The sequence below is a fragment of the Mycobacterium syngnathidarum genome, from assembly GCF_001942625.1.
GTDB classification, from domain to species: Bacteria; Actinomycetota; Actinomycetes; order Mycobacteriales; family Mycobacteriaceae; genus Mycobacterium; species Mycobacterium syngnathidarum.
In genome coordinates this window covers 1-45,520 of sequence record NZ_MLCL01000071.1, presented here as the reverse complement: position 1 = coordinate 45,520, position 45,520 = coordinate 1, and the positions used below count along the sequence as shown (strand labels likewise).

47 protein-coding genes are annotated in these 45,520 nt (G+C 66.9%); 34 read left to right on the top strand and 13 right to left on the bottom strand.

Annotation, left to right across the window (positions count from 1 at the left end; all coding sequences use genetic code 11):
- Window positions 1–123: 123 nt before the first annotated feature.
- Entirely contained in the window at window positions 124–1,080 is a 957-nt protein-coding gene (locus BKG60_RS18635; RefSeq protein WP_070187893.1) for a serine hydrolase, read from the bottom strand.
- Between the two features lie 323 nt (window positions 1,081–1,403).
- On the opposite strand from BKG60_RS18635, the gene rplS reads away from it, so the two are divergent.
- From rplS to BKG60_RS18610, 5 genes are all read left to right on the top strand, one after another.
- Window positions 1,404–1,745 (top strand): 50S ribosomal protein L19, encoded by a 342-nt coding sequence (rplS, locus tag BKG60_RS18630; protein ID WP_019347348.1) that lies wholly within the window; start codon window positions 1,404–1,406, stop codon window positions 1,743–1,745.
- A 67-nt stretch (window positions 1,746–1,812) separates the two neighbouring features.
- Window positions 1,813–2,673, top strand: coding sequence for a signal peptidase I (gene lepB / locus BKG60_RS18625; RefSeq protein WP_070187894.1), 861 nt, complete (start codon window positions 1,813–1,815; stop codon window positions 2,671–2,673).
- 19 nt (window positions 2,674–2,692) lie between these two features.
- A complete protein-coding gene (locus tag BKG60_RS18620; protein WP_075909823.1) occupies window positions 2,693–3,481 on the top strand; it encodes a ribonuclease HII in 789 nt (262 codons plus the stop codon).
- Window positions 3,478–3,783, top strand: coding sequence for a DUF2469 domain-containing protein (locus BKG60_RS18615; protein ID WP_003881082.1), 306 nt, complete (start codon window positions 3,478–3,480; stop codon window positions 3,781–3,783). The genes BKG60_RS18620 and BKG60_RS18615 overlap by 4 nt, the downstream gene beginning before the upstream one ends.
- Window positions 3,784–3,854: 71 nt before the next feature.
- On the top strand, window positions 3,855–5,057 hold the full coding sequence (locus BKG60_RS18610; protein WP_070944182.1) for an amidohydrolase: 1,203 nt from the start codon (window positions 3,855–3,857) through the stop codon (window positions 5,055–5,057).
- On the opposite strand, the gene BKG60_RS18605 is transcribed toward BKG60_RS18610, so the two are convergent.
- From BKG60_RS18605 to BKG60_RS18590, 4 genes are read right to left on the bottom strand one after another with little or no spacing between them, the layout of a single operon-like run.
- Complete coding sequence (locus BKG60_RS18605) at window positions 5,044–5,748, bottom strand: dienelactone hydrolase family protein (RefSeq protein WP_070944155.1); 705 nt, start codon at window positions 5,746–5,748, stop codon at window positions 5,044–5,046. The two genes, BKG60_RS18610 and BKG60_RS18605, sit on opposite strands and share 14 nt — an antisense overlap.
- A gap of 24 nt (window positions 5,749–5,772) precedes the next feature.
- Complete coding sequence (locus BKG60_RS18600) at window positions 5,773–7,227, bottom strand: protein adenylyltransferase SelO (protein ID WP_070944154.1); 1,455 nt, start codon at window positions 7,225–7,227, stop codon at window positions 5,773–5,775.
- A gap of 19 nt (window positions 7,228–7,246) precedes the next feature.
- Window positions 7,247–7,633, bottom strand: coding sequence for a DUF2237 family protein (locus tag BKG60_RS18595; RefSeq protein WP_070944153.1), 387 nt, complete (start codon window positions 7,631–7,633; stop codon window positions 7,247–7,249).
- 27 nt (window positions 7,634–7,660) lie between these two features.
- The gene (locus BKG60_RS18590) at window positions 7,661–9,265 is read right to left on the bottom strand and encodes a PucR family transcriptional regulator (protein WP_070944152.1); all 1,605 of its coding nucleotides are present in this window, start codon (window positions 9,263–9,265) and stop codon (window positions 7,661–7,663) included.
- 112 nt (window positions 9,266–9,377) lie between these two features.
- Between BKG60_RS18590 and BKG60_RS18585 the strand changes: the two genes are divergently transcribed.
- Window positions 9,378–10,880: a CoA-acylating methylmalonate-semialdehyde dehydrogenase gene (locus BKG60_RS18585; RefSeq protein ID WP_070944151.1), complete on the top strand. Its 1,503-nt coding sequence runs from the start codon at window positions 9,378–9,380 to the stop codon at window positions 10,878–10,880.
- 13 nt (window positions 10,881–10,893) lie between these two features.
- Window positions 10,894–12,279, top strand: coding sequence for an aspartate aminotransferase family protein (locus tag BKG60_RS18580; RefSeq protein WP_070944150.1), 1,386 nt, complete (start codon window positions 10,894–10,896; stop codon window positions 12,277–12,279).
- Window positions 12,280–12,329: 50 nt separating this feature from the next.
- On the opposite strand, the gene BKG60_RS18575 is transcribed toward BKG60_RS18580, so the two are convergent.
- Window positions 12,330–12,608, bottom strand: a complete 279-nt coding sequence (locus BKG60_RS18575; protein WP_070187901.1) for a hypothetical protein — start codon at window positions 12,606–12,608, stop codon at window positions 12,330–12,332.
- Window positions 12,609–12,713: 105 nt separating this feature from the next.
- On the opposite strand from BKG60_RS18575, the gene BKG60_RS18570 reads away from it, so the two are divergent.
- The 14 genes from BKG60_RS18570 (at window position 12,714) to BKG60_RS18505 (ending at window position 26,963) form a co-directional block, all read left to right on the top strand.
- The gene (locus BKG60_RS18570) at window positions 12,714–13,487 is read left to right on the top strand and encodes an HAD-IIA family hydrolase (RefSeq protein WP_070944149.1); all 774 of its coding nucleotides are present in this window, start codon (window positions 12,714–12,716) and stop codon (window positions 13,485–13,487) included.
- Between the two features lies 1 nt (window position 13,488).
- Window positions 13,489–15,633 carry a thiamine pyrophosphate-dependent enzyme gene (locus tag BKG60_RS18565; protein WP_070944148.1) on the top strand — a complete coding sequence of 715 codons (2,145 nt, stop codon included), beginning with the start codon at window positions 13,489–13,491 and terminating at the stop codon, window positions 15,631–15,633.
- A 10-nt stretch (window positions 15,634–15,643) separates the two neighbouring features.
- A complete protein-coding gene (locus tag BKG60_RS18560) occupies window positions 15,644–16,873 on the top strand; it encodes a CoA transferase (RefSeq protein WP_075909821.1) in 1,230 nt (409 codons plus the stop codon).
- On the top strand, window positions 16,870–17,679 hold the full coding sequence (locus BKG60_RS18555; protein ID WP_075909820.1) for an acyl-CoA thioesterase: 810 nt from the start codon (window positions 16,870–16,872) through the stop codon (window positions 17,677–17,679). The genes BKG60_RS18560 and BKG60_RS18555 overlap by 4 nt, the downstream gene beginning before the upstream one ends.
- A gap of 104 nt (window positions 17,680–17,783) precedes the next feature.
- Window positions 17,784–18,152 carry a YraN family protein gene (locus BKG60_RS18550; protein WP_070187906.1) on the top strand — a complete coding sequence of 123 codons (369 nt, stop codon included), beginning with the start codon at window positions 17,784–17,786 and terminating at the stop codon, window positions 18,150–18,152.
- 1 nt (window position 18,153) lies between these two features.
- A complete protein-coding gene (locus BKG60_RS18545) occupies window positions 18,154–19,665 on the top strand; it encodes a YifB family Mg chelatase-like AAA ATPase (RefSeq protein WP_070944145.1) in 1,512 nt (503 codons plus the stop codon).
- A complete protein-coding gene (gene dprA, locus BKG60_RS18540) occupies window positions 19,662–20,804 on the top strand; it encodes a DNA-processing protein DprA (protein ID WP_070944144.1) in 1,143 nt (380 codons plus the stop codon). The genes BKG60_RS18545 and dprA overlap by 4 nt, the downstream gene beginning before the upstream one ends.
- A 148-nt stretch (window positions 20,805–20,952) precedes the next feature.
- Window positions 20,953–21,792 (top strand): SH3-like domain-containing protein, encoded by an 840-nt coding sequence (locus tag BKG60_RS18535; RefSeq protein WP_070944143.1) that lies wholly within the window; start codon window positions 20,953–20,955, stop codon window positions 21,790–21,792.
- A 30-nt stretch (window positions 21,793–21,822) separates the two neighbouring features.
- The gene (gene scnC / locus BKG60_RS18530) at window positions 21,823–22,539 is read left to right on the top strand and encodes a thiocyanate hydrolase subunit gamma (RefSeq protein WP_070944142.1); all 717 of its coding nucleotides are present in this window, start codon (window positions 21,823–21,825) and stop codon (window positions 22,537–22,539) included.
- A 9-nt stretch (window positions 22,540–22,548) separates the two neighbouring features.
- On the top strand, window positions 22,549–22,920 hold the full coding sequence (locus BKG60_RS18525; protein WP_070187911.1) for a thiocyanate hydrolase: 372 nt from the start codon (window positions 22,549–22,551) through the stop codon (window positions 22,918–22,920).
- A gap of 87 nt (window positions 22,921–23,007) precedes the next feature.
- The gene (locus BKG60_RS18520) at window positions 23,008–23,874 is read left to right on the top strand and encodes a siderophore-interacting protein (RefSeq protein ID WP_070944141.1); all 867 of its coding nucleotides are present in this window, start codon (window positions 23,008–23,010) and stop codon (window positions 23,872–23,874) included.
- Between the two features lie 47 nt (window positions 23,875–23,921).
- Window positions 23,922–25,082, top strand: coding sequence for an alpha-hydroxy-acid oxidizing protein (locus BKG60_RS18515; RefSeq protein ID WP_070944140.1), 1,161 nt, complete (start codon window positions 23,922–23,924; stop codon window positions 25,080–25,082).
- An 82-nt stretch (window positions 25,083–25,164) separates the two neighbouring features.
- Complete coding sequence (locus tag BKG60_RS18510; protein WP_070944181.1) at window positions 25,165–26,061, top strand: tyrosine recombinase XerC; 897 nt, start codon at window positions 25,165–25,167, stop codon at window positions 26,059–26,061.
- A gap of 59 nt (window positions 26,062–26,120) precedes the next feature.
- Complete coding sequence (locus BKG60_RS18505) at window positions 26,121–26,963, top strand: alpha/beta fold hydrolase (RefSeq protein WP_239252679.1); 843 nt, start codon at window positions 26,121–26,123, stop codon at window positions 26,961–26,963.
- Here BKG60_RS18505 and BKG60_RS18500 read toward each other — a convergent pair.
- Entirely contained in the window at window positions 26,960–27,925 is a 966-nt protein-coding gene (locus BKG60_RS18500) for a TIGR03621 family F420-dependent LLM class oxidoreductase (RefSeq protein WP_070944138.1), read from the bottom strand. The two genes, BKG60_RS18505 and BKG60_RS18500, sit on opposite strands and share 4 nt — an antisense overlap.
- A gap of 101 nt (window positions 27,926–28,026) precedes the next feature.
- Complete coding sequence (locus tag BKG60_RS18495; RefSeq protein ID WP_083284388.1) at window positions 28,027–28,497, bottom strand: M23 family metallopeptidase; 471 nt, start codon at window positions 28,495–28,497, stop codon at window positions 28,027–28,029.
- 327 nt (window positions 28,498–28,824) lie between these two features.
- On the opposite strand from BKG60_RS18495, the gene rpsB reads away from it, so the two are divergent.
- The 7 genes from rpsB (at window position 28,825) to BKG60_RS18460 (ending at window position 35,397) form a co-directional block, all read left to right on the top strand.
- Window positions 28,825–29,658: a 30S ribosomal protein S2 gene (gene rpsB / locus BKG60_RS18490; RefSeq protein WP_075909819.1), complete on the top strand. Its 834-nt coding sequence runs from the start codon at window positions 28,825–28,827 to the stop codon at window positions 29,656–29,658.
- An 18-nt stretch (window positions 29,659–29,676) separates the two neighbouring features.
- Window positions 29,677–30,504, top strand: a complete 828-nt coding sequence (tsf, locus tag BKG60_RS18485) for a translation elongation factor Ts (protein WP_075909818.1) — start codon at window positions 29,677–29,679, stop codon at window positions 30,502–30,504.
- A gap of 261 nt (window positions 30,505–30,765) precedes the next feature.
- Window positions 30,766–31,620 (top strand): LLM class F420-dependent oxidoreductase, encoded by an 855-nt coding sequence (locus tag BKG60_RS18480; protein ID WP_075909817.1) that lies wholly within the window; start codon window positions 30,766–30,768, stop codon window positions 31,618–31,620.
- A gap of 20 nt (window positions 31,621–31,640) precedes the next feature.
- Window positions 31,641–33,125: an amidase gene (locus tag BKG60_RS18475; protein ID WP_075909816.1), complete on the top strand. Its 1,485-nt coding sequence runs from the start codon at window positions 31,641–31,643 to the stop codon at window positions 33,123–33,125.
- 75 nt (window positions 33,126–33,200) lie between these two features.
- Window positions 33,201–33,755, top strand: a complete 555-nt coding sequence (locus BKG60_RS18470) for a hypothetical protein (protein ID WP_075909815.1) — start codon at window positions 33,201–33,203, stop codon at window positions 33,753–33,755.
- The gene (locus BKG60_RS18465) at window positions 33,756–34,919 is read left to right on the top strand and encodes a glutathionylspermidine synthase family protein (protein WP_075909814.1); all 1,164 of its coding nucleotides are present in this window, start codon (window positions 33,756–33,758) and stop codon (window positions 34,917–34,919) included.
- Between the two features lie 22 nt (window positions 34,920–34,941).
- Window positions 34,942–35,397 (top strand): DUF350 domain-containing protein, encoded by a 456-nt coding sequence (locus tag BKG60_RS18460; protein ID WP_120764964.1) that lies wholly within the window; start codon window positions 34,942–34,944, stop codon window positions 35,395–35,397.
- Between the two features lie 6 nt (window positions 35,398–35,403).
- Here BKG60_RS18460 and BKG60_RS18455 read toward each other — a convergent pair whose 3' ends face one another.
- Both BKG60_RS18455 and BKG60_RS18450 read right to left on the bottom strand, forming a co-directional pair.
- Window positions 35,404–36,525, bottom strand: coding sequence for a glycerate kinase (locus BKG60_RS18455; RefSeq protein WP_075909812.1), 1,122 nt, complete (start codon window positions 36,523–36,525; stop codon window positions 35,404–35,406).
- Between the two features lie 62 nt (window positions 36,526–36,587).
- On the bottom strand, window positions 36,588–37,019 hold the full coding sequence (locus tag BKG60_RS18450; RefSeq protein ID WP_423226857.1) for a MarR family winged helix-turn-helix transcriptional regulator: 432 nt from the start codon (window positions 37,017–37,019) through the stop codon (window positions 36,588–36,590).
- A 45-nt stretch (window positions 37,020–37,064) separates the two neighbouring features.
- On the opposite strand from BKG60_RS18450, the gene BKG60_RS18445 reads away from it, so the two are divergent.
- The 4 genes from BKG60_RS18445 (at window position 37,065) to BKG60_RS18430 (ending at window position 40,104) form a co-directional block, all read left to right on the top strand.
- Window positions 37,065–37,757 (top strand): class I SAM-dependent methyltransferase, encoded by a 693-nt coding sequence (locus BKG60_RS18445; protein ID WP_120764963.1) that lies wholly within the window; start codon window positions 37,065–37,067, stop codon window positions 37,755–37,757.
- Between the two features lie 146 nt (window positions 37,758–37,903).
- Window positions 37,904–38,653 carry a UMP kinase gene (gene pyrH, locus BKG60_RS18440; RefSeq protein WP_070187928.1) on the top strand — a complete coding sequence of 250 codons (750 nt, stop codon included), beginning with the start codon at window positions 37,904–37,906 and terminating at the stop codon, window positions 38,651–38,653.
- A 15-nt stretch (window positions 38,654–38,668) separates the two neighbouring features.
- Window positions 38,669–39,226: a ribosome recycling factor gene (gene frr, locus BKG60_RS18435; protein ID WP_070187929.1), complete on the top strand. Its 558-nt coding sequence runs from the start codon at window positions 38,669–38,671 to the stop codon at window positions 39,224–39,226.
- Window positions 39,226–40,104, top strand: coding sequence for a phosphatidate cytidylyltransferase (locus BKG60_RS18430; RefSeq protein WP_075909809.1), 879 nt, complete (start codon window positions 39,226–39,228; stop codon window positions 40,102–40,104). The genes frr and BKG60_RS18430 overlap by 1 nt, the downstream gene beginning before the upstream one ends.
- Here the strand turns inward: BKG60_RS18430 and BKG60_RS18425 are convergent.
- Entirely contained in the window at window positions 40,015–40,980 is a 966-nt protein-coding gene (locus BKG60_RS18425; RefSeq protein ID WP_423226858.1) for a DMT family transporter, read from the bottom strand. The genes BKG60_RS18430 and BKG60_RS18425 overlap by 90 nt on opposite strands.
- Before the next feature lie 154 nt (window positions 40,981–41,134).
- Here BKG60_RS18425 and BKG60_RS18420 point away from each other — a divergent pair, with 154 nt between their 5' ends.
- On the top strand, window positions 41,135–41,986 hold the full coding sequence (locus BKG60_RS18420) for a LysR family transcriptional regulator (protein WP_070187931.1): 852 nt from the start codon (window positions 41,135–41,137) through the stop codon (window positions 41,984–41,986).
- Window positions 41,987–41,999: 13 nt separating this feature from the next.
- Window positions 42,000–43,118, top strand: coding sequence for a dual-specificity RNA methyltransferase RlmN (gene rlmN, locus BKG60_RS18415; RefSeq protein WP_075909824.1), 1,119 nt, complete (start codon window positions 42,000–42,002; stop codon window positions 43,116–43,118).
- Between the two features lie 89 nt (window positions 43,119–43,207).
- On the opposite strand, the gene BKG60_RS18410 is transcribed toward rlmN, so the two are convergent.
- Together BKG60_RS18410 and BKG60_RS18405 are read right to left on the bottom strand one after the other, a co-directional pair.
- The gene (locus tag BKG60_RS18410; protein WP_075909808.1) at window positions 43,208–43,630 is read right to left on the bottom strand and encodes a nuclear transport factor 2 family protein; all 423 of its coding nucleotides are present in this window, start codon (window positions 43,628–43,630) and stop codon (window positions 43,208–43,210) included.
- 92 nt (window positions 43,631–43,722) lie between these two features.
- Window positions 43,723–45,207 (bottom strand): aldehyde dehydrogenase family protein, encoded by a 1,485-nt coding sequence (locus BKG60_RS18405; protein ID WP_075909807.1) that lies wholly within the window; start codon window positions 45,205–45,207, stop codon window positions 43,723–43,725.
- Window positions 45,208–45,520: the final 313 nt, after the last annotated feature.

Below are 45,520 nucleotides of genomic sequence, written 5' to 3'. Positions count from 1 at the left end.
ATGCGACGCTCAACACGGCGGAATGACCCTCGAATTGTGTCGACCTGCGGGCCTGACTAACACCAACGCGCCACAGAGCGCTCTGAGGCACCCCGCCCCCAACACCACTAATTCAGCAGACTCCTAGATCCGGCCGCCGGGGAACATGGTCTTGACGGCGTCGGTGATGGTGTCGCGAGCGGTGGCCGAGTTCGTGGGCTGCAATGAACCGATCACCATGATGAAGCGTCGGTCCGGGCCCACCACTCCGGTGGACAGGTGCATCCAATCCGAACCGATGCAGCACATCCAACCTTGTTTGACCGCAACAGGTTCGGCGTAGAGGCCGTCGGGAATGCCGAATCGCTGGGGGTAGATGCCTCCCGGCTGGGTGCCGTCGATGGCGTTCGGAGTGGACTGGGCCAGGTTGGACAGGATCACATTGGCCTGTTCGGCGGGCAGACCTCCGCGCCCGTTCATCAGCATGTCGTAGTAATGCACCAGATCGGCTGCGGTGCTGATGGTGTTCCACCACCGCCCGTCATCGGGCGGCCGCGTCGAGCCCAGACCGTAGCGGGCGGCCACCCGGTCGACGATGGCGCTTCCGCCGCTGCGGTTCCAGAACACCTCCGCGGCGCTGTCGTCGGAGGATCGCAGCATCACGTCGAGATTCTGACGATCCTCGGAGCTGAGGATCGTCTGCCGCTTCGCCTCCTGCAGAAGCAGATCATCGGCGATGAACAACTTGACCACCGACGCGATGGCGATCGTGGTGCCGTTTCCGTTGGAGATCAGTTGGCCCGTGTTGCGGTCGAGCACCAGCACCGTGATGTCGGCGCCGGCGTCGGCGGCGTCCTCGGTGGCCTGGCGGGTGCGGTCTTCGAGTCCGAGGAAACTGGGAGCGGGCTCGCCGGGCGATGCCTCGGGTAGCGGGGCCATGCTGCCCTGAGGGACGACGACGGTCAGTTGGGGCGCGCCGAGGGGGGTGGGGGGAGTCCCGTACACCCGGGCTTCGCAGCCGACTGTCACGACGGCCATCGTGACCACCGCCACCATGCTGACCGCGTTGGCAATCATCAGCTTCGACGGCCGCCGTCGCATGGTCCTCCTTGAACCGGCAGTGGATCCGATGCGTTCTGCACGACCGGCACATCGGTGGATGAAGCCTAACTGTTCGCCACGTGGCGTGCGTCGTTAGTCGTGCTCGAAGTATGCTGCCGGAGTCGATGCGGATGGGTGCTCAAACTCGCCGGATTTCACGGTATGGGGACCCATCTGGCACAATTGAGCAGTTGTCTGCGCAGGGCTGGGCCGGCTTGTCCGCGTTCCGCTGCGAGATGCAACCCGATACACCCGAAAATCGCTTCGGCTGCGTGATCTGTGCGCGCCTGCCCGGAGCAGCGAACAACAAGGAAGTGTCACCGATGAACACGCTGGACTTCGTCGATCAGGCGTCGCTGCGCGACGACATCCCGACCTTCAGCCCCGGCGACACCGTCAACGTGCATGTGAAGGTGATCGAGGGCTCCAAGGAGCGCATCCAGGTCTTCAAGGGTGTCGTCATCCGTCGCTCCGGCGGCGGCATCCGCGAGACCTTCACCGTGCGCAAGGAGAGCTACGGCGTCGGCGTCGAGCGAACCTTCCCGGTGCATTCGCCCAACATCGATCACATCGATGTCGTGACCCGCGGTGACGTGCGTCGCGCCAAGCTCTACTACCTGCGCGAACTGCGTGGCAAGAAGGCGAAGATCAAGGAAAAGCGCTGAGCGCGCTGCTCCGCCTGACGAAGCTCTCGTCGCGGGATCGGTCACGACGCTCGCTACTGTGGTGCCTGTGACCGGACCCACCGACTCTGCCGACGCGCGCTCGGAGGGCGACCTCGACTCCGACTCGGCTTCAGATTCCGCCTCAGCCGCACCGGAGTCCGCCGGCGACGAAACGCCGGACGAGCCATCGAAGCCCAAGCACTCCACGGCGCGTGAGATTGCCATTCTGGCCAGCATCGCCTTGGTGCTGTATTACGTGACGCTGACGTTCATTGCCCGGCCCTATCTGATTCCGTCGGAATCCATGGAGCCCACGCTGCACGGCTGCGCCGGCTGCGTGGGTGATCGCATCATGGTCGACAAGGTCACCTACCGGTTCTCGAAGCCGGAGCCCGGTGATGTGGTGGTCTTCAAGGGCCCGCCCTCGTGGAACATCGGCTACAAGTCGATCCGGTCGGACAACACCGCCATCCGTTGGGTGCAGAACGCCCTCTCTTTTGTGGGATTTGTGCCGCCGGATGAGAACGACCTGGTCAAACGGGTGATTGCGGTTGGGGGGCAGACAGTGCAGTGTCGTGCCGACACCGGTCTGACGGTCGACGGGAAACGACTGAACGAGCCGTACCTGGATCCGGCCACCATGATGGCCGATCCGAACATCTATCCGTGTCTGGGCAATGAGTTCGGTCCGGTCTCGGTCCCGCCCGATCGCCTCTGGGTGATGGGTGACAACCGGACCCACTCGGCCGACTCGCGCGTGCACTGCAGCAATCTGCCGGCCGATGCCCGGGAAGGTTTGTTGTGTACCGGTGATCCGATGGCCGGCACCGTCCCGGTGGAGAATGTAATCGGAAAGGCACGGTTCATCGCCTGGCCGCCGTCGCGCTGGGGCGGTATTGCTGGCGGGAACCCGCAGACCGACTCCTAGGAGCTGCCCGGTGCCTCCAGTGGCGAAGACGTCGTGGCCGCCTCGGACCGTGATCCGGCGGTCGTCCGGCCTGCGCACGCTGGAATCTGCGTTGTATCGCAACGGTCTGGGCCCCGTGGCCGGGGTGGACGAGGTCGGTCGCGGTGCCTGCGCGGGCCCATTGGTGGTGGCCGCCTGCGTGCTGGGCCCCAACCGGATGGACAGCCTGGCGTCTCTCGACGACTCGAAGAAACTGGGAGAGCGGGAGCGGGAACGGTTGTTTCCCCTCATCCGCCGATATGCGCTGGCCTACCACGTGGTGTTCATTCCGTCTGACGAGGTGGACCGGCTCGGGGTGCACGTGGCCAACATCGAGGGCATGCGGCGTGCGGTGGCGGGGCTGACCCTGCGGCCGGGCTACGTGCTGTCTGACGGGTTCCGGGTTCCGGGGCTGGCGGTGCCGTCGCTGCCGCTGATCGGGGGAGACGCCGCAGCTGCCTGCATTGCCGCGGCCAGCGTGCTGGCCAAGGTGAGTCGCGACCGGTTGATGGTCGAGATGGAGCAGCACCACCCCGGTTACGGGTTCGCCGAGCACAAGGGGTACAGCACCCCCGCGCACTCCGCGGCGTTGACGGAGCTGGGGCCGTGTCCGGAGCACCGCCACTCGTATGTGAACGTGCGGCGGGCCGCAGAGACAGCGCATGTGCGGCGGGCCGCAGAGATGGCAGGTGTGCGGCGGGATGTGGCACCAATGCGGCATGCTGAAGCGGCGTACGCAAAGATGGTCGACAGGGCATCAGCACAACGAGAAGGACAGCACACCAGATGAGCGCCGAGGATCTCGAGAAGTACGAAACCGAGATGGAGCTCTCGCTTTACCGCGAATACAAGGACATCGTCGGCCAGTTCAGCTATGTCGTCGAGACCGAGCGCCGGTTCTACCTGGCCAACAGCGTTGAGCTGATTCCGCGTAACTCCGAAGGTGAGGTCTACTTCGAGTTGAGGCTCGCCGACGCCTGGGTGTGGGACATGTACCGGCCGGCCCGGTTCGTCAAACAGGTGCGGGTCATCACGTTCAAGGACGTCAACATCGAAGAGGTCGAAAAGCCCGAGTTGCGGTTGCCGGAGTAACAGCGGTCAGGGGCGAGGTGATGGTGACAGTCGATACCGGACCCGACGACATCCGCCGTCGCGCCACCGCGGTGCTCGAGTACCTGCCCGAGGTTCGGGCGTGGCAAGAGCCGCTCTACCGGGATCTCCATCAGCATCCCGAGCTCTCACATCAGGAACGGCGTACCGCCGGTGTGGTCGCCGCGCGCCTGCGGGAGTCCGGCCTCGATGTCCATGAAGGTGTCGGGGGAACCGGTGTCGTCGGTGTGCTGGGTAGCGGTGACGGTCCTCGGGTGCTGTTGCGCGCGGACATGGATGCCCTGCCGGTGACCGAGGCGACGGGCCTGCCGTATGCGAGCGCCGTACCCGGCGTGATGCATGCCTGTGGCCACGACGTGCATGTGACCTGCCTGCTGGGTGCGGCGGAATTGTTCGCCCGGGCCACTGATCTCTGGCGCGGCACCGTGATCACGCTTTTCCAGCCCGCCGAGGAGGTCGGCGGCGGAGCCCGCGGCATGGTCGACGACGGCCTGGTCGATCTGATCGGTCCTGTCGATGTGGCATTGGCCCAGCACGTGTTTCCGGCGCCGGCCGGGCAGGTGCGTACCCGCACCGGTCCGGTGTTGTCCGCGGCGGACAGTCTGCGCATCACGGTTTACGGCCGAGGCGGGCACGGTTCGATGCCGCACGCCACTGTGGATCCGGTGGTGCTGGCGTCGATGATCGTGATCCGTCTGCAGACGATCGTGTCTCGTGAGGTCGATCCGAGCCAGACGGTCGTGCTGACCGTCGGCAGCGTTCAGTCGGGGACCAAGAGCAACGTCATCGGCGGCCATGCGGTGCTCGAGCTCAACCTGCGCACCTTCGACGAATCGGTGCGCACCGCGGTGCTCGCCGCGATCCGGCGCGTGGTCATCGCCGAGTGTCAGGCATCGAACTCACCGCGCGAGCCCGAATTCGAGATGTACGACAACTTTCCGCTCACCGTCAACGACGATGCGGCGACGGCTCGTGTCGAGACTGCGTTCAGCGCCTACTTCGGTGATCGGGTGCAGACCATGCCGGCTGCGCCGGCCAGTGAGGACTTCAGCGATATTCCGGTTGCCCTGGGAGCGCCCTACACCTACTGGGGGTTCGGCGGCATCGACGAGCAGGCCTTTCACGCAGCAGTGATGGCTGACCGCGTGAGCGCCGACATACCGGTGAACCATTCACCGCGGTTCGCCCCGGTGATCCAGCCGACGTTGGACACCGGCACCCAGGCACTCGTGGTCGCCGGGCTCAGTTGGCTTTAGCGGCCAGGTGCTCGCCGAAGAATGCGAACACCCGCGACCAGGCATCGGCTGTGGCGGCCTCGTTGTAGCCGAAGCCGGCGATTCGCAGAATCGCTTGCCCGGGCAGCTGATTGGCGAAGCTGTGCCCGGCGTCGGGGTAGACCTTGATGTCGGCCGGGATGTTCTTGTCGGCGACGATGCGCTGCAACTTTGCGGGCGCGCCGAGGCCTGCCGGGTCGCGGCGCCCGAAGCTGGCCACCACCGGGCACGAAGCGTCCAGTACCTGGTCGAGGTGTTTCGGCAGTGGCGTGCCGTAGAACGGGGCTGAGGCGCCGAAACCCTTGGGACCCATGATGAGCGCGAACTGCCCGCCCATGCAGAACCCGGCGATGCCGATCGCCCCGGTGCACTGCGGGTGTGTGCGCAAGTGGTCGCGCGCGGCCAGAATGTCGTCGAGCGCGCGGCCGCGCTGCGTGAGCAGTTCGCGGAACACTCTGGTGATGCATCGTGCACGGCCGCCGCGGGAATAGAGGTTGGGGGTAACTGCCAGATAACCCGCCGCCGCGACGCGTTCGGAGATGGCCTCGTTGTCGGGCCCGTATCCGATCGCGTCGTGGATGATCACCACCCCGGGCCATGGCCCGTCACCCTCGGGGCGGTTGAGCAGAGCATCGATCGGACCGGCCGGGGTGTCTATCGTGATCGTCGTCACCCGACCTACGGTAATGGGTGAGCCTCAGGTTCCGCAGAACGTGCGGTAGGCACCGAAGTCGGCGGGCGCGGGTGCGGCATATCGTTGCAGGCCGGGGCGCTCCTCGTACGGTGCCGTGAGGGCCTGCATCAGCTGCTGGATCGGTGCGAGGTCACCGTCGGTGGCCGCGCTCAAGGCTTCCTCCACCAGGTGGTTACGGGGAATGTAGATGGGGTTGATCCGGTCCATTGCGGCGGTGTCGGGGTGCAGGGCCCGCCACCGTTCCAACCACTGGTCGAAACCGCCGGCAATGGGGGCTTCTCCGCGCGCGGTGCGGCCCAGGTCGCGAAAGAACGATGTGTAATCCGTTCGATTCTGCTGCAACAGCCCGAGCATGTCGTCGATCACTGCGCGCGCCGCCTCGTCATCGACATCAGCGGACAATCCGAGCTTGGCGCGCATGCCCGCCGACCACGCCGCCTCGAACTGCGGTCCGAACTTTTCCAGGGCTCCGGTGGCCAGTTCGACGGCCTGGTCGCCGCCCTCGGCGAGCAGCGGCAGCAGGGTTTCGGCGAAGCGGGCCAGATTCCATGCCGCGACCGTGGGCTGGTTGCCGTAGGCGTAGCGGCCGCCGTGGTCGATCGAGCTGAAAACCGTTGCGGGATCGAAAGTCTCCATGAATGCGCACGGACCGTAGTCGATGGTCTCGCCGGAGATGGTCATGTTGTCGGTGTTCATCACGCCGTGCACGAACCCGACCAGCATCCACTGCGCCAGCAACGAGGCTTGCGCCGCGACAACCGACTCGTACAGCGCCAGGTACGGGTTGGCGGCCTCGGCCGCTGCGGGGTGATGGCGGGCGATGGCGTGGTCGGCCAGCCGGCGCAGCAACCCGACGTCGCCGGTGGCCTGCTCGTACGCGCCGGCGTACTGGAAACTGCCGACCCTCAGGTGGCTGCCGGCGATCCGGGCCAGAACCGCCCCTGGCTGCGGGCTCTCGCGCTGGACGTCCCGTCCGGTGGCCACCACGGCCAGCGCCCGGGTGGTGGGGATGCCGATGGCGTGCATTGCCTCACTGACGATGTACTCGCGCAGCATCGGCCCGACGACGGCCAGACCGTCGCCGCCGCGGGCGAAGGGGGTGCGCCCCGAACCTTTCAGATGCAGGTCGCGTGGCCGGCCGTCGGCGTCGACGAGTTCGCCGAGCAGCAGGGCGCGCCCATCACCCAGCCGGGGGACATACCCGCCGAACTGATGCCCGGCATAGGCCTGGGCGACCGGGGTGGCGCCATCGGGCACGACGGTGCCCGACAGCAGGCCGACCCCGTCGGGTGTGCGCAGCCAGGAGGCGTCGAGGCCGAGTTCGGCCGCCAGCTTCTCGTTCAGCACGAGCAACCGGGGCGCCGGAGTCGCTTCAGCCCGCCACGCGACCGCCATTTCGGGCAGGGCGCGGGCGAAGCGGTTGTCGAGCACGACGGTCGGTTCGGATGCGACGCTCACCTCTCGAGCCTACGGAGCCTCAGAGACTGCCCAGGTCGTCCGGCACATCGACAGCGTATTGCCGAAGGACGTCGAGCGGCACCAGGTCGAGCGTGCGTTCATGGGTGGCGGCCAGCACCACCGGGGCAGCCTTGCCGTCGTTGTGCGCGCGCAGCCAGTTGACCGCGGTGACGCACCAGCGGTCTCCGGGAGTCAGGCCGGGAAATCGGTACTGCGGCGCCGGCGTCGACAGGTCGTTGCCGATGGACCGCTGGTGTTCGAGGAATTCGGCGGTCACCACGGCGCAGATGGTGTGCCGGCCCGCGTCCGCGTCGCCGGTGGAGCAGCATCCGTCGCGGTAGAAGCCGGTGAGCGGGTCGGTACCGCATTCCTGCAGCGGGCCACCCAGCACGTTGCGATCAGCCATGGCATCAGTATGGGTGCCGCGGCGGGTTCAGCGCCCCGGCTGCGGTGCCGTGCTGCGTTGCGCGTCGAGGACGAGCAGCGCCACGTGCAGTGAGGTCATCGATTCACCGTCGTCGAGGTTGACGCCGAGCCGGCGTTCGATCGAGGCCAGCCGGCTGTAGAGGGCCGGGCGGCTCATGTGCAGGCGTTTGGCCAGCGCGGATTTGTTGCCCGCGAGTTCCAGGTAGCCGCGCAGCACTGCCACGTCGTCAGTGCCCTGCTCGGCGTCGTGGATCAGCAAGGTCTTGAGTTCGGTTTCGGCGAACATCTGAACGCGCGGATCGTCGAGCAGCAGCGTGATCAGCCCGCGCAGCCGCACGTCGGAAGCACGCACGAAGCGGCGCGTCAGATCTGGCATCGATGCCGCGACCTCGGCGACGTGGGCGGCTTCGCGCAGGCCATGGACGGCGTCGGCGAATGCTGCGGCGTCACTGCCGATTGCAATGACGACCTTGTCGGTGTCGCCACCGCGGGCGATGGCCTCGCGCCAGCCTTCGGCCAGGCGGGCGAGCACGGCATCGGCGCTCAATCCGCGCCGTGGGTTCAGCGCCAGCACCAGGCCGATCTCGCCGTCTCGTCGGACCGAGCAGATCGCGCTGTGCCCTTGGGCTTTCACGCTGTGGGTGACCGCATCGAGGATGCGGATGTTGCGGCGTTGCGTGGCGACCGGGTCGAGCCGGTCCGGCGGCGCACCGACTCGGATCGTGACGGGTAGACAAGGCCCGCCGGTGCGCAGGCCGAGCGCCAGTGCTCGGGCGTCGGCCTCGCGGTCGTCGTCGATCCGCCCGCCCAGCACGTCGTCGATCAACCCGCTCTGGGCCTGATGCTCGAGGCCGGAGCGGCCACGTTCGGCCATCCGATGCAGTGCCAGGGCCTGGGCGGCGCGTTCCAGGACCATCGTGGTCTTGGCCGGTGCGGAAGGGGCATGCGGAACGATGAGCCGTCCCCACTCTTCGGCTCGGGGGCCGACGGCGGTGGTGGCCCACGGTTCGGTCATCGCGCGGGACCGCCGCTGCCAATCGGAGAGGACGGTGGTGGCCGGCTCGTTGCGCGGCGAGATCGCCAGCACCTGGTGCGAGAGGTCCTCCAGTACCACCGATTCATCGGTCATCTCCGCTGCCGCTCGCACGATGTCTGCCATCGTCGGGCGCTTCATGCTCAACTCGGTGAAGGTCTTGTGGGTGCGATGGGCGAACTCGAGCTCCTCGTACTGGTCGGCCACGATCAGTCGGTGCACGGCTTCGGTGACTTCGACGAACTTCGTCTCCCGATGCAACACGACGAGCGCCAGACCGAGGGTTTGGGCCATCGCCCCGACATTGGGGGGAAGCGATTCGATGCGGGTGCCCAGTTCGACCACCACGCCCACGACGCCGGCGCGGTGCATCCGGCGGAGGTAATCGCGGGGTGCGTCGCGCAGAGCGGCGCCCGTGGTGAGCACCAGTTCGCCGCCCTGCAGCAGGCCGGCGAGGTCGGGCATGTCGCTGACGTGGACCCAGCGCACCGGCCGATCGAGCTGCTGGGCGCTGAGTACCTCAGGCTCTCCGGCTTGCACCACCGGCAGCGCGATGATGTCGCGCACGGTCGGGATCATTTACAAAGTGTAATGAACATGCGAATCAGCCTTACAAGTTGATGGGGCTTGGCGTGCCGACAGTGGCTCACTGTAGTAGCCGTACCCCCAAGCCACAGGAAGGTTCGCACCCATGAGCAATGTCATCCAGCACTGGCGCGACGGCAAGGTCTTTGCCGGGACTTCGACCGCCACCGCCCCGGTAACCAACCCGGCCACGGGCGCGGTTACCGGCGAGGTCGCACTCGCGAGTGTGGATGATGCGCGTGCGGTGATCGACGCCGCCGCGGCGGCCTTCCCGGCCTGGCGTGACACATCGCTCGCCAAACGCACCTCGGTGCTGTTTGCCTTCCGCGAGCTGCTCAACGCCCGCAAAGAAGAGCTGGCCGCGCTCATCACCGCCGAGCACGGCAAGGTGCTCTCCGATGCCCTCGGCGAGGTGAGCCGAGGCCTGGAGGTCGTCGAATTCGCGTGCGGTATACCGAGTCTGCTCAAGGGCGGGTTCACCGAGAACGCCTCGACCAACGTGGACGTGCACTCCGTGCTGCAGCCGCTGGGGCCGGTCGGCATCATCTCACCGTTCAACTTTCCGGCCATGGTGCCGATGTGGTTTTTCCCGATCGCCATCGCCGCGGGCAACACCGTGGTGCTCAAGCCGTCGGAGAAGGATCCGTCGTCGGCGCTGTGGATGGCTCGGCTGTGGGCCGAGGCCGGCCTGCCCGAAGGCGTGTTCAACGTGTTGCAGGGTGACAAGACCGCGGTCGACGAGCTGCTGACCAACCCCAAGATCAAGGCGATCTCCTTCGTCGGGTCGACCCCGATCGCGCAGTACGTCTATGCCACCGCCACCGCCGCCGGCAAGCGCGTGCAGGCCCTCGGCGGAGCCAAGAACCACGCGGTGATCCTGCCTGACGCCGATCTGGACCTGGCCGCCGACGCCATGGTGAACGCCGGTTTCGGTTCGGCCGGGGAGCGGTGCATGGCAATCTCGGCCGCGGTGGCCGTCGGACCGATCGCCGATGATCTGGTGGCCAAGATCGCCGAGCGTGCCGCGACCATCAAAACCGGTGACGGCACCAAGGATTCGGATATGGGTCCGCTGGTCACCAAGGTTCACCGCGACAAGGTGGCCTCCTACATCGATGCCGGCGAGGCGGCCGGCGCCAAGGTGGTGCTCGACGGCCGCACGGTCATGGACGGGGCGGGTCAACGAGATTCAGGTGGTTTCTGGTTGGGCCCGACCCTGCTCGACAACGTCACCCCTGAGATGAGTGTGTACACAGACGAGATCTTCGGCCCGGTGCTGTCGGTGCTGCGTGTCGAGACCTACGACGAGGCCCTTGAGTTGATCAACAGCAACCCCTACGGCAACGGTACGGCGATCTTCACCAACGACGGTGGTGCGGCACGGCGGTTCCAGAACGAGGTCGAGGTCGGCATGGTCGGCATCAACGTGCCGATCCCGGTTCCGATGTCCTACTACAGCTTTGGCGGTTGGAAGGCGTCGCTGTTCGGCGACAGCCACGCCCATGGTGCCGAGGGCGTGCATTTCTTCACCCGCACCAAGGCCATCACCACCCGCTGGCTGGACCCCAGCCACGGCGGCATCAACCTCGGGTTCCCCGAGAACAAGTGAGAGAATTCCACCCATGACTGTGACCCAAGAGTCCGCCACGCTGCCCAACGGATTGACCGTCGAGGCGGCGAAGGCCGAGGCTGCGCGTGCCTATGAACTCGACCGCGCGCACGTGTTCCACTCCTGGTCGGCGCAGGAGGAGATCTCGCCGATGACGATCACCGCCGCGCAGGGCTCCTACGTGTGGGACGGTGACGGCAACCGGCTGCTGGACTTCTCCTCCCAGCTGGTCAACACCAACATCGGGCATCAGCACCCGAAAGTTGTTGCCGCCATTGCCGAACAGGCGGCCAAGCTGTGCACGGTGGCCCCGCAGTACGCCAACGCGGCACGCTCGGAGGCGGCCCGGCTGATCGCCGAGCGCACCCCCGGTGAGCTGAACAAGGTGTTCTTCACCAACGGTGGTGCCGACGCGGTCGAGCATGCGGTGCGCATGGCGCGTCTGCACACCGGCCGCTACAAGGTCTTGTCGCGGTACCGGGCCTACCACGGCGGCACCGAGACCGCGATCAACCTCACCGGTGACCCGCGGCGCTGGCCCAACGACCGGGGCAACGCCGGTGTCGTGCACTTCAACGGTCCGTTCCTGTACCGCTCTTCGTTCTATGCCGAGACCGAGGAACAGGAGTCCCAGCGCGCGCTGGAGTACCTCGACAAGCTGATCCAGATGGAGGGTCCGACCACCATCGCCGCGATCATCCTGGAATCGATCCCGGGCACCGCGGGCATCATGGTCCCGCCGCCCGGATACATCGCCGGGGTGCGTGAGATCTGTAGCAGGCACGGCATCGTGTTCATTGCCGACGAGGTGATGGCCGGCTTCGGGCGCAGTGGAAAGTGGTTCTCCATCAACCACTTCGACGTGGTGCCGGACCTGATGACGTTCGCCAAGGGGGTCAACTCCGGGTACGTGCCGCTCGGCGGTGTGGCGATCAGCCCCGAGATCTACCAGACCTTCGCGCACCGCGCCTACCCCGGTGGGCTGACCTACTCGGGTCATCCGTTGGCTTGTGCCGCAGCGGTCGCGACCATCAATGCGATGGCCGACGAGGGCATGGTCGAGAATGCGGCCACGATCGGCACGGAGGTGCTGGCGCCGGGCCTGGCCGAGTTGGCTGGCAAGCACCGCAGCGTCGGCGAGGTGCGCGGCGCCGGCGTGTTCTGGGCGGTCGAGCTCGTCGCCGATCAGCAGACCCGCGAGCCGTTGGCGCCCTACGGTGGCTCCAGCCCGGCGATGAACGCCGTGGTCGGTGCCTGCAAGGCAGGCGGCCTGCTGCCGTTCGCGAACTACAACCGCATCCACGTCGTGCCGCCGTGCAACGTGACGGTGGAAGAGGCGCGGGAAGGTCTGGCGATCCTGGACTCCGCACTCGACGTCGCCGATCAGCACACCAACTGACGTCCCACGCGCGAAGCCCCGGTATGTGTTCGCATACCGGGCCTTCGGCGTCAGCGCCTCCCGATGATGAGGTCCTTGATCTCGGCCAGGTGCTCGTCGACTGAACGGAAGCGGGCGCGGGTCTCCAACCGAAAATCAGCGAGCTCGGTTTCAACCGAGGCGAGGCGTCCCTCAACTGACGTGAGCAGTCCCTCGACGGATGTCAACCTCGTTCCCTGATCCCGCTGATTCGCGCCCAGTGCGTTGATCGCCGCCAGCACCGCGCGGTAGTCGAAGCGATCGGCCTCGAGTGCGGCGACGCGCGCTTCGAGGTCTTCCAGGGCGGCCATGGCCCCATCGTAAGGGCGTCAGATCACCACAGCCATGCCATCGCGACACCCTGTGGATAACTCCGTTGGCCCCTGATCCGCACCCCAAGTTGAGACACTGGACGGGTGCGTTCACCTGCCCAGTGCTGGCTAACCGACATGGACGGCGTCCTGGTGCGCGAAGAACATGCGCTGCCGGGCGCCGCCGAGTTCCTGCAGACCCTGACGGACAAACAACGGCCGTTCCTGGTGTTGACCAACAACTCGATTTTCACGCCGCGTGATCTCGCGGCCCGATTGGCGCGTTCGGGGCTGGTGGTGCCCGAGGCATCGATCTGGACGTCGGCCCTGGCGACGGCGGCGTTCCTGGCCGACCAGCAGCCGGGCGGCTCGGCGTATGTGATCGGCGAGGCCGGGCTGACCACCGCTCTGCACGAGGTCGGTTACACCCTGACCGACATCGAGCCGGACTACGTGGTGTTGGGCGAGACCCGCACGTATTCGTTCGAGGCGATCACCAAGGCCGTTCGGCTGATTCTCGGCGGTGCCCGGTTCATCGCCACCAATCCCGATGTCTCGGGTCCGTCGGCCGAGGGCCCGTTGCCCGCGACCGGCTCGGTGGCGGCGATGATCACCAAGGCCACCGGTCGCGACCCCTACTTCGTCGGCAAGCCGAACCCGATGATGTTCCGCAGCGCGCTCAACCGGATCGCGGCGCATTCGGAGAACACCGTGATGGTGGGTGACCGGATGGACACCGACGTGGTGGCCGGGATCGAGGCCGGGTTGGAAACCATCCTGGTGCTCACCGGATCGACGTCAGTCTCCGACATCGAGCGGTTCCCCTTCCGGCCGAGCCGGGTATTGCCGTCGATCGCCGAGGCGATCGAGCTGATCTGAGATGACCAGCGAGCCCATCGACGCGTACTACACCGCAACGGTGTCGGCGCTCGGCACGCCGGGCCGAGGCGAGGCGCCCACGCTGAAGGTGCCGAATGCCTTGGCGCTCTTCGACGCCCAGCTGGGCAGCAGGCATTTGGACTTGGCCGCCCGGTGGCTGCGCGGCCAAGGCAAGGGCTTCTACACCATCGGATCTTCTGGGCACGAGGGCAATGCCGCTGTCGCCGCCGCGCTGCGGCTTACCGATCCTGCGCTGCTGCACTACCGCTCGGGCGGCTTCTACCTGGCGCGCGCCGCTCAGATCGGTGGTTGCGATCCGCTGCGCGACGTGCTGCTGGGGTTGGTGGCGGCCACGGCCGAACCGATCTCCGGTGGGCGGCACAAGGTGTTCGGCCGCCACGACCTGAACATCATTCCGCAGACCTCCACCATCGCCTCGCACCTGCCACGGGCGGTCGGGGTGGCCTTCTCGATCGCGCGCACCCGCAAGCTGGGTGTGCCATGCCCATGGCCGGACGACGCGGTGACGGTGTGTAGCTTCGGTGACGCCTCTGCGAACCACTCGACCACCGTCGGCGCGGTGAACGCCACGTTGCACGCCGCCTATCAGGGGCTTCCGATGCCGCTGCTGTTCGTCTGCGAGGACAACGGCATCGGAATCAGCACGCCGACACCGCGCGGCTGGATCGCCCGCGCGTATGGCGACCGTAAGGGGCTGCGGTACTTCGCCGCCGATGGCTGCGACCTCGTCGAGACGGTCGAAACGGCGCGTGCCGCAGCAGATTGGGTCCGCCGTGAACGCAAGCCGGCGTTCCTGCACCTTTGTACGGTGCGATTGATGGGGCATGCCGGTAGCGACTACGAGCAGGCCTACCGCGCGCCCGCCGACATCGTCGCCGACTATGAGCGTGATCCGGTGCTCAATACGGCGAGAATGCTGGTGGCCCATGGTGTGCTGACCCCCGAGCAGGCACTGCGACGTTACGAGGACAAGCGGGCCGAGGTGACGGAACTGGCTCGCGAGATCAGCGCCTGCCCGCAGTTGGACAGCGCACCCACGGTGATGCAGCCGCTGCGCGAAACACTCGACGACACCCGCGCCGTTTCCGTCGTCGCGCCGGGTGATCCCGGCGGCCCGCCGCTGACCCTGGCTCTGGCCATCAACCGGGCGCTGCAGGAGGTGCTTCACACCCACCCGGAGGCGATCGTGTTCGGCGAGGACATCGCCCGCAAGGGTGGGGTCTACGGGGTGACCCGCGGATTGCAGGCCACCGCGGGGCCCGCCCGGGTGTTCGACACCTTGCTCGACGAACAGACGATCCTCGGACTGGCGCTGGGGGCCGGGGTATCGGGCCTGCTGCCGATCCCGGAGATCCAGTACCTCGCCTATCTGCACAACGCCGGCGACCAGATCCGCGGTGAAGGGGCCACGCTGCAGTTCTTCTCGAAACGCCAATACCGCAACCCGATGGTGGTGCGGATCGCGGGCTACGGCTACCAGAAGGGGTTCGGCGGCCACTTTCACAACGACAACTCGATCGCGGCGGTCCGCGACATTCCCGGGGTGGTGATCGCCTCACCGTCGCGTCCCGATGATGCCGCGGCCATGCTGCACACGTGTGTCGTTGCTGCCAAAGATGCTGGCGCGGTGTGTGTTTACCTCGAACCGATCGCGCTGTACCACACCAAGGACCTCTACGCCGACGGCGATCAGTGCTGGCTGGCGCCCTATCCGAACCAACCCGTGCGCGTCGGTGCGGCCCGCACCTACGGTGACGGCACCGATCTGACCATTCTCACGTTCGGGAACGGTGTGTTCATGAGCCTGCGGGTGGCTCGGCGACTGGCCGGGGCGGGCATCGCGGCGCGGGTGGTCGATCTGCGTTGGTTGTCGCCGCTCCCGGTCGAGGACATGCTGCGCGAAGCGAATGTGAGCGGGCGGGTGCTCATCGTCGACGAGACCCGCCACACGGGGGGCGTGGGCGAGGGAGTGCTGGCGGAACTCACCGACCACGGCTACGCCGGGGCGGTGCAGCGGGTCGCCAGTGCCGACAGTTTCATCCCGCTCGGTGATGCCGCGCTGCAGGTGCTGTTGTCCGAGGACACCATCGAGGCCGCCGCGGTGAAACTGGTGAGCGCACGATAGCTTGACTGCCATGGCCGACTCTGTAACGCCGGACCCGACCCGCCCGCTGGCGGGCGTACGGATCATCGAGATTTCCAGTTTCGTCGCGGTACCGCTGGCCGGCATGACCCTGGCTCAGCTGGGCGCCGAGGTGGTGCGGGTCGACCCGATCGGCGGGGCTGCCGACTATCACCGCTGGCCGCTGACCGACGGCGGCGAAAGTATCTACTGGGCCGGCCTGAACAAGGGCAAGCAATCGGTGGCTGCCGACATGCGCTCGCCCGAGGGGCAGCAGCTGGTGCAGCGCCTGATCGCCGAAGCCGGTGTTCTCATCACAAATGTTGCTGGGCGGCAATGGCATTCATATGACGTGCTGGCGGCGCTGCGGCCTGACCTGATCCACGTCGAGGTGTCCGGGCGCGCCGACGGCGGTACCGGGGTGGATTACACGGTCAACGCCGGGCTGGGTTTCCCGCTGGTCACCGGGCCGTCGCAGCTGTCCACCCCGGTCAACCACGTGCTGCCGGCCTGGGATGTCAGCTGCGGGTTGTACGTGGCGCTGGCGGTCAGTACCGCGCTGCGTCACCGCGATTCCACGGGTGAGGGCGCCAGGGTCAGCATCCCGCTGGAGAACGTCGCTCTCGCCACCGCAGGCAATCTCGGATTCCTCACCGAGGTGATGATCAACGGCACCGGACGCGAACGGCTCGGCAACACGCTCTACGGCACATACGGGCAGAACTTCACCAGCAGTGATGGCGTGGGCTTCATGCTGGTGGCGCTCACCGGCCGGCACTTCCGTGACCTCACCGAGGTGACCGGCACCACCAAAGCCGTTGCCGCACTTGCCGAGGCCTTCGGTGCGGACTTCAGCGACGAAGGCCAGCGTTACGTTCACCGCGACGCGCTGACCGGACTGTTCACCCTGTGGTTTTCCGAACACACCGCCGACGAGATCAGCGCGGCGTTGTCGGGAACCTCGGTGCTGTGGGAGCGGTACCGCAGCTTCGCCGAGGTGGCCGTCGACCACCGCGTAGTGGCCAACCCGCTGTTCACCCCGCTGGAGCAGCCAGGCATCGGCACCTACCTGGCGCCGGGCCTGCCCATGTCCATCGGCGGGATGTATCCGTCTGCGGTCCCCGCGCCCGCCCTCGGCGATGACACCACCACAGTGCTGGCCGAACATCTCGGCCTCGGGGCCGACGAGATCGTGGCGCTGACCGAATCCGGTACCGTTGCGACGGGTACCGACCAGCGATGAGCGATCTGCTGAATCTTCTTGAGGTGCGCGGGACCAACCCCGACGGTGACGTGTTCACCGGGCCGGCCAGTGGTCCGGCCGGCAAGCGGGCCTACGGCGGTCTGCTGGCCGCCCAGAGCCTGGCGGCGGCCTGCCGGACCGTGGGGGAGGACCGGTCACCGACCAACATGCACCTGCAGTTCCTGCGTGGTGGAAACGCCGGGGAATCAGCCGAATACCGCGTGCAGCAGGTGTACGACGGGCGTACCGCCTCGGCTCGGCGCGTCGATTCGTATGAGCACGGCCGCATGCTCACCACGGCCACGGTGTCGTTCGCGACGGAACTAGCCGGCCCCGAACACGGTATCGGTGCGATGCCGCACGATCCCGAGGTGCTGCCCTGCACCGGGCCCCCCGGGCCCGCACCATCGTTGCCACTCGATGAGTTCGACATCCGTATCGCCGACGAGGGATCCGGGGAAGATTTCGTGCGCCGGATGTGGTGGCGGGTCACCACCGCCCTGCCCGAGGATCCGTTGGTGCACATGCTGATTGCGGTCTACATCACCGACCTGTACGGGATCGATCCGGCGCTGGCCGTGCACGGGCACAGCATGCGTTCGCGGAGTCACCGCAGTGGCACCACGGATTCCTCGATCTGGTTTCACCGCCCGGTGCGGGCCGGGGAGTGGAACCTGTTGGAGTCACGTTCACCGGCCACCGTGCGGGGCCGCGGGCTGATCACGTCAAGCCTGCTGCGTGCCGACGGCGCCGTTGCGGCCACCTTGGTGCAGGAGGGTCTGGTCGCCGACCGCGTGCCGGAATGAGCGACTGCCATCCAGGCTGCCGACGCCTGTGGATGAAATCCACGCTGGGGATAACTCAGGCCTGAGGGGTCGATTCTGTCGGACCTGGTCCGCACGGTGTGGTCATGAGTTCTATGACACGGGCCGAGATCGGCGCACTGGGTGAACAGTTGGCCGTCGAGCACCTGGCGGCGCAGGGGTTGCGCATGCTGACGCGCAATTGGCGCTGCCGTTATGGCGAACTCGACGTGATCGCCGAAGAGGTCGCGACGAACACCGTGGTGTTCGTCGAGGTGAAGACCCGCACCGGCGACGGGTTCGGTGGGCTTGCCGAGGCGGTGACGGCGCAGAAAGTGCGCCGGATCCGACGGTTGGCGGCGCTGTGGCTGACCGAGCAGGAGGTGCGTTTCGCCGCGCTGCGCCTCGACGTGATCGGGGTGCGGATCGGGCACCGCCGGGAACCTGAGCTGACACACCTCAAGGGGGTGGGCTGAAATGGGTTTGGGCAGAGCCTATTCGGTGGCCGTGCGGGCGGTGGACGGCGTGATCGTGGAGATCGAGGCAGACATCACCTCGGGGCTGCCCGGGGTGCATCTGGTGGGGCTGCCCGATACGGCATTGCAGGAATCACGTGATCGGGTACGCGCAGCGATCACCAACTGTGGCAACACCTGGCCGATGTCGCGGCTGACGTTGGCGCTGTCACCGGCGACCTTGCGCAAGGTCGGGTCGGTGTATGACCTGGCGCTGGCCGCGGCAGTGCTCTCGGCGCACACCAAGACGGTCTGGGCCCGGTTGGAGAAGTCGGTGCTGCTGGGCGAACTCGCGCTCGACGGCCGCGTCCGTCCGGTCCACGGCATCCTGCCCGCGGTGCTCGCCGCCAAGGCCGAGGGCTGGCCCTTGGTGGTGGTGCCCGTCGACAACCTGGCCGAGGCGAGTTTGGTGGACGGGATCGAGGTGTGCGGTGTGCATACCTTGGGTCAACTGCAGACCTGGCTGGACGGCAAAGGCGATCTGGTCGCCCGGGTCGCCGCGCCCGGGCGGGCGCCGGAGCCCACGTCCGATCTCGCCGACGTGGTCGGTCAGGCTCAGGCGCGATACGCCCTGGAAGTCGCCGCCGCGGGTGCTCATCACCTGCTGCTCACCGGCCCGCCCGGTATCGGTAAAACGATGCTGGCGCAGCGTCTTCCGGGCTTGTTGCCACCGCTGTCGCAGAGCGAGTCGCTGGAGGTGACCGCGATTCACTCGGTGGCGGGGTTGCTGGCCGGGAATACCCCGTTGATAACCCGACCGCAGTTTGTCGCTCCGCACCACACGTCGTCGGTGGCGGCACTGGTCGGGGGAGGAAGTGGTTTCGCCCGTCCGGGGGCGGTCAGCCGGGCACATCGTGGCGTGTTGTTTCTCGACGAATTCGCCGAAATGGGTACCAGGGCGCTGGAAGCACTACGAACTCCCTTGGAGGATGGTGAGATTCGGCTGGCCCGTCGCGACGGCGTGGCATGTTACCCGGCCCGGTTTCAATTGGTTCTGGCGGCGAACCCGTGCCCGTGCGCACCGCCCAAATCGGAGGATTGCGTCTGTTCGGCTCAGGCCAAGCTGCGATACCGCGGCAAGCTGTCGGGACCGTTGGTGGACCGCGTCGACCTGCAGGTGGAATTGCACCCGGTGACCGCCGGGGCGTTCACCCCACAGGCCGGCGAGTCCAGCGCCGTGGTGGGGGAGCGGGTTGCCATCGCTCGCCTTGCCGCCCAACAACGGTGGAAACCGTACGGAATCGGTACCAACGCCGAGGTACGTGGCCCGCTGCTACGACGCGAGTTCCGCTTGCCCAAACCCGCCATGGAACCGTTGCGGTTCGCACTCGACCGGGGGCTGATCAGCATGCGCGGGGCCGACCGGAGTTTGAGAGTGGCTTGGACGTTGGCCGATCTGGCCGGTCGGACGATGCCGGCCCGCGAAGACGTGGCCACGGCGTTGAGCTTCCGTCAGGTCGGCGGTGTGTCATGACCGATGAGGTTCGGCGGGCGTGGGCCTACCTGTCACGGGTCGCCGAGCCGCCATGCGCAGAGTTGACGGCCTTGGTCGCAAAGGTCGGCCCGGTCGAGGCGGCCGGCCGAGTCAAGGCTGGTGACATCGAGCCGGAGTTGTTCAGCCGGATCGAGGCGCGCCGCGAGTTGGATTGTGCGGTACAGGATCTCGACATCATCGATCGAATGGGTGGCCGGCTGATCACCCCCGATGACGGTGAATGGCCGTTGCTGAGCTTTCGGGCATTGGGCGTACCCAAGGACCGCAAGCGGTCCAACGATCATCCGCCGTTGGTGCTGTGGGCGGCCGGTCCGGTGCGGCTCGACGAGGCGGCTGAGCGCTCCGCGGCGATCGTCGGTACCCGCGCGGCCACCGCCTACGGGGAGCATGTCGCCGCTGAACTCGCCGCCGGGCTGGTCGAGCGCGATGTCACGGTGGTGTCCGGTGGGGCCTACGGTATCGACGGCGCAGCACACCGCGCTGCCCTGGCATGTGAGGGCGTGACGGTCGCGATCGTGGCCGGCGGTATCGACAACCCGTACCCGGCGGGGCACAGTGCGTTGTTTCACCGGATCCGCCAGGAGTGCCTGTTGATCAGCGAGTATCCGCCGGGGGTAGCACCCGGTCGGCTACGGTTTCTCACCCGCAACCGGCTGGTCGCGGCGCTGTCGGGGGCGACGGTGGTGGTCGAGGCTGGGTTGCGCAGTGGCGCGGCCAATACCGCGGCGTGGGCCAAGTTGCTGGGCCGCTCGGTGTGCGCGGTCCCGGGCCCGGTCACCTCGGCCGCATCGGCGGGCTGTCATGCGCTGCTCCGCGGTGACGCCAGGCTGGTCGGCCGCGCCGAGGAAATCGTCGAACTCGTTGGCCGCATAGGCGAACTCGCACCGCAGGAGGAACATCCGACCGGGCCGCTGGATCAGCTCGCACCGGCCGAGAAACAGGTCTACGACGCACTGCCGGCGCGCGGTGCCCACACTGTCGATGAGATCGCGATGCTCGCCGCGCTACCACCACATCAGATCCTGGGGCCTTTGGCGACGCTGGAGCTCGCAGGGTTGATCGAAGGCGTCGACGGATGCTGGCGCATCGCGCGCCGGCGACGGGTGCGGTCGTCGTAAATGACGCCTGCGTAGACCGAGGCGCAATCGGTTCGATTGGCTGCAGGGCGAGCTGGCCCGGTGTTAGTTTGCACCCATCGAGTGAGCTCACGACCCAGGCGCAACGCCGGACCGCACCGGCGTACGCCGGGCTTGGGGAGGGTCTGACATGAGCACAGCCGCCGAACGCGCCGCCCAACTGGGTTTGGTCGCTCGCCTCAAATCGGCATACCCAGAACTGCCCGATGCGCCGACACCGGATCTGCTCGACCATGACAAGTTCACCGCCTACATGAAGCCCGTGCACGATGTCGGCGGGGAGCCGGATGCCCCGATGAAGTACGAGAACAAGGACTACGAGTATTGGGAGCACATGACCTATGTCATCTGCGAAGTCCTTGCCTGGCGCGGCATCTGGCTGTCCGAGGAACGGCGGCGGATGGGCAACGTCGACGTCGGGCGTGCGGTCTATCTGGGCTTTCCGTACTACGGCCGTTGGCTCCTGTCGGTGGCGCGTGTCCTCGTCGAGAAGCATCACATCGGTTTGACCGAACTGTCCGAGCGGATGGCCGAAGTCCAGGAACGCTACGCCGGCGGTCTGTCCGGTAGGCGGCTCGAGGCCCAGCCGAAGTGCGAAGGCGACGGTTCGAACGTCAAGCGCAACAGCCACATCGTGCACGCCAAAGGAAAAGGCGATCCGCAGGTGTATGCGGGCCGCGCCGGGACACCCAAGTTCAAGGTTGGCGATGCGGTGGTGGTGCGCGAATTGCCGGTGCTGTTCTATACCCGCACCCCCGAATACGTCCGCGGCGCACGCGGCGAGATCGCCGCGGTGGCATACGAGAGCCCGGCAGCCGAAGACGAGACCTGGGACCGTACCGAGGCCACACCCGAATGGTTCTACGTCGTCAGCTTCACCATGGCGACACTTTGGGACGGCTACACCGGAACGTCCACCGACACGTTGAGAACCGAGATCCCCGAGCACTGGTTGCAGGCGGTCAGCTGACATCGTCAGCCTCCTCAAGAAGGGCGCACCATGGCAGACCATGACCATGACCATGACCACGACCACGAGCGCACCGTCAAGCCGATGGTCGACGAGATCACCGACTTCGAGGTACTCGAGATCGCGTTGCGCGAATTATGTATCGAGAAAGGAATTTTCACGGCAGAAGAGCACCGGTTGTTCACCGAGTTCGCCGAACAGATCGGACCGACCCCGGCCGCCCGGCTGGTCGCCCGAGCCTGGCTGGACCCCGACTTCAAACAGCTGGCCGTGGCCGAGCCGATGACGGCCAGCAAGGAAGTCGGTGTCGACTGGCTGGAGCCCACCGGATTCGGGACACCGAGCGACTTCACCGCATTTCAGATCCTCGAAGACACCCCCACCGTGCACCACGTGATCGTGTGTGCGCTGTGCTCATGCTATCCGCGCCCGATTCTCGGCAATTCGCCCGAGTGGTACCGGACCCCCAACTACCGGCGCCGCCTCGTGCGTTGGCCGAGGCAGGTGCTGGCAGAGTTCGGGCTGTACCTGCCCGGCAGTGTTGACGTGCGCGTGCAAGATTCGAATCAGAAGCATCGCTTCATGGTCATGCCGATGCGTCCGGCGGGCACCGACGGCTGGACCGAGGATCAGCTCACCGAGATCATCACCCGCGACTGCCTCATCGGTGTGGCACTGCCCAAGGCCGGTGTGACCACCAACGTCATCACCGACACCCGGCCTGCGATGCATCCCGCCGGTGACTGAGGAGCCCTGATGAGTGCATCGCATGACCCGGTACCGCTGGGGGACGACCCAGTTCCGACGCTCGCGCGGATCGTCGAACGCAATCAGGTATGGCCACGGATGGCCGAAAAATACGGCGTCGAAAACCTGGTTCCCCCATGGAAGACCAGCCTCGACGGGTTCTGCGACGCCCTCGACCGCGCCGCCTGCGACACCGGGGTGCCTGATTTCAAACAACGCCGCGACGAGGAAGATCTGCTGTCGACCACGGTCTACGCCGACCTGCCGTACCCCGAGAACCAGCTCATGGCCCTTGCACACTCGTTGCTGGCCCGTGGCGTGATCACCGAATCCGAGCTGCAGAGGAGGCTGGCAGCGGTCCGGAGGCGACTCGAGGCCTGAATCACGGAGCCCCCAAGCCGGCGTCTGGCCTCCGTATAGTCGATGAGGTCGGCTAATCAATGAGCGGCAGAAACTTTTGGAGGCGCCATGGCAGGACGGCCCGTGCACACGTTTCAGGTGGTGCATCGCGAGCAGTTGACCGACCATATCGTCCGCCTGGTACTGGGTGGATCGGGCGAGGGCACGGGCTTTGACACGTTCTCGCCCAACGACTTCAGCGATGCCTACGCCAAACTCGTCATCGTTCCGGCGAATGTGGATGTGTCGGTGCTCCCGAAGCCCTTGACGCTGGACAGCTTTCAGGAGCTGCCCGCTGAACTACGACCGACGGTGCGTACCTACACGGTGCGCAAAGTCGACAAGGAGCGCGGCGAGATCACCATCGATTTCGTCGTGCACGGTGAGCAGGGCGTGGCCGCCCCATGGGCCGCAGCGGCGGTACCGGGCCAACCCGCCTACCTGATGGGGCCCAGCGGGGCCTACACCCCCGACCCGGCCGCCGACTGGCACCTGCTTGCCGGAGACGAATCGGCGCTGCCGGCCATCGCAGCCGCGTTGGAGGCCTTACCCGACAATGCGATCGGCAAGGTGTTCGTCGAGGTGGCCGGCCCGCAGGAAGAAGTCGAGCTGACCGCCCCCGCCGGGGTCGAGATCACCTGGGTCCATCGCGGCGGGCGCGCCGATCTGGTCGGAGACGACCACGCTGGAGACCACGCACCGCTGATCGCCGCGGTGAAGGAGGCCGCCTGGCTGCCGGGCCAGGTTCAGGTGTTCATCCACGGCGAGGCCCAAGCCGTCATGCACAACTTGCGCCCCTACATCCGCAAGGAGCGCGGCGTGCCCGCGAAATGGGCGGCGTCGATCTCGGGCTATTGGCGCCGCGGGCGCACCGAGGAGACCTTCCGGCAGTGGAAGGCCGAGCTGGCAAAAGCCGAGACCGACACCGCCGGCTGAACCGAGGCGCCGACCGGGTCTGGGATCGGGATGGCAAGGTAATCGTCATGGCATACGGCGACTACCAACTCGAGATCTACCTGCAGGGGCTGTCCGGCGTACTGCCGACCATGCCGATGGACCATGCGAGCCTGGAGGCCAAAGCCCAAGCCGCCATGCCGGCATCGGTCTGGTCCTATGTGGCCGGGGGTGCCGGTGACGAACGAACTCAGCGGGTCAACCGCACGGCGTTCGACCGGTGGGGTCTGATCCCGCGCATGTTCAACGCGCACCGCGAGCGCGATCTGTCCGTGGATCTGTTCGGGCTGCAATTGCCCTCGCCGTTGTTCATGGCACCGATCGGGGTGCTGGGCATCTGCGGTCAGGACGGTCACGGAGACCTGGCCGGTGCCCGCGCCGCCGCCCGCACCGGGGTGCCCATGGTGGTGTCCACCCTGACCGAGGATCCGCTGGAAGACGTCGCCGCCGAATTCGGTGAGACCCCAGGCTTTTTCCAGTTGTACACGCCGACCGACAAAGATCTGGCCGCCAGCCTGGTGCGGCGCGCCGAGGCGGCCGGGTACAAGGGCATCGTCGTCACGCTCGACACCTGGGTGCCGGGGTGGCGCCCGCGGGACCTGGCCACGTCGAACTTTCCGCAGCTCCGCGGAAAGTGCCTGTCCAACTACACCAGTGATCCGGTGTTCCGGGCCGGCCTGCAGCAAGCACCCGAGGAGAACCCGCAGGCCACCGTGCTGCGCTGGGTGAGCCTGTTCGGCAACCCGCTGACCTGGGATGACCTTCCGTGGCTGCGGTCGCTGACGAAGCTGCCACTGATCCTGAAGGGCATCTGTCACCCCGACGACGTCCGCCGCGCCAAGGACGGGGGCGCCGACGGCATCTACTGCTCCAATCATGGTGGGCGCCAAGCCAATGGCGGTCTGCCCGCTATCGATTGCCTGCCCGGTGTGGTCGAGGCAGCCGACGGGTTGCCGGTGTTGTTCGATTCGGGGATCCGCAACGGGGCCGACATCGTCAAAGCGCTCGCGTTGGGTGCCACCGCGGTCGGCGTCGGCCGCGCGTATGCGTACGGCCTGGCGCTGGGTGGGGCCGACGGAATCGTGCACGTGCTGCGGTCGTTGCTCGCCGAGGCCGACCTGATCATGGGCGTCGACGGGTATCCGACGCTGGCCGATCTCACGCCCGATGCCCTGCGTCGGGTGGACTGACCTCGAGGAGGTGGATTGCGGAACGGTAGCGGTCCGGCGCGTCGGGTGCGCGGGACGCGCGTACTTCTGCCACGGTGGCACCGTGCCCGCGGTCCAGGATGTGCTCGACGAGTTCGACGAGTACCTCGCGCTGCAGTGCGGCAGGTCTGAGCACACCCGCCGGGCATACCGGGGCGACCTGCGGGCCTTGTTCGACTTCACCGGCGGCGGCCTGGACACCGTGACCCTGCCGAGGCTGCGGTCGTGGCTGGCCACGCAGGCCGCGGCCGGAACGGCGCGGACCACGCTGGCGCGGCGCACCTCCTCGGCGAAGACCTTTTCCACCTGGGCGGCCCGCCGGGGCCTTTTGACCGACGACGTGGCGACGCGGTTGCAGGTACCCAAGGCGCACCGCACCCTGCCCGCGGTGCTACGGCGCGACCAGGCCGTCGATGCCATGGATGCCATGAATTCCGCTGTGCAAGAAGGTGATCCGCTGGCATTGCGGGACCGCTTGATCATCGAGCTGCTCTACGCCACCGGCATCCGGGTCAGCGAATTGTGCGGGCTCGACATCGACGACATCGACACTTCGCGCCGGGTGCTGCAAGTGCTGGGCAAGGGCAACAAGCAGCGCACCGTCCCGTTCGGTGAGCCCGCGCAGCGTGCGCTCGCCGCCTGGCTCACCGAGGGCAGGCCCGCGCTGGCCACCGCGGATTCTGGTCCAGCTCTGTTGCTCGGGGCTCGCGGCAGGCGGCTGGACCCACGCCAGGCCCGCACCGTGGTGCACCAGACCGTTTCCGCGGTCGACGGTGCCCCTGACATCGGCCCGCACGGATTGCGTCACAGCGCGGCCACCCACTTGCTCGAAGGCGGAGCCGACCTGCGCGTCGTCCAGGAACTGTTGGGGCACAGCTCCCTGGCAACCACACAGCTCTACACCCACGTCACCGTGGAACGGCTACGCGCGGTGCACGACCAGGCGCACCCGCGAGCTTGATGCACACCGAGCACACTTTCGAACCAACCCGGAGCAGTGTCGAACTGCCGTGCGGGCCGGTGTCCTATCTCACCTGGGCCACCGACCTCGCTGCGCCGGCAGTCGTATTGCTGCACGGCGGAGGCGTTGACAGTGCATCGCTGTCCTGGGGCGGTATCGGTCCGCGGTTGGCCGAGGCGGGGTACCGCGTCATCGCCCCGGATCATCCCGGCTACGGCCACACTGCGCCGGCTCGGTTGCCGGTGACACAGGAGCGGCTGATCGCCTATGTGGGGGAGTTCGTCGATGCGCTCGGTCTGCACAGCTACGCGATCGGAGGATTGTCGCTCGGCGGGGGCATGACCATCGGCCATGTGCTGGACCGGCCCGGGCGTGTGCGCGGAGCGATGCTGTTGGGCAGCTACGGCCTGATGCCCCGGCTGTCGGACGGGCCGCTGTCCGGCGTGCGGCAACTGGTCACCTGGGCGACGTTGCGCACCGGCATGTTGGGGGCGGTGACCCGCCGGGTGGGCACCAACCGCCGAGCGATGGTGCGCGGCATGCGGGCCCTGATCACCGACCCCGACCAGGTCACCGACGCATTGATGGACCAGGTCATGGCCCAGGCGGGCCGACCGGAAGGGTTTCAGGCGTTCGAGCAATGGCAGCGGGACCAGGTCAGGTGGAACCGGCTACGTACGGACTACACCGGACAGCTGGCCTCATTTCGGCGCCCGGCGCTCATCGTCCACGGTGACCGCGACTCGGGCGTACCGGTGGCACGCGCCCGGACGGCGGCCCAGCTCATCCCCGATGCCGAGCTCGAAATCGTTGCGGGGGCCGGGCATTGGGTGCAGCGCGACCAGCCGGACGCCGTGCTCGCCGCGATGACGGGGTTTCTCGGAAGCCTCCCCGGTCGCTAACGCATCAGCTTGATGACCTCGGCCAGGTGCGGGAGCGCCGACTCCCGCCCGGGCCACGCATCGATCGCGGTCCAATAGCTGATCCCGAACCGGCGTTGGCGCTCCATCAGAGCCTCGGCCATCTGCTCGTAGGTACCGAACAGGGCGAACGGAGACTCCAGCAGCAGATCCGTGGACGCTCCCAATGCCGTGGCCGCCTCCGCCGCCGCGGCCTCGGGATTTTCGGTGTGCACGACGAACTGCAGCAACCCGTTGAGTTCGATGGCTGCGAAGCGGTCACCCGCCGCGTCGGCGACGACCCCGATCCGGTCCAGCAGACCCGTGGGATCGAAATGACTCAGCCGAACCTCGGTGGCGTCGTGGTTGTGGCTGAAGCCCGCCAGCCCGGCGATATCGGCGACCCGGCCTGCCAGTTGGAGCACGCGCGTGCCGTTGCCGCCGATGAGCAGCGGAACGTCGACCCCCGCCGGCGCGACCAGGGCACCGGCATCGGCCCGCACGCAGTAGTGTGCGCCGTCGACGTCCACCGGTTCGCCGGCCAGCAGTGGCCGGATCACGTCCACCGACTCGATCAGCCGGTCCACCCGGGTGGCCCCGCTGTCGAATTTCAGTCCGGCCGTGTCGTATTCGGACTTCATGTGTCCCGCGCCCAGGCCCAGCTCGAATCGCCCGCCGGACAGCGCTGCCACACTCACGGTTTCGCGCGCGGTGTCGACCGGGTGGCGCAGATCGTTGTTGAGCACGAGCGTGCCGGTGCGCAGACGTGAGGTGACCGCACAGGCGGTGGCCGCCCCGCTGAACGGGGCAATTGTCGGTGCCAGATGGTCGGGAATGGTCATCACGTCGAACCCGGATTGCTCGACGGTGCGCGCGAATTCGACGAAGTCGGCACCGCGGGGCAAGGCGGTGTGCAGGCCGAACCGCACCGGACGATTGCGGTGGGATTGCGAGGCGACGGTCATATTTCGACACTAGGCCGCACTCGATGCCGTGTGAGTGTGCGCGAACTGCTGATGCTTGGCCGCGTGGGGGGCAACAGACACGCGCGCCGGTGATGCAGGGATCACCCACCCAGCGGTTTGAGGCGGATCGGCGTCTCGGCCAGCAGCCCCAACGGGTTGACGTAGTCCGCCCGGGCGGCCGCACCCCACATCGCCCCCCAATGCAGGCAGGCCGTCGCCGCGCACCCCGGATGACCGGCCAGCAGCGGGCCGAGCAGCTGGCCGGCGGTGACGGTCTGTCCGGGCCGCACCACGGCCTGTACCGGCTCGTAGCTGGTGCGCAGCCCGCCCGGGTGGGCCACCGAGACCACCGGCCGCCCGGCCAGGACTCCGGCGAACACCACGGTGCCGCCCCCTGCGGCGTAGACCGGCTGCTCGGGGACGGCCGCCAGGTCGACGCCTCGGTGACCGCGGTTCCAATTGGGGGAAGGTGCATCGAAACCCCTGGTCACCGTCGGTCGCGGGGACACCGGCCAGTGCAGCCGGGAGCCTTCGGCGTGCGCGGCCGCCGGCCATGCCCACGCCATGGTCATCAGCAGCGCCGCCGCGGCAAACCTCACCGCCCCAGTTCACCGTCAATCCCAGGCGGTCCGGAAGCCCCGATATCGGGTCTGTGGATGAACGGGCCCGCGTTTGCCGCGTGGTAAAAGCACGCCTGCGCAGCGTGTAAACTTCTACCCGCAGCTCGCTAGCGGGCTGACTTCGCGTGTCTGCGCACATCGATCGCCTCAACGGGGTCGTACACGGGTGCCGACGGTCCTGAACTGGGATTTCCCAGAGCGGGTTCGGCAGCCGGCAGGCACCAGGGCCTGGCATCACCCGAAGCCGGGCGGCAACCGACAACATAAAGGAATGAGCTCATGGCTGTTGTGACCATGAAGCAGCTGCTGGACAGCGGCGCTCACTTCGGGCATCAGACCCGACGCTGGAACCCCAAGATGAAGCGGTTCATCTTCACCGACCGCAACGGCATCTACATCATCGATCTGCAGCAGACGCTGACCTACATCGACAAGGCCTACGAGTTCGTCAAGGAGACGGTTGCCCACGGTGGCACCATCCTGTTCGTCGGCACCAAGAAGCAGGCGCAGGAGTCCATCGCCGAAGAGGCCACCCGCGTCGGCATGCCCTACGTGAATCAGCGCTGGCTGGGCGGCATGCTCACCAACTTCTCCACCGTGCACAAGCGCCTGCAGCGCCTCAAGGAGCTCGAGGCCATGGAGCAGACCGGTGGCTTCGAGGGGCGCACCAAGAAGGAAATCCTCATGCTCACGCGTGAGAAGAACAAGCTGGAGCGCAGCCTCGGTGGTATCCGGGACATGCAGAAGGTGCCTTCGGCCATCTGGGTCGTCGACACCAACAAGGAGCACCTGGCGGTCAACGAGGCCATCAAGCTGGGCATCCCGGTCATCGCGATCCTGGACACCAACTGCGATCCGGATCAGGTCAACTACCCGATCCCGGGCAACGACGACGCCATCCGTTCGGCTGCCCTGCTGACCAAGGTCGTCGCCTCCGCGGTGGCCGAGGGCCTGCAGGCCCGAGCCGGCGCAGGCAAGGGTGATGGAGAAGCTCAGGCCGAGGGCGCCGAGCCGCTCGCCGAGTGGGAGCAGGAGCTGCTGGCCGGTGCGACCGCAGGCGCCGGCGAGGGTGAGGCCGCTGCTGCACCCGAAACATCCACTGACGCTTCGTAATTCCAGGAGAAGTCTTACATGGCTAATTACACCGCTGCCGACGTCAAGCGCCTTCGGGAGCTGACCGGCTCCGGCATGATGGACTGCAAGAACGCGCTGGCCGAGTCGGACGGCGACTTCGACAAGGCCGTCGAGTTGCTCCGTATCAAGGGCGCCAAGGACGTCGGCAAGCGCGCTGAGCGCGCCACCGCCGAGGGGCTGGTCGCGGCCAAGGACGGCGCACTCATCGAGCTGAACTCCGAGACCGACTTCGTCGCCAAGAACGCCGAATTCCAGGAGCTCGCCAACCAGGTCGTGGCGGCCGCCGCTGCCGCCAAGGTCAGCGACGCCGACGCTCTCAAGGCTGCCAAGGTCGGCGACACCACGGTCGAGCAGGCCGTCGCCGACCTGTCCGCCAAGATCGGCGAGAAGCTCGAGCTGCGTCGGGCCGCCTACTTCGACGGCACCGTGGAGACCTACCTGCACAAGCGGGCCGCGGACCTGCCGCCGGCCGTCGGCGTGCTGGTCGAGTACACCGCCGGCGACGCGGACAAGGGCAAGGAGGCCGCTCACGCGGTCGCCCTGCAGATCGCCGCGCTCAAGGCCAAGTACCTCACCCGTGAGGATGTCCCGGCCGACATCGTCGCCAACGAGCGGCGCATCGCCGAGGAGACCGCGAAGGAAGAGGGCAAGCCCGAGCAGGCGCTGCCCAAGATCATCGAAGGCCGCGTCACAGGCTTCTACAAGGACGTCGTGCTGCTGGACCAGCCGTCGGTGTCCGACAACAAGAAGACCGTCAAGGCCCTGCTGGACGAGGCCGGGGTCACCGTGACCCGCTTCGTGCGGTTCGAGGTCGGCCAGGCCTGACACCGAATAAGACTCGGGCGGCACATCACACCCGATTGACGGCTCGGCCGTCGGCCGCTCGTCGCAAAACCCCGCGCTTGATCCGGCGATCCCGGAAGCGCGGGGTTTTGTTCTTCCCGGCTCGCCGCGGGAAGCCCAGACACCCAAAGTGCGGGGTTTTGTCCATTCGTGACCCGGTCGGTGCCGGGTAGTTGCTCACGCAGGGGCGACTGGCTTTGCCGATGTGGGAGTGTGGCAGGTAGCAATGGTGTTGGAGGTGACATGCGCATAGGTGTGGTATTTCCGCAGACGGAACTCGGCGGAGATCCGGGAGCCGTGCGCGCCTACGGCCAGCGTGTCGAAGAGTTGGGCTTCACCCACATCCTGGCCTATGACCATGTCGTCGGGGCCGATCCGGCAGTGCATCGGGACTGGTCCGGGCCCTATGACCTGTACACCACATTCCACGAGCCGATGGTGATGTTCGGCTACCTCGCCGCGGTCACCTCGCTGGAGCTGGTCACCGGCGTGGTCATCCTGCCGCAGCGCCAAGCTGTGCTGGTGGCCAAGCAGGCGGCCGAGGTCGACCTGCTCACCGGGGGCCGATTGCGCCTGGGCGTAGGGCTGGGCTGGAACCAGGTCGAGTACGAGGCGCTCGGCGAGGATTTCGGGAACCGCGGCAAGCGGTCCGAGGAGCAAGTTGAGCTGATGCGTCGGTTGTGGACCGAATCTTCGGTCACGTTCGAGGGCCGCTACCACCGGGTGACCGGCGCCGGGCTGGCGCCGTTGCCCGTACAGCGCCCGATCCCGGTGTGGTTCGGGGGGTCCTCTCCCCGGGCACTGGAGCGGGCCGGACGGTTGGCCGACGGCTGGTTCCCCATGGTCGGGCCCGGCGTCGAGCTCGAGGAGGCCAGGGCCCGGGTCGAGCGTGCCGCCGTCTCCGCCGAACGCGACCCGGCGACCATCGGGATGGAGGGTCGGGTGGTCTGGGCCGGCGATCCGGACAAGACGGCCGCCGACATCGCGGCATGGGCTGAGGCCGGAGCCACCCATGTCACGGTGAACACCATGGGCGCGGGCCTGCGGACAGTCGACGAGCATCTGGCCGCGCTGCAGAGCGTGGCTCGGACGCACTGACGGACTGCTAGCGTCGCAGCGTGACTAGCGGTGCGCGCCCCTCACGAAAAGCCCCGACCCGTTGCAGCGCCTTCGGCGATGATGCCCTCGGCGAGCATGATGCCGTCGGCCTGGTCGAGGAGTTGCGGGCCGGTCGGGTGTCGGCAGCAGATCTGATCGAGGCGGCGATCGCCCGGGTCGAAGCGGTCAATCCGACTCTCAACGGTCTGGCGTTCGAAGCCTTCGACCGGGCCCACGCCCGGGGCGCCGCACCCAGCAGCTACGGCGGGTACTTCGACGGCGTCCCGACCTTCGTCAAGGACAACGTGGCAGTCGAGGGGATGCCGACCATGCGCGGAACCGACGCGTGGGAGCCTCGGCCCGAACCGGCCAACGGCGACTTCGCCCGCGCCTACCTGGCCACCGGGTTGGTACCGCTGGGCAAGACGCGGCTCTCGGAGTTCGGGTTCAGCGCGTCGTGTGAGCACCCGCGCCTCGGACCGGTCCGCAACCCGTGGAACCCTGCCTACACGGCGGGTGCCTCGTCGTCGGGTTCGGGAGCATTCGTCGCGGCGGGGGTGGTCCCCATCGCGCACGCCAACGACGGGGGAGGGTCGATCCGGATCCCGGCCGCGTGCAACGGGTTGGTCGGTCTCAAACCGACGCGGGGCCGGCTGCCGCAGGACAAGGACATGCGGACGATGCCGTTGCGGATCGTGTCCGACGGTGTACTGACCCGATCGGTGCGTGACACCGCCGCGCTGCTGCGGGAGATGGAGCGGGTCTATCGCAACCCCAAACTGCCGCCGATCGGTGACATCAGTCGTCCGGGCAAGCAGCGCCTGCGTATCGCGGTGTGCACGCAGTCCGTCGTCCACGACGCCGGTGTCGAGATGACCGAACTGACCCACAAGACAGCCGCTCTGCTCGAAGAACTCGGCCACCGGATCACCGTGATCGGCAATCCGGTCCAGGCCCGGTTCAAGGACGATTTCCTGTTGTACTGGGCATTTTTGGCGTATGCCCTGGTGCGCGGAGGCAAGCGGTCCTTCGGCCCCGGTTTCGACCGCGACAGACTCGACAACCTCACGCTCGGGCTGGAACGGTTCGCCTCGCGCAACCTGCATCGTGTCCCGGCGGCGATCGCCCGGTTGGCACGGTCGCGGCGGATCACCGAGCGGTTGTCCAACAGTTACGACGCGGTGCTCATGCCCACTTTGGCCGAGCCCACCCTGGAGATCGGCCGACTCGACCCGGCGGCGGACTACGAACAGATCATCGACCGACTGCTGAGCTGGGTGGCCTTCACACCGCTGCAGAACGCCACCGGGGATCCGGCGATCTCGCTGCCGCTGGCCCAGACGGCCAACGGCTTGCCCGCGGGGATGATGCTGTCGACGACCCGCGGCCGTGAAGCCCTGCTGCTGGAACTGGCTTTCGAGCTCGAGGAGGCCAGGCCATGGCCGCGGATTCAGGACCCGGCCTCGGCTGCCCCGCGCAGGCGAGCGCGAAAAGCGGCGAAATAGACGTCAGGCGCTGGGCGGGTACTCCGAGCCTGCTCCTATGATGACCGGCAGGTGTCGGAGTTTGCGGGGGGTTGAATGACGTCTGGGCCAGAGGAGCAGTGGAGCCAGGACGGTCGGGGATCGATTCGCTGGCAGGATCCGGCTACCGCCACGCCACGGCCGCCGACGGTGGCCGAGGCGCGACAGCGCGACAAGATGCAGAAGGAACGCGAGGCCGCCGAGGAATGGGCCCGGCTCCAGCAGGAGACTCGCGAACAGCGTGCGGCCACGGGCAAGAAGATCCTGATGGGCTCGGTGGCCGTGGTCGGTGTCGTCGGTGTCATCGCGCTGGGCTACCACCTGTTGCACAAAGAGGAGATCGCGGCGTCCTGCGTCAAGGACGGCACCAACGAGGTCGTGCCGGACTCGTACTGTTCCAGTGGCCACAGCAGTTCCGGCGGCACCTTCATCTACTTGGGTTCGCCGTACCGCTATTACTACGGCGGCAACAACGGCGGGGTTGGCACCATCGCACGCGGCGGGACACTGGAGATGCCCAAGGGGACCACCGCCAAGACGAAGTCGGGGACATCGATCTCGCGCGGCGGTTTCGGCTCGTCGTCGAGCTACGGCAAAAGTTCAGGGAGCTGAATGCGCCGCCAACGTAGTTCCCCGCGACCGGGCTGGGAACAGATCGTCGCCGACCAGGGGATGTGTTACGGGACCCCGGCGCGCGACGCGACCGGAGCCGACCGTCCGTACTGGGACGAATCGGTGCACTACGTGTTCGACATGGACGAAGTGCTGTCGATCGAGGCTTCCGTCGAGGTGCTCCACTCGATGTGCCTGGAGGCTGTTGAGCACGTCGTACTGACCGGTCGCTACCGCGATTTCGGGCTTCCCGAGTGGAGCTGGGAGCATATCGAGAAGTCTTGGCGGCGAAGCGATCCGCACCTGTACGGCAGATTCGACCTACGTTATGACGGCCGTCGGCCGCCGGTCCTGCTGGAATACAACGCCGATACGCCCACCACGCTGCTGGAGGCGGCGATCCTGCAGTGGCACTGGAAGACCGACGTCTACCCAGCCGACGATCAATGGAACTCGTTGCACGAGAAGCTGGTTGCCCGCTGGACTGAGATCCGTGACCAGCTCCCGGGTGCCGAGACTTATTTCACCTGGTCGGGTGCTGAGCACACCGGCGAGGACCACGTCACGGTGGCCTACCTGCAGGAGTGCGCAGCCGAAGCCGGTCTGCACACCGTGGGCCTGGCCATCGAGGACATCGGGTTCGACCAGGATCTCGACCGCTTCGTCGACCTGGAGGAAGCTCCGATGTCGTCGATCTTCAAGCTCTACCCGTGGGAGTGGATGCTCGACGACGATTTCGGCCGCCGGGCCGTCGAACAGTTGCCGGCCACGATGTGGGTGGAACCGCTGTGGAAGACGTTGCTGAGCAACAAGGCGATCCTGGCGGTGTTGTGGGAGATGTACCCCGGGCATCCGAATCTGTTGCCTGCCTATGTCGACGACCCGCATGAGCTGACCGACTACGTGCGCAAACCCAAATTGGGGCGTGAGGGTGCCAACATCACCATCGTGGGTGCCGGGTACGAGACCGAGACGGGCGGTGTGTACGGCGAAGAGGGCTACGTATACCAACTGCTCGATCCGCTTCCACAATTCGACGACATGCGCCCGGCATTGGGGGCGTGGATCGTCGGCGAGGAATCCGCCGGACTCGGAATCCGCGAGACTTCTGGTCTCGTCACCGACAACGGCGCTGCCTTTGTGCCACACCGCATCCCGCTGTGACCCCGGAAGGAACAACCCCAATATGACTACCACCATGGTTGCGCTCGGCTCCGATTACTGGTCGTTCCTCGGACACGGCGTTTCGGCGATCGTGCTGTACTCGATTGTCGGTGTGGCGCTGATGATCCTGGGCTTCTACGTCATCGACTGGACCACGCCCGGCCCGCTGCGCACACTCGTGCAGGCCGGGCGGCCCAACGCCGCCGCGGTGGCGGCCTCCGGCGTGTTGTCGATGGCGTTCATCGTCGTAATCGCCATCTACAGCTCCCTGGGTGACTTGGTCCAAGGCCTGATCACCACGCTGGTGTTCGGCCTGTTGGGCATTGCGGCTCAGGCTGTCTCAGTCCGGTTGGTCGGGGCGATCAAGGGCATCGACATCGGCGGCGTCCTGGCTTCCGAGAGGTACACCCCGCAGGTCCTGGTGGTGACGGCCGCGTATGTGGCCTTCGGCCTGATCATCGCGGCGGCAATCCTGTAGCTCGCGCTACAGGGCGCGGCACACCGAGGCGGTCGCGCGGGCCAGTGCGGCCGGGCCGTCGCGCAAGGCCTGCTCCAACGGGGTGCCCGGTTCGGTGATGGCCACCAGTTTCTCGACCCCGTGGGCCAGCAGGATGTCGGCGTCGGCCGCCACCCGGCCGGCGAATATCGCCACCCGGGCCCCGGTGCGTGCGGCCACCTGCGCGACGCCGAACGGGGTTTTGCCCAACAAGGTCTGGGCATCGACGCTGCCCTCGCCGGTGAACACCCAGTCTGCGCCGGTCAGCGCCTGCTCCAGGCCGACGGTCTGCGCGATGACCTCGACACCGGGATCGCAGTCGGCGGCAAGGAATTCCATCAGTCCGAAGCCCAGGCCGCCGGCTGCCCCGGCGCCCGGGCGGTTCGGCCGAGCATGCCCCAGGGCGGTTTCGGTCACGCCCACCAACCGGGTCAGCGCGGCCTCAAGTGTCTCGACATCAGCGGGGCCGGCACCTTTCTGAGGGCCGAAAACGGCGCTGGCGCCGCCGGTCCCGAGCAGCGGTGCGGTGACGTCGGAGGCGATCTGAACGTGGACACCGGCCAGTCGGCGGTCCAGGCCCGAGGTGTCGATGTGATGGAGCCGGGTGAGAGCTGCGCCCCCGGGCGGCAGGGCGGCGCCGTCGGCGTCGGTGAAGGTCACCCCGAGGGCGGTGAGCATGCCGACCCCGCCGTCGTTGGTCGCTGATCCGCCGATCCCGATCAGCAGCTCGGTCGCGCCGTGATCCAGCGCCGAGGTGATCAGCTGTCCGACACCGAATGTGCTGGCGCGCAGCACATCCCGGTCTGCCGGTGCCACCAGCTCCAGCCCGGAGGCGCCGGCCATCTCGATCACGGCCAGGCGGCGTCCGCCGACGTAGCCGTAGGTGGCCTGCACCGGTCGTGCGAGTGGATCGGTGACCTCGACCGTGATGCGTTCGCCACCGAGCGCGTCGACGACAGCGTCGACCGTCCCTTCGCCGCCGTCTGCCATCGGCACCCCGATGCACTCGGCGTCGGGCAGTACCGACCGGACACCTTCGCGCATCGCCGCAACCGCTTGCGACGCGGTCATCGACTCCTTGAAGGAGTCCGGGGCCAGAACGATCTTCATCCGTCTGGAACTTACCGACTGTGTGGCCGCTCGGCGCGGCATGAGCGGAGGGGGAGCGCGCCTCAGATCACCGCGTGGGCCAGGAGCCGCTTGAGTTCGCGTCTCTGCTCGCCGTCGAGCCGGGCCAGTACCTCGTCCTCGGCGGCGAGCACCACGGCTTCGGCGCGCTTGAGCAAGCCGGCTCCCTCGGCAGTCAGCTCGGCCGGCAGCGCCCGTCCCGAGTTGACGGTCGCGGGCCTGCGCACCGCGCCCCGGTCCTGCAGTCCGCGCAGCACGTTGTTCATGGCCTGCGGCGAGACGTTGGTGTGACGGGCCAGCTCGGCATTGGACTGGCCGGGCGCCATGGACAGCACTCGCAGGCAGACGAATTCCGGCAGCGTGAGTCCGAGCGGCTGCAGCCGCGCGGTGACCCTGGGTTGCAACACCGCGACCACGCGGTACATCAGGTATCCGAGAGGCTGCTCCTCCAGGATGCCGCCCATTTCGGCGTTCATATCAACCATATTGACACATATCAACCACGTTGATATACCGGACGTATGACCACATCAAGCGAAATGTCTGACGCAATGTTCGAATCCGCCTATCGCGGCGAGGCTCCCGATCTCGCCGGGGCCCGTCCACCGTGGAGCATCGGCGAACCGCAACCCGAGATCGCGGCGCTGATCGCCGAAGGCAAAGTCCACGGCGAGGTGCTCGACGCCGGCTGCGGTGAGGCGGCCACCGCACTGGACCTGGCGGCGCGGGGATTCACCACGGTCGGACTGGACCAATCGGCCACCGCCATCGACATGGCCCGGGCCGAGGCTGCCAAGCGGGGGCTGGCCAACGCCACCTTCGAGGTTGCCGACATCAGCGCCTTCACCGGCTACGACGGCCGCTTCGGGACGATCATCGATTCGACGCTGTTTCACTCGATGCCCGTCGAACTGCGGGATGGCTACCAGCAGTCGATCGTGCGTGCCGCCGCCCCCGGTGCCTCCTACTTCGTGCTGGTTTTCGACAAGACGACGATGGGCGACACCGGCCCCGCCAACCCGGTCAGCCAGGACGAATTGCGCGAGGTCGTCGGCAAGTACTGGGTGATCGACGACATCCGCCCGGCCCGTATCCACGCCCATGTGCCGCCCCAGTTCACCAACTTTGCCGACTTCGCCGGGACCGACATCCGGGACGAGGGAAACGGCCGCAAATCGGTGGCGGCGTGGCTGCTTCAGGCGCACCTGGGATAGTTGCCAGTCACCTGCGCCCGCCGGCGACACTCGGTCTGCGAAGGCTCCCCCCACTAGGTGTGCTGCTCGCTATAGGGCAGGATGGAGAAGGCCGTCCAGGGGTAACCCGGGTGGCTCTCTACATGCGAGGAGTGCCGAGGAGACCCATGGCGGATCCGACTGTCACCGGCGAGGGCGCAGCACCCATTCGTCCCTTCTATACGAGGGTTCTGCTGAAGCTTGGCGGAGAGATGTTCGGCGGTGGCGAGGTGGGCCTCGACCCCGACGTCGTTCATCAGGTAGCCCGCCAGATCGCCGCAGTGGTGCGTAGCGGCGTGCAGGTCGCGGTCGTCATCGGGGGTGGCAACTTCTTCCGCGGCGCACAACTGCAGCAGCGCGGCATGGAACGCACGCGCAGCGACTACATGGGCATGCTCGGTACCGTGATGAACAGCCTTGCGCTGCAGGACTTCCTGCAAAAAGAGGGCATCGACACCCGCGTGCAGACCGCCATCACCATGGGGCAGGTCGCCGAGCCGTACATCCCGCTGCGGGCAGTGCGGCACTTGGAAAAGGGTCGTGTCGTCATCTTCGGTGCCGGCATGGGCCTTCCGTACTTCTCCACCGATACCACCGCCGCCCAGCGCGCCCTGGAAATCGGGGCCGAGGTTGTGCTGATGGCCAAAGCCGTCGACGGGGTCTACACCGCCGACCCGCGCGAGGACCCGAATGCTGAGCTGCTCACCGAGGTCAGCCATCGCGACGTCATCGATCGCGGCTTGCGTGTCGCCGACGCCACCGCCTTCAGTCTGTGCATGGACAACCGGATGCCGATGCTGGTCTTCAACCTGCTGACCGAAGGCAATATCGCCCGCGCGGTGGCGGGTGAGAAGATCGGAACACTGGTCACCACCTGAACTGGAGATGCCGACGTGATCGACGAAACTCTCTTCGACGCCGAAGAGAAGATGGAAAAAGCCGTAAGTGTGGCGCGTGACGATCTGGCCACCATTCGGACCGGCCGGGCCAACCCGGGCATGTTCTCCCGGATCAACATCGACTACTACGGGGCGATGACGCCGATCACGCAGATGGCGAGCATCAATGTTCCGGAGGCACGCATGGTCGTCATCAAGCCCTACGAGGCCGCGCAGCTCAAGCCGATCGAGGACGCGATCCGCAACTCCGACCTCGGTGTCAATCCGACCAATGACGGCAGCATCATCCGGATCTCCATCCCGCAGCTGACCGAGGAACGCCGCCGCGATCTGGTCAAGCAGGCCAAGTCCAAGGGCGAGGACGCCAAGGTGTCGGTGCGCAACATCCGGCGCAAGGCGATGGAAGAGCTGAGCCGGATCAAGAAGGATGGCGAAGCGGGCGAGGACGAGGTCGGGCGCGCCGAGAAGGACCTCGACAAGTCCACCCACACCTACACCAGCCAGATCGATGAGCTGGTCAAGCACAAGGAAGGCGAACTGCTGGAGGTCTAGTGGCCGATCAGCAAGTACCTTTCGTGACAGACACACCGGTCGGAGAACCGCAGAAGAAGCAGTCCCGGGCCGGCCGTAACCTTCCGGCCGCCATCGCTGTCGGCGTCGTTCTCGGCGCCATGGCGATCGGAACCCTCCTGTTCGCGCCGATGTGGTGGCTGCCATTACTCGCGGTCGCCATCGCCATCGCCACCCACGAGGTGATCCGGCGGCTACGCGAACACGGATACGCATTGCCGACCGTCCCGCTGCTGCTCGGCGGTCAGGCGATGATCTGGCTGACCTGGCCGTTCGGCGCCGTCGGGATGTTGGGTGCCTATGGCGGGACGATTGTTTTGTGCATGGTCTGGCGCCTGATCGGCCAGGGTTTGGACCGGCAACCGGTCAACTACCTGCGCGATGTCGCCGCCACGATCCTGCTGGCGACGTGGGTGCCGCTGTTCGCGGCCTTCACCGCGCTGCTGATCTTCGCCGACCACGGCGGCGCCAGGGTCTTCACCATCATCGTGACCGTGGTCTTCGCCGATATCGGCGGCTATGTCGCCGGGGTCCTGTTCGGCAAGCATCTACTCGCACCGGCGATCAGCCCCAAGAAATCGTGGGAGGGGCTCGGCGGCTCGCTGGTATTCGGCATCGCCGCCGCCGTTTTGTCGGTGGCATTCCTGCTGGACAAGCCGGCCTGGGTGGGCGTGCCGCTAGGTTTGCTGCTGGTTGTCACCGGCGTCCTGGGCGACCTGATCGAATCGCAGATCAAACGCGATCTCGGGATCAAGGACATGGGCGCGTTGCTACCCGGCCACGGCGGGATCATGGACCGGATCGACGCGATGCTGCCGTCGGCCGTCGTCGGTTGGATCGTGCTGACGCTGCTGGCGTAGGCCACCGTCGCTGCGCGCGGCCGACGCGTTCAGCCAGCACGCGATCGCGCCGAGGACCAGTCCCGCGGCGATGCCGATGTTCACCCGCTCACCGAGCATGAACCAGGACAGCACCCCGGCGACCGCGGGGATGACGCAGAACAGCATCGCCACGGACGAGGCGCCGTGCAGATTGATGGCCCGCACGTACAGCGACACCCCGAGGATGGCGTTGAGCAGCACCACACCCGCCACGGCCAGTACCGCTTTGGTGGCGTCGTGCACCTCGACCGGTGTGGTGAGCATGAGTGCCAAGGCGGGTACGAACGCGACGGTGTTCTGCACCGACGTCGAGACCCGGAAGTCGACATCGGAGCAGAACCGCTGCTGATAGACCCCGCCGGCGGCCAGGCCGAGCAGCGCCACCAACAACAATCCGACCGCGGGGTCGATCCCGCCCGAGGCGAGCAGGCGCGTCGCGCAGGCCGTCAGCACGGCCGCCACACCGAGCACCAGGGCGACGACGCGGCGTGGCGTCAACCGGTCGCGCAGGAACATCGCCGCCAGCAGTGCGGTCGCGACCGGGTTCATCGCGATGACCACCGCGCACAGCACCGCCGGCGCCCCCTGCTGAATCGCGATGTAGAGCGCGCAAAACTGCACGGCCTGCATCAGCAGGCCCGCGACGGCGACGTGAAACAGCTTGCGGCCGGTGGGAAAGCCGACTCGGGCCAGTCCGGCCCAGGTGCCCAGGACCAACCCGGCCAGCCCGAATCGCACGGCCAGCACGGCCATCGGGGACAGGGCGTGCACCGCCAGGTTTCCGATCGGATAACCCAGGGCGTAGAAGAACGTCACGGTCGTCGCCGTGCGCGCGGGCATCGCAATGGTCGCCATGGCCCCATCGTGGGTGAGTGCGGTACCGCCGGTCCAACGATTATCGGCAATCATGACCGATCGTTGATGCTAATCAATCACTCGGAATGAATCAGCGAATAGCAGGAAATCCCTGGTTTTTGATCGCATGCACTGATCGGAGTACGTTGGCCGCATGGGTCAGGTGCTGGATATCGCACCGTTGCGCAGCCTGGTTGCGGTGGCGGACTGTGGCGGGTTTCACCGCGCCGCCGCGGTGTTGCACATGACTCAATCCGCCGTGAGTCAGCACATGCGGCGCATCGAGGCTGTCGTCGGCGGTCCCGTCGTCGAACGATCCGGCCGCGGTATCGCCTTCACCGAACTGGGGCATCGCGTTCTCGGCCACGCCCGGGGCATCCTCGCCGCACACGACGCGGCGCTGGCCGATCTCGGTGCGGCCGAAGAACAGGTGCTGCTGATCGGTGCCACCGAGCACGGCGCTGACGTGATGCTGCCGGCACTCACCGCGGCGCTGGGCGAGCGGTTGCCCAACTGGCGGCTGCGGTTTCGTCTCGACCGCAACGTCACGCTGGCCGACGCCCTCGAGCACGGTCTGGTCGATCTGGCCGTGATGCTCGACGGTTCCGGAATGGATCCTGCTCACGCATCCGGAACGCTTGACCTGAAATGGGTTTCGGGCCGCGGCTTCGGCGCGCAGCCGAACCAGCCGTTGCCGGTGGTGATGTTCTCCGAACCGTGCACGTTGCGCGAACCCACGTTCGCCACGCTCGACCGGTGTGGGACCGCATATCGCATCGCCGCCGAATCCGCCGACCTTTCCGGCCTGTTCGCAGCGGTGCGCTCCGGCCTGGGTGTGGCACTGCTGCCGATGATCGGCCGACTGCCCGACGGGCTGTGTCTGGCCGAGGGGCTACCGCCGGCCAGCCGCGCTTCGGTGTTCGTCCGCGGTCGGGCGGGGGTCGACACCGATGTCCTCGACACCGTTGAGCGCACTGTGCACGATGTTCTCGCCGGACAAGCCTGATACTGGATATGACATGAAGCAGGAATTGGTCTTCGAAGCACCGCGTCGCGGCATGCCGCCGCGGCACCTTGCCGATCTCGACGAAGGCGGCCGCGCCGCCGCCGTCACCGAACTCGGGCTGCCGAAGTTTCGGGCCAAGCAGCTGGCCAACCAGTACTACGGCCGGCTGATCGCCGATCCGAAACAAATGACCGACCTGCCCGCCGCCGTGCGTGACCAGGTGGCCGAGGCCCTGTTCCCGACGTTGATCGATCCGGTGAAGCAGATCCAGTGCGACGCGGGCGAGACCCGCAAGACGCTGTGGCGTGCCGGGGACGGCACCACCTTCGAGTCCGTGCTGATGCGCTATCCGCAGCGCAACACCGTGTGCATCTCCTCGCAGGCCGGCTGTGGCATGGCCTGCCCGTTCTGCGCGACCGGCCAGGGCGGGCTGATGCGCAACCTGTCCACCGCCGAGATCCTCGAGCAGGTCCGGGCGGCCTCGTCGATTTTGAGGAACGAGCATGACAGTGATGGGATTGCCGGCTCCGCCGGCAGAAGGCTGTCCAACATCGTCTTCATGGGCATGGGCGAGCCGCTGGCCAACTACAACCGGGTGCTGGCCGCCGTGAAGCGGATCATCGCGCCGCCGCCCAACGGTTTCGGGATCAGCGCCCGGTCCGTGACGGTCTCGACCGTGGGGCTGGCCCCGGCCATCCGCAAGCTGGCCGACGAGCGCCTCGGTGTCACGCTGGCCGTGTCTCTGCACACTCCCGACGACGAGCTGCGCGACACCTTGGTGCCGGTGAACAACCGGTGGAGTGTCGACGAGGTGCTCGATGCCGCGCGCTATTACGCCGATGTCACCGGACGCCGGGTGTCCATCGAGTACGCGTTGATCCGCGATGTCAACGACCAGCCCTGGCGTGCAGACCTTTTGGGCAAGAAGCTGCACGCCAAACTGGGCCAGCTGGTGCATGTGAACCTGATTCCGCTCAATCCGACGCCGGGAAGCAAGTGGGACGCCAGCCCCAAGCCCGTCGAGCGGGAGTTCGTCAAGCGCGTTCAGGCCAAAGGGGTTTCGTGCACCGTGCGCGATACCCGAGGGCGGGAGATCGCCGCGGCCTGCGGCCAATTGGCCGCCGAAGGCTGAGTCACGGCGTTGACTTTGAACTGAGGCCGCAAAAGTTCGAGTAGGCGTCTGCGTGGATTCAATGTCAACGTGGTCGGTCAACGTGGTCGTCAGGCCTGACCCGGCGGGTTGCTGAACCAGACGTTCTCCTCGCGCAGGCTGCGGCTGCGCCAGCCGTCGGGCGTGCGTACCAGTTCGTGGTCGTAGTAGCCGCCGCACACACTCATGTCCGGCATGCCCGGCAACTGCATGGGGTTGTAGAACATCGCCCGAACGGTCGCGGTGTCCCCATCGGTTTCCAAGATCTCGATATTGGTGATGTAGTGCATGCTCCATGGGATCACCCCGAAGTTGGCCGCGAACCAATCGACGACTTCGTCGCGGGTGCCCACCACGGCGCCCGCCGACGAGTAGTCGATCTGGGCGTCCTCGGTGAACACCGACCGGTAGCGCTCCCAGTCCTTGGAGTCCACGGCTGTGGCGTAGCGCGTCAGTAGGGCCTGGATTTCCAGTTGATCGTCTGCCCAGCTCACCCGGGCACCTCCTGCACTTCGTTGTCCGAACGACCGTGCACCCAGATCGCGTTCTGCCGCCAGAGCACGATCTGTGTGCACATTCGGTGTGGCTATTCGGGCATCCCGATGGTCTTGGACTCGAAGTACTCCTTGAAGCCCTCCTCGCCGTTGCGCCGTCCCAGGCCGCTCTGCTTGGAGCCGCCGAACGGGCTGTTGATGCCGAAGTGGCTGCGGCTGTTGATCGTGACGTTGCCGGTCCGGATGCGTCGCGCCACTGCGAACGCCCGGTCCACGTCCCCGGACGAAACCTCCCCGGACAGCCCGTAGATGGAGTTGTTGGCGATGGCGACCGCTTCGTCATCGGAGTCATAGGGGGTGACCGTCAGCACCGGCCCGAAGATCTCCTCTTGGGCCACCTGCGAATCCGGGTCGACATCGGCGAGCAGGGTCGGCTGGGTGAAGTAGCCCGTCGGCAGGTTCTCCGGAATGCCGCCGCCGGTGACCAGCCGGGCGCCGGAATCGATGCCGGACTTGATGAGGCCCAACACCTTTTCGCGCTGGGTCGCGCTGATCTGCGGGCCCTGCATGATGCCCGGCGTCCACGGGTCGCCGACCGGGAAGTTCTCCATCGCGCCCTTGAGGAGCTCGATGCCCTCGTCGTAGCGGCTGCGGGGGAGCAGGATTCGGCTGGGCAGGATGCACGACTGCCCACTCATGACGCAGGCCATCATCGCCGCAATCGGCAATGCCGAGTTGAAGTCGGCATCGTCGAGCACGATGTGGGCGGACTTGCCGCCCAGTTCCAGCATGGTCTTCTTGACCGTGGACGCACCGGCGGCCAAGATGGCCCGCCCCGTCGCCGTTGACCCGGTGAAGGTGATCATGTCGACCCGCGGGTCTGCCGAGAGTGCGGCGCCGACCTCGTTGGCGTTGGAGACCACGACGTTGAACACGCCGGCCGGGATATCGGTGTGTTCGGCCACGATGCGGCCCAACTCGGTTCCCGACCACGGCGTGAGCTGCGCGGGCTTGAGCACCACGGTGTTGCCGGCCATCAGCGCAGGCATCGTCTCGGCGATGTTGAGATAGAACGGCACGTTCCACGGAGTGATCGCCCCGACCACGCCGACCGGCTCGTAGGCGATCTTGCGGCGCGCCGGCCCCAGCTGCGTCTGGTGCACGCCGTTGTCGACGACGTAATCGAAGTTCTTCCCGTGCTCGGCCCAGTGCTTGACCTCGCCGATCGGGTCCTCGATCTGTGAGCCCGTGACGGTCACCGGACAGCCGACCTCGGTGACCAACACCCGGCGCAGCCGCTCCTTCTCGGATTCCAGCGCGTCGTGCAGCTGCATCAGGCAGTGGTGGCGGAAGTCGACGTCGCGGCTCCAGTCGGTCTCGTCGAACGCGCGGCGCGCAGCACCCACGGCACGTTCCATGTCGGCCACCGTGCCGTCGGTCGCCTGGCCGGCCACCTGCTCGCTGGCGGGATGGATGACGTCGAATTTCGCACCGCTGCCGGTGTATTGGAGTTCACCGTCGATGAGCATCCGCTCGTCACCGGCGAGCACGCCGGTGTCGCTCTGCACCTGAGTCATAGGAGACAGCTTTACAAAAATTGCGTCTCGTGTCACCCCTTTGAACAAAGCATTGACCGATCGGTAAGTCTCTGCGATCGTAGAGTCACGATTGTCACGCCAGCGGGGTTGTCCGGGTTTCCTGGGCGCCTTGCAGGCGTGAAAATGGGTGTGGGTTGCCTGTCGACGTCGTTGCCACTTTGGGACGTGTTGAGCTTGTACGCCAGCCTGACGCCGGGGCCCGGACCTGGAAGGGTCATGCATTGTTGCTGTGAGCACGCCGGTCAGAATTTCGGTTTTCCCTTGACCGAGGCCCCCAGGTGACCCGCCCACC

What these genes read in the sequence shown, in the direction of transcription:
- BKG60_RS18635 (WP_070187893.1), bottom strand. Translation starts at nt 1,080, where the DNA reads ATGCGACGGCGGCCGTCGAAGCTGATGATTGCCAACGCGGTCAGCATG.
- rplS (WP_019347348.1), top strand. Translation starts at nt 1,404, where the DNA reads ATGAACACGCTGGACTTCGTCGATCAGGCGTCGCTGCGCGACGACATC.
- BKG60_RS18615 (WP_003881082.1), top strand. Translation starts at nt 3,478, where the DNA reads ATGAGCGCCGAGGATCTCGAGAAGTACGAAACCGAGATGGAGCTCTCG.
- BKG60_RS18595 (WP_070944153.1), bottom strand. Translation starts at nt 7,633, where the DNA reads ATGGCTGATCGCAACGTGCTGGGTGGCCCGCTGCAGGAATGCGGTACC.
- BKG60_RS18590 (WP_070944152.1), bottom strand. Translation starts at nt 9,265, where the DNA reads ATGATCCCGACCGTGCGCGACATCATCGCGCTGCCGGTGGTGCAAGCC.
- BKG60_RS18585 (WP_070944151.1), top strand. Translation starts at nt 9,378, where the DNA reads ATGAGCAATGTCATCCAGCACTGGCGCGACGGCAAGGTCTTTGCCGGG.
- BKG60_RS18580 (WP_070944150.1), top strand. Translation starts at nt 10,894, where the DNA reads ATGACTGTGACCCAAGAGTCCGCCACGCTGCCCAACGGATTGACCGTC.
- BKG60_RS18575 (WP_070187901.1), bottom strand. Translation starts at nt 12,608, where the DNA reads ATGGCCGCCCTGGAAGACCTCGAAGCGCGCGTCGCCGCACTCGAGGCC.
- BKG60_RS18565 (WP_070944148.1), top strand. Translation starts at nt 13,489, where the DNA reads ATGACCAGCGAGCCCATCGACGCGTACTACACCGCAACGGTGTCGGCG.
- BKG60_RS18560 (WP_075909821.1), top strand. Translation starts at nt 15,644, where the DNA reads ATGGCCGACTCTGTAACGCCGGACCCGACCCGCCCGCTGGCGGGCGTA.
- BKG60_RS18555 (WP_075909820.1), top strand. Translation starts at nt 16,870, where the DNA reads ATGAGCGATCTGCTGAATCTTCTTGAGGTGCGCGGGACCAACCCCGAC.
- BKG60_RS18550 (WP_070187906.1), top strand. Translation starts at nt 17,784, where the DNA reads ATGAGTTCTATGACACGGGCCGAGATCGGCGCACTGGGTGAACAGTTG.
- BKG60_RS18545 (WP_070944145.1), top strand. Translation starts at nt 18,154, where the DNA reads ATGGGTTTGGGCAGAGCCTATTCGGTGGCCGTGCGGGCGGTGGACGGC.
- dprA (WP_070944144.1), top strand. Translation starts at nt 19,662, where the DNA reads ATGACCGATGAGGTTCGGCGGGCGTGGGCCTACCTGTCACGGGTCGCC.
- BKG60_RS18535 (WP_070944143.1), top strand. Translation starts at nt 20,953, where the DNA reads ATGAGCACAGCCGCCGAACGCGCCGCCCAACTGGGTTTGGTCGCTCGC.
- scnC (WP_070944142.1), top strand. Translation starts at nt 21,823, where the DNA reads ATGGCAGACCATGACCATGACCATGACCACGACCACGAGCGCACCGTC.
- BKG60_RS18525 (WP_070187911.1), top strand. Translation starts at nt 22,549, where the DNA reads ATGAGTGCATCGCATGACCCGGTACCGCTGGGGGACGACCCAGTTCCG.
- BKG60_RS18520 (WP_070944141.1), top strand. Translation starts at nt 23,008, where the DNA reads ATGGCAGGACGGCCCGTGCACACGTTTCAGGTGGTGCATCGCGAGCAG.
- BKG60_RS18515 (WP_070944140.1), top strand. Translation starts at nt 23,922, where the DNA reads ATGGCATACGGCGACTACCAACTCGAGATCTACCTGCAGGGGCTGTCC.
- BKG60_RS18500 (WP_070944138.1), bottom strand. Translation starts at nt 27,925, where the DNA reads ATGACCGTCGCCTCGCAATCCCACCGCAATCGTCCGGTGCGGTTCGGC.
- BKG60_RS18495 (WP_083284388.1), bottom strand. Translation starts at nt 28,497, where the DNA reads ATGACCATGGCGTGGGCATGGCCGGCGGCCGCGCACGCCGAAGGCTCC.
- rpsB (WP_075909819.1), top strand. Translation starts at nt 28,825, where the DNA reads ATGGCTGTTGTGACCATGAAGCAGCTGCTGGACAGCGGCGCTCACTTC.
- tsf (WP_075909818.1), top strand. Translation starts at nt 29,677, where the DNA reads ATGGCTAATTACACCGCTGCCGACGTCAAGCGCCTTCGGGAGCTGACC.
- BKG60_RS18480 (WP_075909817.1), top strand. Translation starts at nt 30,766, where the DNA reads ATGCGCATAGGTGTGGTATTTCCGCAGACGGAACTCGGCGGAGATCCG.
- BKG60_RS18470 (WP_075909815.1), top strand. Translation starts at nt 33,201, where the DNA reads ATGACGTCTGGGCCAGAGGAGCAGTGGAGCCAGGACGGTCGGGGATCG.
- BKG60_RS18465 (WP_075909814.1), top strand. Translation starts at nt 33,756, where the DNA reads ATGCGCCGCCAACGTAGTTCCCCGCGACCGGGCTGGGAACAGATCGTC.
- BKG60_RS18460 (WP_120764964.1), top strand. Translation starts at nt 34,942, where the DNA reads ATGACTACCACCATGGTTGCGCTCGGCTCCGATTACTGGTCGTTCCTC.
- BKG60_RS18455 (WP_075909812.1), bottom strand. Translation starts at nt 36,525, where the DNA reads ATGAAGATCGTTCTGGCCCCGGACTCCTTCAAGGAGTCGATGACCGCG.
- BKG60_RS18450 (WP_423226857.1), bottom strand. Translation starts at nt 37,019, where the DNA reads ATGAACGCCGAAATGGGCGGCATCCTGGAGGAGCAGCCTCTCGGATAC.
- BKG60_RS18445 (WP_120764963.1), top strand. Translation starts at nt 37,065, where the DNA reads ATGACCACATCAAGCGAAATGTCTGACGCAATGTTCGAATCCGCCTAT.
- pyrH (WP_070187928.1), top strand. Translation starts at nt 37,904, where the DNA reads ATGGCGGATCCGACTGTCACCGGCGAGGGCGCAGCACCCATTCGTCCC.
- BKG60_RS18425 (WP_423226858.1), bottom strand. Translation starts at nt 40,980, where the DNA reads ATGGCGACCATTGCGATGCCCGCGCGCACGGCGACGACCGTGACGTTC.
- BKG60_RS18420 (WP_070187931.1), top strand. Translation starts at nt 41,135, where the DNA reads ATGGGTCAGGTGCTGGATATCGCACCGTTGCGCAGCCTGGTTGCGGTG.
- rlmN (WP_075909824.1), top strand. Translation starts at nt 42,000, where the DNA reads ATGAAGCAGGAATTGGTCTTCGAAGCACCGCGTCGCGGCATGCCGCCG.
- BKG60_RS18405 (WP_075909807.1), bottom strand. Translation starts at nt 45,207, where the DNA reads ATGACTCAGGTGCAGAGCGACACCGGCGTGCTCGCCGGTGACGAGCGG.